The sequence below is a fragment of the Legionella santicrucis genome (assembly GCF_001468135.1).
GTDB classification, from domain to species: domain Bacteria; phylum Pseudomonadota; class Gammaproteobacteria; order Legionellales; family Legionellaceae; genus Legionella; species Legionella santicrucis.
The window spans coordinates 1-42,908 of the sequence record NZ_LNYU01000085.1 but is presented as its reverse complement, the minus strand read 5'-3'; the positions used below and the strand labels follow the sequence as shown (position 1 = coordinate 42,908).

Genomic DNA, 42,908 nt, shown 5'->3' with positions numbered 1-42,908 from the left:
GATGCCGCGGACAAGCCGCGGCACGTAGGCGGCAGGTGAAATGTCAACAGACCCTAGTATTTTTGTTATTTAAACAGCGGTAGGCTTCAACAAGATATTCCATAAAAATTTTATGGTGGTAAGACATATGTTGGCTACGGGGATGAATTAACCACACAGTGAGGGGCGGGCAACGATAGTTTACTAAAACTTCCACTAACTCCCCTTTGTTTAGATGATTTTGAAAAAAATAGTGTGGGAGCCGAGCAATTCCTATGCCTTCCATAACGGCTTCCAATGCTAAAGCAGAATTGTTGACACGTAAATTTCCCGAAGCAGTAACAGAAATTAATTGATGATTATCATCAAAATCCCAGATTTCGCCTTCATATAAATTAATTTGATGAATAATACAATTATGATGAATCAAATCGTGGGGATGTTCAGGCATCCCATGAAGCTGAAGATAGTGAGGCGAAGCACAACAAATCAGCTGATGATCAATAAGCTTTTTGGATTGTAATGTGCGTGTGTGAATTTCTTTATAACGGAAATAAAAATCAAAAGTATCCTCAATGAAATCGGGATAAATATTACTTTTGAAATAATTAATTTTAATCAGTGGGAATTTTTTAATGAATCCCGAAATGATGGGGATTAATTCCATGTAGCCTGAATAGGCAGCAATACTGAGATGAAGCGTGCCTTTGGGCGACTTAATTTTATCTGCAATACTTTGGTGCAATTCCGACACTAATCCAGTAATCATTTGACAGTGTTGATAACAATACTCCCCATAACTCGTTAATGAAAATCGTCTGGTATTACGGTTTAGAAGAGTTACACCTAATGAAGCTTCTAATTTGGCAATTTTTCGAGTGACCGATGCAGGAGAAATCTTTAGTACATTTGCCGCTTTATAAAAACTATTGCTATCAACCACTTGCATAAACACTTGAATCTCAGAAATCATACCACATCGATTATTGCAAAAATGAAATAATATATTACTGAAATAAGCTATTGATTACAAATAAAAAAAAATAAAAAATAGCGTGGTTATTCAACAATAAAAGGACAAAATGGATATGTTAAACGAGCAAATTTCCAAGCATACAAAAAAGACGTTTTCACCTAAAAAAATACGTAAATTAAGTGAAGCTTTCTTAAGACAAGGGATGATTAAAATACCTGATGTAGTTAGCAATGAACTTAAAACACTTGTTCATGCTGAAATCCATCAATTATTAAAAAAATATGCCGAACGCCGTGATTTGATTTTAAAAACTACCGACAATACTCCGCGCTATTTAAGCGTGGTCAGAAGCGAGCTAATCGCAGAACATAGCACTTTATTAAGTGAAGTTAGGGAGTCGCCAGCATTATTGCAATTTTTGGCGATGCTTTGTCAAGAACCGCTTTTCACCGATGTGAAAGAAGATGAGAAGTTTGTCATCACCAAACAAGAGTTCAGTGGAGATACTCATGGGTGGCATTGGGGCGATTATGGTTATGCTTTAATTTGGATTGTGGAAATGCCACCAGTGGATTGCGGCGGGATGTTGCAGTGTGTTCCTCATACCAGTTGGGATAAAGAACAACCGGATGTCTATCAATACCTTTGCGATCATCCTATTAATACTTATTCTTTTGTTCCCGGTGATGTGTATCTCTTGAAAGCTGATACTACGTTGCACCGCACGGTTCCCTTACGCTACGATGCAACGAGAATCATGCTGAATATGACTTGGGCAAGTATCCGTGATACGAGTAAAAGTTCTCATGAGGTGGATGACCGATGGTGGGATAATGTGAATGCCACGGCGGCTCATCATGTCGCATAAAGTCAGCCAGGCTGATCCCGCTGTTTTACAGCGGGCAAAACAGCAATTATTGCGTTACCCTACTTTTGCTGACAAACGCCATCACTTTATAGAGACTATCCATTGCAATCAAGAGTGGCGAATGCGACGGTGTATCAATTTGGTTGCTGCAGAAGGTCCGTTGAGCCCAATAGCACGATCTTTATTGTCTGGCGATCTATGTATACGGACAGCAGGAGGCCATATTGGAGCGAAGCAGCGTTATTTTGCCGCTACCCATTGGATCGATGAAATGGAAGCTTATACTTACGAGAGCATCAAATCACTCTTTCAATGCCAATTTTGTGATTTTCGGCTTATTGGAGGTACACAGGCTTGTCAAGTGGTCTATTCTCTCCTTACCAAACCAGGCGATACGGTCATTGCTATTATGCCAGAGCAAGGTGGGGATTCAAGTCATAGTGAACAAAGTATGCCAGGGTTATTGCAACTCAATGTAATACCTATGCCTTTTTTGGAAGATAACCTTAGCATTGATCTAAAACGGCTGGAACAATTGGCTGACCAGCATCATCCCTCGCTGATTAGTCTTGGATTATCGGTGTCTTTGTTTGAACTGCCATTGCAAGCGATTCAAACCATTGCTCACCAGCACGGAGCCAGGGTTTTTTACGATGCAGCGCATGAATTAGGATTAATAGCTGGGAAATGCTTTACTAATCCTTTTTTACAAAAAATCGACGTGGTGAGTGGTTCTACCGGAAAAACATTCAGTGGCCCACAAGGTGGACTTTTGCTATGGAATGATGAAGCACTTGATGCGCATTTTTCATCATTGATCTTTCCAGGTTTTGTCGGTACGTACCAGTTAAATCGTGTTGCCGCATTAGGGCTAACCGCATTGGAATTTTTAGAGTATGGAAATGTGTACATGTCGCAAGTCATTAAAAATGCCCAAGCATTGGCTCAATCATTGGATGCCTATGGGATGACGGTTTGGGCGAAAAATAAAGGGTTTACTCAATCTCATCAAGTACTCCTTGATATGACTGCCTATGCAGGAGGGTGGCGTGCCACTAGACGATTAGAGCATTGTGACATCATTGGAAACCCTGTTTTCGTTCCTGGAATAACATCTACGTTACCCTCAGGTTTAAGATTAGCGACAACTGAAATGACACGCCGAGGCATGAAAGAACCTGAAATGAAAATTATTGCGCATCTTATTGTCAGAGCATTATGTACGGATGAGCCAAGCACTCAAATTGCGCACGACTCAAATAACCTGGCTTCCTTGTTTCAAACAATACATTACTGTTAAGGATAACAAATGACTTACTTTTTAATGATGGCTGTTTTATTAAATATAATGCCTGGCCCAGCGATGTTTTATGTCATGCATCACAGTATGCAAAAGAATAGTCGCAGGACATTATTGTCGCTGTTTGGCGTTGAGTGTGGTACTTTTGTGCATACAATAGCAGCTACCATTGGGTTAACCGTTCTGCTAATTAAAATTCCCTTCTTTTTGATAGGGGCCAAATATTTATGCGCTCTATTTTTAATCTATCTTGGAGCATCAGCCTTAAAAAAGAAAACATTAAAATCGACAAACAATTTTTCTTTAACCAGCAAAGATTATTCTATATTTTGTAAAGGTGTAATTATTAATCTTTTGAATCCCAAAGTTCTTCTTTTTTTTATGGCAATTTTGCCACAATGTATCGCCATTGATGCACCTGATGCAAAATATCAAATTTTTGTACTCGGATCTCTATTTTGTCTGTTTGGCGTCCTTATTCGGGGAATAATTAGTATCGCCCTGATGATTACCTTGCCAGAACAGCGGGCCAATCCATCAGGAAAAATATCCTGGTTGGATAAAAGCATGCATTCTTTATTTATTTTATTTGGAGTTATCTTATTAACCTGGTCTAAGTAACGGTTTTATTCATAAAATTGGGCTTTGCCCTCCGATGAACTATAGAGCAAAAATCTCCTGCCCAATTTTAATCATGTCTTGCAAAACCATTCGCCAAAAAACCCCCATCTACAGCGATGCATTGTCCTGTTATATAAGAAGCCGCGGGCATGCATAGAAATGCAGCAAGAGTTGCCACTTCATGGGGTTGTCCAACTCGGCGCATTGGTGTAGATGAAATGATGGCATTAAGCTTTTCGTGATTAGATAAGGCTGATTTAGTTAATTCTGTTTCAATATACCATGGTGCTATGGTATTTATTCTGATGCTATCTCGCGCCCATTCTACCGCAAGATGCTTTCCTAATTGAATCATCGCTGCTTTACTCATTCCATAAGGAGCTCCTGATGCATCATCAATTAATCCTGAAATAGATGCGATATTAACAATATTTCCTTGCACTGATTTTTTTAATAAGGGATACGCTAATTGGCACAATTTGAACGTTGACGTTAAATTGGTTTGCATTATCTGCTCAAATTCATGAGGCAGGTAATCCTGAGCAGGTTTTCTGATGTTGATTCCAACATTATTAATGAGGATATCTAATACACCCCATTTTTGGGTGATTGTATTGATTACATGGGAATAGGATTCTTCCTGATTGAGATTTGCTTCGATTCCAGTGACACGATAACCCTTTGAACTGCAATTGTTAATGACTTTCTCAAGATTATCTTTATTTTTAGCTACAACAACTACCTCTGCACCTAATTCCAGAAACTCATCAACAATAGCTCGTCCGATTCCACGAGTTCCGCCAGTAATGAGGGCTTTCTTCCCTTTTAAATTCCAATGCAATTGATTCATGAATTACACCTTCTAAAATTAGTTTGAATACAATAAATCATTAACAACTTCCATAGTAATTTCGGGTAGTTTTTGCGTTTGATCAATACACTCTTGGATGGTTATAACGGCTTTTTTAATTTCATTGGGTAACATCTCGGATGGTGTATTGTCGCCCGGCCAAGAAGCATCTCGAGTCTCTTTATCAGGCCAACGAGAATAGGCAAGCCACATACCTTCATTTGTTTTATGCAGACAAGAACCTAAAGCGCCGCGGTATTGCAAAAAATAGGATGCAACTTTACGCCAAGCCTCTTGATATTCCATCTCGAGCCCTGGCTTAATAAAAGCCCTGTAAATAACTGCAAAACATTTTTGGGGAAACCGTTTAAATTGTTCCAGCGCTTCTTCAGGTGTTAAATCTTGTTTCCCTAAAACTTCTTCAGCTTTGAATATGTTTATACCGTGAGGAATTAAAAATTGCGAAGTAAAATACATCTGATCAAGACCTATTCCAAAAGCGCAATTTTCATAGCCTAGAACACGAAGGAAATTAATTGGTTGATGGTTTTCATTAGCTAAAACATAGTTTCTAAATTTGGGATTATAAAACCCATAAGTCATGTAATAATGAATGTTTTGTTTTTCAAGATGTTGAATGATTTGAACCAAATTTTGGTGAAGTTTTTCAGGTGAATAAAGTTCAATATACATCCCAGCTTTTTCAAGCGTTGAATGTTCATTCTCTGGATAAGGAGGATTCAATGCTACAAAATCGCCTGGTGCAGCAAGCGAAATCACTTCCATGAAATCACCACTCCTGAATGAAACTTGATTCGCATTAAGTAGATTTGATAATCGGTCAATTTCGCTTAAGAACATTTCCAGCGATAAATTCGCATGTTCAAGAAATCGATTGTCTTTTTTTCCTTCAAATAGTTCACCTTCGCGATAGATAATATTCAATTCCTGATCATAAAAAAGAATTCCGCCCCATGAATGATTGATGATAAAAGGCAAGAGCAACGCTTTTTCTTTATGCTCGACTGCTTGGTTGTAATTATTAATCGTTTCAAGGAAATATTCTTTTTTCGATAACGAGACATCATATTTTTCTATTAATGCAGCATAAGACTCTTTAATAAGAGCAGGATTATCTTTAATTAATTGAAGTGTATTAATCAGAATTTTATTGCTGTCATTGATAATATATTCTTCGGCAAGGCCGATCTCCATTGCAGCCATGCTCCATGAAGCGGACCCTGAAAAAGGCTCAATTGCTTTCTTGTATTTTCGCCCCTTGGTATTCGCCAATAATATAGAAAAATGTTCATTCAACCAACTCGTGTCAGGGGACATATGCCCTGTTAAATCTGGAAGAGTGAGATACCTATTTCCGAGATAATGGAGTGGTCCTCCATGATTTTGAGTTAATTGAACAATGATTGAATTCATAATGGCCGTAATGTAGTAAATCTATCTATAGGGAGGCACATCTTAACATGAATCAACAATTTTCATTACCTTTTTAAAAACACTCTACGGTTCTTTATATGGTACTATTAATAAAAACTATCTTCACCCAAAGTCCTGCAATTATTCCTGTCAGTTCTTTGGTATTTATAGTCCTGCTTATAATAGTGAGCGAGGAATATTAAATATAAATCCAGATTCGATCGCTTGTTCGATTAATTCGGAGCGCTTCTTTGAGAAAACTTCATTTTTAATTGCTCAATATAATATTCAATTGTTTTTGAGGAAAGATTGAGTAATACCATTATAAACCATAATGTTATGCTATGGTTATTCTCTTCTATAATGAAGAACGATCAACTATTGATATTATGGCGACACAGAGTTAAATGGATTTTTAAAAAACCACTTGAAAAGGAGAGTTCATATGAAATTATCAAAAAATAGGTTAGCTATAGGATGTTCCCTAATTCTGACAAGCTTTTTTTTAGGTACTCCTAGTTATGCAGTACCAGCAAATATCAATCATTCTGAAATTAAATCTGATGAAATTAACATTCTAGCAGATATTGCTGTTATTGATAAAACTGAGATTCTATTGGCAGTCATTGCATCCAACAAAAAAGCAAGCGCTGATGTAATGGATTTTGCTAAAATGATGATTGACCAACACGGCAGTAATCTGACTCAAGTTCTTGAAATTGCAAACAGCGTTCATCTCAAATCTTTAAGCAGCAATGCATCAAACAAATTGACCACAGAGGGCAATGAGATAATGATGAAATTAGGGGGGTTACAAGGTGAACAATTTGATAAAGCATACATTGATGGGATGGTAAAAGGACATCAAGCTGCTCTAGAACTAATTGATAATCAATTAATGAAAAAAGCTAAAACTGAATCAATTAAGAATTTCCTAAGTAATACACGGGATGCAGTGGTACAGCATTTAGACAAGGCTAAAAAATTACAGGAAAATGTAAAGTCTTAAAATAAAACATACTCATGCGTTTTGTGACATAATTTGTCACAAAACAACGCATTTTCAATAAAATCACAAGACATATTGGGAAGTTCAGTCTGGTCACAAAGGTTTTATTACCAATTTATAAAAAAATATGGATTTTTATGTTCCTAAAAAATTGAAAAGGATGGAGCATTGACTGGAATTATTATCGTTGTAGGATGGATACTACTTTTGTTTTTCCTGGAAGGTAGGTTTCCCCTCCGAAAACGCAAAAGAAACAGGTTTTCTCGCTTGGCTGTCAATATTACAGTTTCTATTACTGCCTTTACTGTTGCCTTTCTACTGATACGCCCTACAACAGGATTTTTTCTCAACTGGACAGCGAGCACACCATTTGGACTAATACCGTGGCTTAAACTCACGGGACCTTGGGAGGCTCTATCTGGTATTTTACTGTTGGACCTAAGCTTTTTCTATTGGCATATTGCCAACCACAAGCTCTTGTTCCTTTGGCGTTTTCACAATGTACACCATATCGATCCCGATCTTGATGTTTCAACAGGGATCCGATTTCACCCAGGCGAAGTAGCCCTTTCTACCCTATTTCGAGCTATTCAAATGGCGCTCATTGGCGTATCGGTTAGTACTTTTGTGATTTATGAAACCTTATTTCAAGTTGGCACCATTTTTCATCATTCAAACCTGTGCCTTCCCTTGCGTTTGGAGAAGTTACTGAATCTTGTTTTTGTAACACCTAGAATGCACGGCATTCATCACTCTAATTTTAGGAGAGAGACAGACTCAAACTATTCGGTTGTTTTTTCAGTTTGGGATAGGTTACATCGAACAATAGGATTAGGAATCTCTCAAAAAGAAATCGATATTGGTGTTCCTGGGTATGCAAGACAAAAGGATAATACCTTAAAACAAGTGATGATATTACCGTTTATCCAACAGCGAAAATATTGGAGTGATAAATGGGGTTATAAAAAATTATCCCGGGGCGAAGAAAAACGTCGTAAGGTTCAATGGCTTTCAGAATAACTCTATTTTTTAGGTTCCTCATAAATCCACTTGATTTCAATATTAGGCATTTTAAAAAAGTTGGTCTTAAATGCATTGCAAAATTGTAAACAAAAGCCTGGGCAAAAACTCTATGTCTTTTAAATATCTTTTTGAGGCCGATCAGTAATGCAGATATGAACGGGTGTCTCTACAAATATAGGCATTGAGTTGAAGATTTATTCGCAAGAATAAAACATTATAGAGCACTTGCCACGAGATTTAATAAGTTAAAACGCAATTATGTATCGGTAGTGGCTATGTCTTGTGCTCTTTTATGGTTGCAATTTCTTTATTTAGCAGGAAGTAAAAATTCTCGCAAAGACTTGATGATCGTGGTGACAAATCAGTGCACAATATAAGAATTGAATGCCAATTTTACATTAAACTTGTATCAATATATGACACAGTGATTCAACTGCAGTATGATATTGACCTTTAAATAACCATTTAAAAATAACAAGTTAAGGTCAATAAAATGAAATTACCTCTCCAAGAACCGATAGCGCCAAGATATATATACATCAACCCTAAGACTAATGTGGTTCACTTATTAATGCCCATCATGAGCGGCACAGAAATAGGTCTTGATAACACATGCAAGTCAGTCTATTCCCTACAGGAATTTTTTGGTCTTTTAGGCGCCAATCAACAAAGTGCAGCATCTCGGATGCTGAAGGATTATCAGGAGGCATTGGCATTTGATATAAAATATCACCCTGATTCGGAGGAAAAATCACTTAAAACGCAACGTCTTGAGCAAATCAATAGCTATTTAAGATTGTTGCAACAAGCTCAACAAGAAAAACAGATCACATCCCCCTTAACGCTTGTATTTCCCGCCTATCCTGCCGCGTTGGAAAGCTTAATGCAAGCCCGTGAAGGGAACTTGTACAGTATGATCTTACGGCCTAAAGAGCAGGATGTGCAGTTACGTACGACAGCGATATCCCCAGTATTTAGTGCCCATCATAACTATATAGTAAATGGTCAAGTAATCATTAAAGAATCATTACTTTATGAGGGCTTATCGAATCGCTATGAAGGGTTAGTTTTTACCCTTAAGTCTAAGGAACAATTAATTGCCCAGGTTCTATCAAAATGTCCAGACAACATAGTTGTTAATTTTGAGTGGGTTAAGGAGCTGTTAACCCAGGAAATCCGTACGTCCCTGGGCATTGACGTAGATTTCAACCAAACCCAAGGCTCTCTGTATGCTCCTTCTGTTCCAGTGACTCAAGCTTACATGGATGAAGAATTGGATTTTGGGGTAAATAATCCTAGAACCTATCAAGGTTATATCGAAGCCCTCATTGAGTATTGTGCGCCCAACTTATTTGATGTTGTTAAAGACTCACCCTTTGACATGATAAATAATAAGGAAAAACTGTCTATTCTAACCCAGTTCTTTTTAGCAGAGCTTAACATCACATGTCATGAAGAAGGCATAACAAAAGCTAATTTTGGTCAGATTTTAGAAGATAATCCTGACCTTATTAGCAACTTAGCTGAATCAGTAAAACAAGCGCTGGCGCACAACGCTTCAGTAGAGGATGCGCTGGTTGATTATGTCAATCAGCATCGAGACGATTTTCAACTGAGAAGCCCTATCCCTCAAGGAGGCATTCCAAATCTTAAAGAACGCTTTAAATCCCATTACAATACCATCAAAGACTCGCCTCATTTTGATGAGTTTATGTTATTAAGCACGAAAGAGGGCGCATTTGTCGCTCATCAAGGGTGCATCGCGACTCATTTTGCGTACTTCATGCAGACAGGTTTTTTTTATGATATTTTGGCGGAGTCCGAACAAACCTTCTTGCAAAGTGTACAACGAGACTTTGCAACGGCTAATAAACCTGAAAACGTCCTACCACATAGAAATGAGCACATTCATACAGGCATTAAAGAGGTAAACCTTGATTTATCCAAAATGGATAAGGACACCTTACAAACTTTGTATGAAGATATTAATAGTTACCAAGACCCAAAGCTCAAAGAAGCACTTTTAGCCCAATTAAAACAAGAGCGTCCCGATTTTAAACCGCAAATTGATGCCAAAGCGTTTTTACAGCATGTGGCTTATGGTGAACAAGACGAAGCAGAAGCGCTCCTTAAAAAAGACCCAGAACTAGCTCAAGAACTCCTACGAACCAACAACATCCATTTCACCGACTATTCAGGCCGCACCTTTACCTGCACCGCTTATGAATACGCTTATTGGGCTAAAGATTCTCATATGCAGAGAATGTTAGAAAACTACATCAGGCAAGATGAGGAAACCAGGCAATTGATGTTTGAGCAAGTAAAGGCTATAGAAGAACTGGTAAATCCTCCAGCAGCCGAAGGATTTTTCGCAATCCCCAAACCACGAGGCCTGCACTATACCACCCAAGATAAGGAAGGACAAACCATAGACCATTGGGAAGCTCATTTTGACCTCACCCCATTAAAAACAGCATTAAAGCATTATGTGGATGAGTATAATAATAGACCCAATAAGTCTGATGATGATTGGGAGCAGCTCGATAAAATATGGGTAGAAAAAGTCGGTATAGCCCAGCGGAGCGTTCCTGCCCATATTGCCCAAGAATACTGTCATCCGGAGCGTTCTTTTTATAACATAACTCAGAGTGAGGCTTTGCTGGATGTATCTAATCCGAATAATCTAAAACGACAGCTTAAGTTTTATAACAAGGATACTGGCAATTATGATTTGTGGTTCACTCCTGATTCTTATGCGGTAGATTCTAGGCTAGGCTTTTCATTTGCAATATTGCGAGGCGGTGAGCCCCTATGGGGGATGTGGCGGGCGCCGTCTCGCGCGGAAAGCCACCGGCGCGCGTGGCGCGGTGACTTGTGTGAGATTGATTTGGCCATACTATCGGTCATTGATAAAGTGAGAATTAGAGACCTCAAACAGTCACTAGAAAATCTAAGCCAGCCACTAATCGCCCAGGTGGCGCAGTATCCCGGCATTTAATCAATAGCAGCCCCAAGGCCATTCCGGCTATGGGGGCTGTCATAACAGCTTTGAATCTATTGGAATAGTACAGTTTCATTTGCCTTTGAGTGCATGAGGAGTGAAGCTTAATCCTCCGAAAACTGGATGTTAGTGTTGTATTTCGTTCGATTAAGACAAAAACTACTGCGAAACATTTTAATATTTGCTTCATTTGCAAATACCCTACGTGCAAATTCATTATAATGATTCATATCTGCCACATGAATGATTAATAAATAATCGGTCTCACCAGAAACAAAATAGCATTGCTTTACTTCTTCTTGCTCTGCCATTTTACGCTCAAAATGAGCCAATAAATCCTCTCTTTGTTTCTCCAAGGTAATATTTGCAAAAACAATGAGGCCTCGGCCTGCTTTAAAAGGATCAACTAAAGAAACATCTTTAACAATAATACCTTCATCCCGTAGCCGCTTTACACGTCTAAAACAAGGAGGTGCTGAAATTCCTACTTTTTCGGCTAAAGCAAGGTTTGTAATCTGATTGTCTTTTTGTAAAAGATTTAAAATTTTTCGATCAATTTTATCCAAAAATACTACTTGAGTGGATTCAGTTTTATTTGCAAACGACTCATTTTCTTTGTTCTTTTTCATATATTACCAAAAAAAATAAAAAATTAATTATAAAACGAAATAAAAACACAATAAATTAGAAATTTATTTATTTTTATTTCATGATAAATTACTACCTCGATTAATAAGATCAAAAATGGAACAATTATGATAAGACAAGCACATAGTGGTGATATAACGCAACTAAATCAACTGATTGAACATTCGGCTAGAATTTTAAGCGATAGCGACTATACAAGCCCAGAAATTGAAGGAGCAATTCAGGCCATTTTCGGTGTCGATAAAGAATTGATTGACGATCAAACTTATTATGTCATCGAAAAAAACAAAGTACTTATTGCATGCGGTGGATGGAGTAAACGAAAAACTTTATTTGGTGGGGATCAATGCAAAGTTCGTGAGGAGGGGCTTTTAGATCCCCAGAAAGACTATGCCAAAATTAGAGCATTTTTCGTACATCCTAATTATGCACGACAAGGACTAGGAAGAAAGCTCTTAGAATATTGTGAACAACAAGCTTTGACCAGTGGATTTACCAAATTTGAAATGATGGCTACGTTACCAGGCGCAAAACTCTATCAAGTTTGTGGTTATCAAGTGATAGAGCCAAAATATTTCGTTCTTCCTAATGACCAAGCGTTCAAAATGCTAAAAATGACAAAACATATAATATAAATTTCTGTTTAAAAGACATGGCAATAACTTTTTTATTAGTTAAAACCATGTCTCTTAATATCCATTTAAGGTTTATAACGTACTATATTTTTTATAATAACAATCCATTACATAATTCTATGACCAAGATTTACTTACTCACAGCACCATTTGATGAAGACGCAAAAACAGGAGATGGACAGTACGCAGCTTCTTTAGAAGTGGGTTTTGCAGAAAATTACGATAAGATTCCTTGTACATGGTTAAAAAAAGATAAAGGCCATTACAGCATTCCATTTCCTAGTGGAACTACTTCTATTCCAGAAGAAACGATTCCAAGTGCGATAGTATTACAGCCAGTTGCCAATGAAAATACCATAATCAGCGGTTATAAGTTAAAAGAAGTTCATTCATTAATAGACGAGGCACTACAGGTAAACATTAAAACTGTTAGTCCCAGAACACCCAAAGTTCTTGTAACGCATGATAACAGCTTACAGTCACTTACTATAATGGATATTTACTCTCAAAAGCCGACCCAACTTAATAAAGAAAGCATTGATAAAATAATTAGCTCCTTAAAAACAAAAAAAAGCACGTTAGAAAAGGCCATAGAAGATAATAGTGATGAGTTAAGTAAAATTAAAAAAACAAGAAGTAAGCTAGCGCGTTTAATTAAATTATACAATGAAAACAAAGAGAATATTAAAGACCATTGCTCATTAAATGAATACATTGAATTTCATTTAACCAAAGAAAACTTTTTAGCAAGACATAAAAAAGCCCTCGATAATTTTTTAGCACTTAAAAAACATTTTACAGGGCCTGTCAATTTAAAAGAGGTGGAAAAGTTAACTGATAAATTTACGGGAATCAAAGAGTACAGCTATGACTTTCACAGTAATAATCTGCCCTATGATTTAGAGCGCGATAAAAAATTTAGAAATTTTTATAGCTTTGATGAATTAAAAAGCTCTGTTGAGGAAATCATCACGCAATTAGAAGAACTTAATCACATTCGTCTTGCTGTATCCGAACGATATGCCAATAGCTTGAAAGCGCTCAATGAGGAAGAAGACTTACAAAGTAAATCTGCCTTTATCAATCTGATTTTCAATGATGGATTTAAAGGTATTTATGACCAACAAAAATTCATTAAGGCCTTATTAAATCCAGTTGAAGATGCGATTCTCTCTTATACAAATGTTAAAAACAAACTAGAAAACATTCAGGATATTTTTGCAAATAAAGACAGCTGTAGAGATAAGTTAATTTTAGAATTACAAATCTTAATGTTAAATCAGCAAGAACCTTACCTTTCTGCGAATACAAAACTGAGTGGTTTTTATGGCAAAAGAACACTTTCTGCAAGTGAAGGATTTCATTTAGCCTATCAGGCAAACCGACGTGATCCAATTAAGCCTGAAGTGATTAAAACTATGATTGCCAGCATGCAGCCAATCGAGGAGAACACTCATCTTGATATTCATATACGCCCACCAGATTGTGGTGTATTTATTACTCCAGAAGATATCAAGAAATTTCAAGAAGCAAAGATCAAAGTCAATATTACGATTCATGAGTATAAACAAAATTACACGAGGCGTTATTTACAACAATATACCCATGACTTAATGCACCAGGCAAACAGCGTGCAATTCTTTAACGAAACAGATAGAGATAATGCAATTATTGCTGCTACTTATGGTGATTGTGATAAGAGAAACACAATTGAATCTACTGGCATTGCTAAAAAAATAAGAGAAGTTGGGGAGGATTATATTTTAAATAAGTATCCCATTAAGAAATATGATTTAAAGGAAAAGTCTGGATTAACTGTTGCATCACAAAAATTAAGCACAGCACCAGACCATCCTTTGGATGTAGTGGCTAAAAAACCTAATATCTTATCTTTTGGTACAATTCGTCCTGGTAAAGGATTCGAAGAGGCTCTAAAATTGGCTCAACTAGTAAAACAAGATTCATCAAGTATTGAGAAAAAAATACCGCAAATACCTATTGTAAAACTAGCAGGTGATCCACAAGATAAAGATTTAATGCAACAAATAGTTATCGAACGATTTGGTAGTATTGCGGTTGAAATTTATCAAATAGGACATGCCTATGACTATAGCTTCACTAACAGTCAACGCAGGGATTATTGGAAAAACTTAGTCAAGGAATTAAATCGACAAGTTAACGAAGAAGGAGCTACCCTTAATAACCCTTATATAGAAATATATCCTTGGTGTGAGGCGCATGAATTATTGGCTTTAAAGCAAAACTGTAAATATGTGTGTCGAATGGATGATATGGGCATGCGAAATAATGGCTCTGCGATTATCAGTGTACTAGATGTTGGCATCGTTTATACTAAATTTGGTTCTGTTACTGATGATATATTCCTTAAAGGAGGCAAGTATGGGAATGCCGTTGATATTGGCAAATATCGTTACGGTAAATACAGTTTATTAAAAAAAGAAAAAGACTTTATAAAGGAACATGCTAAAGAACCATTACCCAAGTGGCTTATCAAAAATCCAGACTCTGCATATAAACGTCAACCAGAATCAAGAGATCCACAAGACATTTTAGACTCAATTATTACACGAGAAGAAAATCAGTTAGCATGCAGTAAAAATATCAAAGATTCCGATAACTATAAAACGGTAGTCGAAGCACAAAAGTTATTAACAGAACGATTTACACTCAAAAATGCAGTAGATCATTTATTAGAAAATGTAGGGATCCAAGATTTAATTATTAAAGAAAAAGTCGATGAATTATTTGAAACAGAGGATCCACTCACAGCACAAATAAATAATTTAGGAGAGCTTGTCGATATTCAACCATATCGCCTTTCTTTATCAAAGTCTTGTCCTGAGCTTGGTCTTTTTGGTTCTCGTCGCAATAAAGTGGAAATTGGGCAAGAAAATAATAAACTTAAAACATCAATAATGGTATTTTAAATACGGTAAAAGGAAAAATTTATGCCTGGTTCTATGAAAGATATTGAAGCTTTAATAGGTGAAGAAGGTATTACTGATGAAGTGACTCTGTTACTTTATAACTTAAAAGTAATTGATCTAGCAATACTCAAGGCTACTGGTAGCGACAAACTCAAAAAGCAACTTGATGGTCCTGAGTTACAACCATTCTGGACAAACAAATTTAATAAACTGCGGTTAGAAAAAGATGTTGCTTTTCAATTCAGAAACCCAGAACCACAATCAAGAGCTGATTTCTATTGTGGGTATGTATTGTATCTAGCAGCTTTAAAAGAAAACAAAAAACCAAACACTAATAAATATAATGATTATCTTATTCTTTCTCTGTCACTATTTAACTGTTTTTATGCTGTCCAGGAAGTTTTGACTTCTCTCATTATTAATTGTAAGAATAATCTCAAAATCGACAATGTAAATGCTTTATACGAGTTTATGACTCGTATAGACTCTCAAACACAACAACACAAAACACCAGGCTGTTTGTTACTCGCCAATGCCTATTTTTATCTTGCAGGATTTTATCAGCGCTTAAATTTTAAGAGGGAAAGCGCTGAATGTTATAAATTATGCTGGGAGAAACTTCATTTAGCCCAATTGTTAGAGCCAACATCTGAACGAGAAATCCACAATGCCTATTTTGGGCAAGGATTAGTGATGAGTAATGCGTTTCGATTGGATTCAATATTTGAAATTAAAGGTCGCTGTCGCCAATTAAACTCAGAACTATTTACTGATGCTGTTCAACATACTGCTGAAGCAAAAGCTGAAAAGACGTTTAACAGTGAATTTAAAAGTACCATGGATACAGATACAGAAGATACTCTCACCAGAAATACTATTTTAAGGTGTTAAATAAATTCATCTGGCAGATAGTTTTTGCTTATTTTTTGGGATGATACTCTGGAATTTCCTTGGAATAACGTCCTTTTATCGTTCTAAAAAAATCAAGAATCATTGGAAAATCTTTATTAATGTCCCCTGAAGGAAGAAATGCCTCATGAATTCGCACTTCTTTTGTTGCATAATCAGGCCCTACCATAACTATAGGTAATTTTGCTTGACAAGCAATATGATAAAATCCTTCTTTCCAACGAGTAACTGGTCCACGTGTTCCCTCTGGAGTAATCGCCAATTTAAACGCATCATGAGAACGAAATATTTCAACCACTTGATCAACTGTTTTATTTTTTTTGGCTCGATCAACAGGCGCCCCCCCAAGTACCCTCAATAGAAGACCTAAAGGAAAAAAGAAAAGCTGATTTTTAGCTAAAAAATTAATCTTAACTCCGATTGCAAAACGTGTAAATAAACCAACAGCGAAGTCCCAATTACTGGTATGAGGAGCAACAACCACCAGATATTTTTTATCTTTAGGTAACTCACCTACAATTTTCCAACCAAATAGTTTTAAAATAAAATGACCAAGTCTTTGCATATTCACAATCTATAAATTATTTTTGTTAGGTATTGTTGACATTTGCATCGTTTGTCCGCTTTCATGCACGACATCCAGCTCAATCATTTAAAGTCATCACGCAAATCATCTTAATCCCGCGCATAAACGCTGAGAACTCATCACAAAAATTAAACTAAAAAAATACTTTTAATCCATGCTCTACCTGGAACGTTCGGACTGAGGAAGCACGAAGCACTGTCGCTAAGCCGAGGATGAAGCCTTAACAGCGAGCTTTTATTCTCCTGAGACTGAACGATTCTAAGTAGCGACTGGATTCTCAGCGTTTAAATTTTGCGAGGATTTCTCCGGCATAAACCACGAGACGTAAGTCACTTAAATAAATTGTCAACACAGCTTAGTATATACAAATTATTATTTCGATACACCTTAAATACTTTGCACAGGCACAATTTACCTAAGTTATTAAAAATAAAAGGTGATAAACAATAAAAAAAGCCTTCTAGAGTTTAAAATTATACTAAAATGATACATATATAGGCGTAGCTATGGAGTGCTCAAATGAAAAACGAAGATCCCGCACTTACTATTTCGAATCCGCGTTTACTCGCCGCTGTTTATTATGGATTACTCTCCGTTGTTGGCACCATATTGATAGACGTATTGCTTACCTCGCTGAATATTATGGAAATTGTACCTCTTTTCCAATCAATAGTCCTAGGAGTAATTGTTGCTTCAATTACTGGAGCAATATTTGGTGAACTTATCGTCCATTGCCCTAAACCCCATAAACTTAAAACCTTTATGTTGGGTTTTATCATGGTCCTTCTTTCTTTGCCTTTTTTTGATCTGGGTTTGATGTACTTTATCGAAGAATCAGAAAGGCCAATACTCAAGATAAGCAATTTCCAGGATCTTTTTCTTTCTTATTTGACGGTATTAGGCTACAGCTATATTCTGTTCGGGTTTGTACTTGCCATTGCAGCAGGTCTTGCTTCTATGTATTTACGAGGCTTATTTGTCTATCAAATCTTGCATACTGATAAACGACGAAGTCATCGCTTACCACGTTATATAGGAGAATTAGACAAAGCCAAAACCAAATCCGCACCCAAAAGACGTACTATGCAACGGAAAAAAACTTCAGTAAAATAAGCTAAAAATGAGTCATCTTTGAAAGTGTACGCCAACATCTGACAATGTATCATCACGTTAAGGTGAGTATCAATAATATAAAACTCACATTTTCAGATCTCATAAAAGCACTTTGCATCGATTATCAGCCAATATACTTTTAAGATAATCTTATTTTTGGATATTTATGCTCCCCCATACTTTCAGCAATAAAGATCAACTTTTTTTTCTTTTAGCTCAAGGAGCCATTGTCCTCACACCTAACAACCGACTGAATGAATCCATAATCCAACAATATTTTACTCATTGTAACAGTCAAACTGTGGATAAACCTAAATGCATGCCTTATCGAACTGCACTCATCAAAGCTTACGAACAACTTAATTTTATTCATGCAAATGACTCCTACCCTATATTATTAAGTGACGCCCAGTGTCAGTATTTATGGCGTAAAATCATTAAATCAGACCCCTCTATCACCTATAGCGAAGGCTTACTCAAATCGGTGATCACTGCTTGGGAACATTGTCAACAATGGCAAATTAAGCCCGAAAATCCAAAATTTATCTATACCGCTCAAACACGCCAATTTCAGCAATGGTGGCTTATTTTTGAGAAACAATTAGAGCAACAACATTTGATTACGGAATATCAATTAATCCCTCACCTACTCAATGCCCGATGCTCTTTGTTTTCTGATTCGATTGTTTGGGTATGTTTTGATGACTTTACTCCTCAACAATTGTACTTACAAGAACAGTTAATCCATCAAGGAATTACCCAATACCAATATGATTTAAAAGAAAAATTATCTATAACTGAAATGCTAGCAGCCCAAGACGAAAAAGAAGAATATCAGCAATTAATGTTGTGGTTGCATTTAAAAATACAAGAAGGTCATCATCGTATAGGTGTAGTTGTACCTAATTTAGAAGAAAAATCAAACTTATTACAAAGGATATTAGCCCATCATTTTGAGCCAACGTTCTTTAATATTTCCTTAGGCCAGCCTTTAAGTGATTTTCCCTTAGTTGCGCATGCCTTGTGTTGGCTCAATTTAGATGATGTTACTTTAACCCAACATCAAGCAAGCCTGCTTCTCCAATCTCCTTATCTTGGTCATTCTAAAGAAGAATTCATTGAACGAGCGGAATATCTTCAAGAGAGTACCTTACTTGAAAAACACTTGATTTTATTAAAGAATTTTAGAGAGGATCTCCATTTTTATACCCCTAAACTTTCCAAATTATTAAGTTTTCTAATCCCCTATCCACCAATGGCTACCCTCCAAGAATGGGTATGCCTATTTCAAGATCGCTTAAAGACGTTAGGATTCCCAGGTGACTACGGACTTAACTCAGAAAATTATCAATGCCTCAATCGTTTCATCACCCTTTTTGATGAATTGAGGCAACTTTCTGTGCTCAATACTTATTTAACTAAGGCTGAAGCACTTGAAGCATTACACTATTTGACTCACCATACCATTTTTCAGGCCCAAAAAAACAACGCCCCAATTCAAATTTCTGGTCTTTTGGAAGCATCTGGATGTGAATTTGATAGCCTATGGGTGATGGGCTTAACTGATCAATGTTTGCCACAAAAGGTTCACTTATCTGCTTTTGTGCCTTCATACTTACAGCGCGAGCTGCATATGCCGCATAGCCTACCCGAACGTGAGTTGCAATTTGCACGTCAAATACTCCAAAGACTACAAAGAAGCGCTGATTCTATAGTATTTAGTTTTGCAAAATTACAAGGTGATAATCCTAATTTACCTTGCTCCTTAATAACATCATTTCCTCATTTTATGTTATTACCGGTATCTAACTCTTCGACACCTCAATGCGTGACTGTAGAAGAACATTTTTCTCTACCGGTATTTCCAGAAGAACGTATTACTGGAGGAACAGCAATTTTGGCGAATCAAGCAAAGTGTCCGTTTAAAGCATTTGCTGAGCATCGACTTCGTGCAAAAGCACCTTTGCAAACAACTGATGGTTTGAATCATAAAGAAAGAGGAAAGATGATTCACAAAGTGATGGAGTTATTGTGGCAAGCATTAGAGAGCCAAGAGAAACTCCATCTTTTAGCGCCGCATATTTTAGATGAGTATATAGATGAAGCAATTCATACTGCTTTAAGCCATTTAAAACAACACTCTGATTTACTCCTTGCCTCACTACAAGAAGTTGAACATACTCGGCTAAAACGTCTCATACATATCTATCTCGAATGGGAGAAGCAACGATCTCCATTTACAATCGCAGCATTAGAACTCTCATATTCCATTAATTTGGCAGGACTTGATATTCAAGTACGTATTGATCGTTTGGATCAAGTAGCAGATAAAAAATGGGTTATTGATTATAAGAGCTCCCTTCCTACGAGTAAACCTTGGCATGAAGAGAGGCCGAAAGAACCACAATTGCTTCTTTACGCGCTACTCGATGATCAGATTAATACCTTTTTACTGATGCAATTAAAATCGGGAAAAATATGCTGTGCTGGACTGAGTGAAGAAAAGCAGGCTATTAATGGAATTACTTCATTAAAAAAAGATGAAACTTGGTCTGAATGCAGAAAAACGTGGCAAAAACAATTAACTCATTTAGCAATGGAATTTCAACAGGGACATTGTCCACCACGACCAGCCCATTTAAGTATTTGTCAGCAATGCGACTTTCAAAATTTATGCCGCATTCAAGACAATGAATAGATTCTCTTCTTTCATAATAAACAGCGTTATGGTTAAATAAATAAAAATATCATGATTTTTCTATGTTAATTATGTTATAAAACGTTAATTTAACGTAAGTTATAGATAAGGATTTTATTAGAATCAGAGTCTCTCTGAATCCATTCGGGCTGAGGAGATATGTGTCAGCATCGTCTCGAAGTCTTAACACGAGCATACCAATGCTTCGAGACAGCGTAACCGCCTCCTCAGCCCGAACGTGTAGGGGGAGTGATTCGTTTTCTTATCTCCAACACACTTTAATTTATTAATTGAAATGATTTTGATTACATGTTTTCCTAAATAATTATAATAAGAGATGAATCATGCCTTATAATCATAGAATATTAGAACAACGTTTAAGCACTTGTGACGATCAATTATCTGCACTCTTCGCCACTGAAAAAGAACTAGACGACAAAATAAAGCAACAAATAAAAGCAGTCCAAGATTATTATAATCTCTCTTACACTAAAGCAGCTTCAGCAAAAACTGTTGAAGCAATTGCGAGGAGTTATGAATCTTTTGTTGCCTTACTCACTAAAGTAAAAAATAAGGAAATGCCCCCCAAAGAAGCAATGGATGCATTGATAAATACAAGCCAATCCAGAAAAGTTAATGTCTTATTTAACAACCTTACTAAAGCATGTGAACTATTATTTTGGTCCGCCACTGCATTTTCTCTGTATATGGGTATTTTTGGAATTGCTTTACCTGTACTTGTTATCCAACCTGTTCTAGGTATTGCAGTGTCAATAACCATTGTTGGTGCAATGCTTGCGGCTGCATGTAAAGCGATTTCATGTTTTACGGAATTTAAATCATTGAGTCGACACGATACAGAACATACCAACGAATCAAGCCTGGTTTCATTTTTCAAACCAGCCCCCCAAGAACGAGAAGTAATTAGCCCGATTAATGAAGAAATAAACGAACTAGAGGACATATGTTGTATTTAAATTAAGCAAGCGCGATATAAACTAAAATAATTTTTTATATCGCGCTGTTTTTATCAGAACTGAATTCCGTATTAATCTACACCTACTCTCTTTCGTTGGGAACATGCCGGAATAACGTTCGTGCGAGCAAACATTCGCTATAGGGGCAGTTATTTCTCATCTGGGTCAAAATAAGCTTGCTTAACTCAGAATACTATAGATATACCTCCCCTACGTATGCTCATTTATATACTTTATAGATTAAGAACTTACAATTGCGAAATTTAATCAGATGTTTAATAATGATTAAATCACAGAATAAGGGAGTGAAGATGTCACTCAAAATAACTAAAAGAAAAATTTTATATTGTGGCTTCATTACATGTTTACTTAGTAGTTGTGTTCATCCACCCTATAACAATTTCAAACCGGTACATCCTATGCCTAAAAGAGTTGTTACTGGAGCAGTCGTTGGCACAGCAGTAGGGGCTGCGACTACAGGTACCGTAGCCGGGGCACTTGTAGGTACTGCAGCTGGAGGGGTGGCTGGTGCCATTGTAGGTTTTAACAAAACGAGTAGCCGCAGCATCATTAAAGAATTAAATAATGAAAACATTGAGTTCGTGCAATATGGCGATACTATGACCCTTATTGTACCTGTTGATAAATATTTTATGTTTGAAAGTCCACGCCTTAATGAAATTTGTTATCCAGGTTTGATTAACATCGTAAGACTATTGAAATTTTATCCAGTAAGTCCTGTCTATGTAGCAGGATTTACAGATGATGTAGGTACTAGATACCGTAAAAGGTCATTATCTCAAGCACAAGCGGAAACAATGCTTACCTTTTTATGGGCCAATAATATCCCCGCACAACTTCTTAAAGCAGAAGGTTATGGTGATAAAAATGATGTAGGTGATAACAAACTGATTCATGGTAGCGCATTTAATAGACGCATTGAAATTCAATGGTTCAGCAGTTTAGGAACTAAACGTTGCGCAACGTGTCCTGCTCCAGTACCATCACCTATGATTTATGCAACGAAGTAAGGCGATTTAATGCGTACATCAAGATTTATTGGAGGGATTCTTTTAATTGTTGGGACGTCCATAGGTGGAGGAATGCTTGCCTTGCCTGTTGCCAATGCAGCGACTGGTTTTTGGCAATCCTCTATTTTTTTGTTTCTGTGCTGGGTTTTTATGACCTTAGGCGCCTTTTTTATTCTTGAGGCAAATCTTTATTTGCCTCGAGGAAAACACATGGTTTCTATGGCACAAGCTACTTTGGGTAACTTTGGCTTACTCATTGCCTGGATAAGCTATTTGTTTTTACTTTACACCTTGTTGTCTGCTTATATTTCTGGTGGAGCCGATGTATTAAACAGTCTTCTTTTTAAAGTGGGGTTACACTTAAAAGATTGGCAAGCAAGTTTTTTATTTACACTCATTTTTGGCCTTGTAGTCTATGGAGGTATTTACTATGTAGATTATGTGAACCGTGGCCTGATGTTTGGCAAGTTGGCTGTTTATTTTTTGTTAATAATATTGATTGCACCTCATATAGAGATAGAACATCTTCATCATGGTGATATGCATTACATTGGAGGCTCTATCATGATTTTGATTACCTCTTTTGGCTTTGCCATTATTGTCCCCAATTTAAGAGACTATTTCGATGATGATATTAAGCAACTAAAAAAAGTGATTTTTATTGGTTCATTAATTCCGTTATTCTGTTATTTAGCTTGGGATGCTGTCATTATGGGCGCTCTTCCCTCCGAAGGCAGTCAAAACCTGGAAAGCCTAATGAGCAATCCACATACTACGAGTGCCTTAGCCAATATGCTCTCGAATAAAGTACAAAACACGACTATTAGCGCTTTATTTAATTTTTTCACCTCCATTTGCATGTTAACTGCCTTCCTAGGGGTATCCCTATGCTTATATAGTTTTCTTGCGGATGGTTTAAAATTGCGTGAAAAAGGGAGTCATGGTTTAGGATTATTTTTACTCACTTTTACACCACCATTACTTATTGTCATTTATTATCCCGGCGCATACATTCATGCTTTAGGTTATGCAGGAGTTTTTTGCATCATACTACTACTATTTTTACCCGCATTAATGTGTTATTTTGGCAGAAAATACCATAGTCCTGCTTTTAGTGTCCCTGGTGGTAAATTGACTCAACTAGTGGTAATTGCTATTTCAATTGGGCTATTGGTGCATGAACTTTGGAAGTTAATAGGCTAAATATAGAGGATTCAAGTACATACCTCAATCCTCTCAGCCCCCGAATACATTTTCAGCCTACAATACTCCACTACACTCGGTTATGATACAATTGACCCAAAATGAATAATAATGTATCATATTGAATTATTTTTGAGCTATTTTTGGATTACTTCTTATGAACCATTCAAAGCTAATAGGCGGAATACTACTTATAATAGGTACCTCAATAGGTGGAGGTATGTTGGCATTACCTGTATCCACAGCAGAAGTCGGCTTTAGTAATTCAATTTTTTTCTTATTTTTATGCTGGTTTGTTATGACTGCGGGAGCATTATTAATACTGGAAGTTAATCTGCGCCTGCCAGCAGGAAGTAATATGATTTCCATGGCTAAATCTACATTAGGTTTACCCGGACAGATTATAGCTTGGATTACTTATCTGTTCTTGCTGTATACATTGCTCTCTGCTTATATTTCAGGTGGAAGTGATGTATTCAATAATTTATTGCATAAAATAAATATTAACTTGCCTAATAGTGTCACTGCGATACTCTTTACCTTTTTATTCAGCTTGATCGTTTATAACGGTATCCGTTCCGTAGATTATGTTAATCGAGGTTTAATGTTTGGTAAGTTAGGTATTTATATTTTGTTAGTTGCGATTATTAGTCCACATACATCAACTTTGGGATTAACAGGAGGATCTGTACGTGCTTTTACTGGTACCTTAATGATTCTCATTACTTCTTTTGGTTACGCAACAATTATACCCAGCTTACGGGACTATTTCGACGAGGATATCCATAATTTAAGAAAAGTCATTCTCCTTGGCTCACTCATCCCTCTTTTCTGCTACATTATTTGGGATGCGGTTATTATGGGTGTTGTATCACGAGAAGGAGATAATGGGTTAATTGCACTTATGAGTTCGGATCATGCTACAAGTGGTTTAACTGAAGCTTTAAGCCAATCCGTTCAAAATCAATGGATAAGTGGGTTTTTTGGATTTTTTACTTCTATCTGCATGCTTACTGCATTTCTGGGTGTTTCTATAGGTTTGTTTGATTTTCTAGCAGATGGGTTAAAACTTAAAAAATCTGGCCATCAAGGAAAATATACGTTGGCTTTAACGTTCCTTCCTCCTTTGGCCGTAGTTTTGTTTAATCCAGGAATTTATCTCCATGCTTTAAGCTATGCTGGAATTTGCTGTGTCATTTTATTACTGTTACTACCTGCAATTATGGCATGGAAAGGGCGTCAATACCTAATAACTACCGAAAGCCATTTGGTCCCAGGAGGTAATTCCACTCTCGTTATAATTGGTTTTGTCGCAATAGGCTTGCTCATAGTTGCAATGATGTACTAATACAGGATTCGTCAATAAAATTCAAATGAAAACATTTATTTGTTTTTCGCTCATAAAGTATCCTCTAAACTTAGTGCTTCCTAGATGCCAACAAGTCAGATAAATCATCCGCATGATCTTCCTCGTCCTTTAAAATTTCCTCGAGCATCCGTCGCGTTGTTGGATCATATGGACCAAACCATTCAATCAAATCACGATAAATCATAATTGCAATTCTTTCAGCAATTAAATCATCTTCTACTAATTTTAATAAATCAGTTCCTGAACCATAATCTGTAGCTGTTCTTTCTAATACAGTATCTGGATTAAAATCAGGATCGCCGCCCAATTGATTAATGCGCTCCGCTATCATCATCATATGCCTTTGCTCATCATCTGCGTGTTCTACAAACTCAGCTACAACTTGTGGCCTATCAATACTTTTTGCGATCACTTGATGATGACGATAACGTAAGACACACATAATTTCTGTAGCTAATGCTTTATTTAAATGAGCACATGCTTCTTGAAGATTAAGTGGATAATCTTCGGTTATTGCCCCTTGTTCAAGAGAGCGTCTTGCTTGTTTTTTTATTTCATTCAGATTAAATGGAACTTTGCTCTGTTGAGATTTCATCAGTCATTCTCCTTATGAACAACTTATTGGAATAGTCAAAACAACCGTTCATCGCTTTTTCTAATTCATCAATAATTGAATTATTTCCTAAATTTTAGAACATTTAAATCGTTTTGTTTTAATTTCAATTAAAATGATACTTATTTATTCAATAAAATAGTAAAAAAATAGCGATTATATGAGAGAAGTATGGATCATTCAAAAAATGGCTCATTAATAAGCTATAATAGTTAGTAGGATGATTTTGCAGCAATAGCACAAGGAGGTTATCATGTTAGGCTGGGCTCTCACATTTTTTATTATCGCAATTATTGCCGCTGCATTTGGATTTGGAGGCATAGCTGTAGCCGCAGCAGGAATTGCAAAAATTTTATTCTTCATATTTCTTGTTATTTTTGTCGTATTTCTCGTGATGGGTTTACTTGGACGCCGTCCACCGCCTCCCCTATAAAAATAAGAGTTAACTCATTACAAACTTTAAACTGTTTGCTGAATAGTTTCTTTTCCAAACTTTTTATAATTTAGTATTCAATAAATACTAAAATTACCCTCTCGGCGAGAAACAATAGTGCTTCTCTCGAGACACTGAGATCATTTGATTGCTCTCAAGATCAACCAAGGCTAAATACACTGCTTATAAGCAATGATAGTAATACACTATACGCTACGTCGACAGATAATTATGGCTCAGTTCTTAAAATTGAACTGAATAAACCCAATTATCCCACCACAGTGCTGCATAGCTTCGCAAGAAATGCGCAAGGACAACATCCAATTGATCTTGTATTAAGTCAGGATGAACAGACTCTTTTTGGCTTAACGAGTGGTATGGATAGCAAAAACTATCATTATCCAGCAAATATTTTTAAAATTTCTTTAACTGATGAACCTATTTACTCAATTTTATATATTTTTGATGAAAACTTACAGCAAACACCGAGATGGCCTAGAAAAATTACGCTTAATACTCATGAGGATTCTCTTTATGGAATCAGTGAATATGGTGGAAAATATGGTAGTGGAACTTTATTTAAATTTTCTTTGAATCGTTAGACTCTATTTTTACATATCTGCTCAGAAACTGGACATCAAATATGACACCATTACCTGGGCTATTACATTGAAAGATCGCTACCCCTCTGTGAACGCAGGAGGAAAAAATAACCAACTGCACAATTAAGATGAAATGAGCACAGGCTCTTCCGATTTAGGGAAAATGGTGATATTTAGCTCTATTAATCAAAAATTTTAACCTGAGTTTTTTGCCCAGAACTTTTCCACGCTCTTTTCATAATCTCTGTATTAAATGAAATACCAAAATCACCATTTCGATTAAGAGCAATAACCCCCATCTCGCCACTTAATTTTTTGTTCCGCTCATGAATCACATAATCACAAGCTTGTTGCAAGGGCATATTAAATTCAACCATCATGGATATGGTATGACCTACTACATTTCTAATTAAATACTCTCCTTCTCCTGTCCCAGAAACCGCACATGTATTATTATTGGCATAACAACCTGCTCCAATAATACAACTATCGCCTATTCTTCCTGGAAGGCAATTACTGGTTCCTCCTGTAGAGGTTCCGGCAGCAAGATTTCCATGCAAATCCAAAGCTACAGCGCCCACGGTTCCTGTTATTTTTTTATTTTGGATCACTTCTATGGTCTCTATTTTGTTGAGATTTTGAAACATTTCATATTGATGAGGGGTTATAAAATAAGGCTCATTTTCAAGCTCAAGATTATATTTTTTTGCAATTTCTAAAGCACCATATCCTGAAAGAAAAACGTGACTCGTATGTTCCATCACTAAACGAGCAAGATGAATTGGGTTTTTCACGGTACGCACCATAGAAACGGCACCTGCCTGCAAATTATTACCATTCATGATTGACGCATCCATTTCAACTTCACCACGACAATTTAATGCAGAACCTTTTCCAGCATTAAATAAGGGATTATTTTCAAGAGCTTTCACCGCCTCTTCAACAGCATCTAAAGCCATTCCACCTTGATTAAGTACAGAATAACCTTTTTCGAGAGCATCAATCAGACCTTTTTCAATGTCATTTTGATATTTTTGTAAGAAAGGATAATTTTCACTGGCCCCACCATGTACCGCAATTGCAATTTTATTCATGCTCTTATTCCAAATTTGAATTTTTTATGGGGATTGCTGGATTTGCAAGGGTTCGATTTGCGATTGAAAATTGACATCCCTTAACTAAGAGATGCACTATTAAATTTTCAACAAACACCGCCTCCCCCTCTTCAACATCAGTGATATTGGTTTGATCTATATTTCTCCCATCGATAATCACAACCATTCCTGAACCATAACATTCTGCATCTGCTCCATTACGTATCACTAAGGCAGTATCTTCTCCTAAACCAATTCCTAATTGTTCTGGGTTCATAATAATTGCATGTGCGAGGCGACTAAAGCGCCCCCGTTTAATAAAATGGGTATCAATGATGCACGACTGCAAAATCCCTAAGCCTGACGAGGTTAATAAATTTCGATATCTTAATGCTTCAGATAGTCCACCACCTGTAATCATTACCGAAGCCATCACCATTGCCCCAGCACTTGTTCCTGCAATAATGAAGTCACTATCCTGTATATATCGTTCTTTAATAATATCAACAATGGGTGTGCCACCTAATATTGTGGATAAGCGAAATTGATCACCCCCCGTAAAAAAAAGGGCGCCCGCATTTTCGGCTCGTTTTAAATACTCACTATTACGCGCCTCCCCCCTTTTCTTAATGGGAATAAAACCTATATTGTTATAACCCATATTTTGAAAAACATTTTGATAAACTTTCTTCACTTCCTCCTGAATTTCTGAACCCGTCGTAATAATTTCTATTTTCTTATTCGACGGGGGTAACAACTCACTTAGGATTTCATAGCGAGTAAACTCTTTTTTTTGTTCCGTGTCGGTTGATGGGCCATTACCTTTATCTTCAGCACCCCCGATAATCAGTAACTTAGCCTTGGGTACCATTATAAACCTCGCTGGCTGCCTTAAATTGTTTTTCCTTTTGCTTTAAAAAATGAACCGTTTCAAATACATTTTCAACGGCACAAAAGATAAAAGAATTAACATCTGCAACTTCTAATACATGCTCAATGGCCATCAGTTCATCTGAGATAATATTTAATGAAGGTTTAAATTCAGAGCGCAGAATTCCAGAAACAAGAAGACGATTAATTTCATTATGCGTTCGTCCTCTTCCATCCTTATCATGGCGGATCACAATCTCATCAAACATAGAGGCGGCGTGGAAGCCTAATTTTTCTATATCCTCATCACGTCGATCACCAGCAACGCCGATAATCCCTATTTTTTTAGCACAATGCACTGACTCAAGGTAATTCTTTAACTCACAGAAAGCGCCTTCATTGTGCGCATAATCAACCATGACTTGGCAATGAGGAAATTTAAAAAGATTCATACGTCCAGGTAAATTATCAAATGTAGGATAAAAAACATGCAGTGCTTCTTTTATTTTTTCAAAAGAAAACTGACTAATCACTCCAGCTAAAGTAGCAGCCAATATATTGGCTATCATGCTGGTAGCCGCTCCATGAAAACTTAGAGGGATTGATTTAATATTCGATAAAAAGGTGCGCTCAGAACCTCTTTGCACCACAAGCTTCCCTTGATCAATATATGCGGCTAATCCTCCCGCCCTACAATGCTTTCTAATATGTGGGCTTTCATACATACTAAACAAAGCAATATTACAATCCAAATCGTTTTTTAAATCATAAGCTAAATGATCATCGGCATTTAAAATGGCATATCCAGACTTTTTAGTACTATGAGCAACGACTGCTTTGACTTGAGCCAGATCTTCAAGAGTATGAATATCATTTAATCCCAAATGATCGCCACTAATATTTGTAATGACACTAATATCACATTCATCAAACCCCAAACCTGAACGTAAAATTCCACCTCGAGCGCATTCTAAAACAGCAAAATCAACTTCAGGATCATATAAAACTACTTGTGCGCTACTAGGACCACTGCAATCCCCACTATGAGCCAGTTTATTATTTAAATAAACTCCATCGGTTGTAGTAAATCCTACATGATGATTTGTATAACGTGCAAAATGAGCGATCAAGCGAACAACTGTTGTTTTTCCATTGGTACCAGTAACGGCCACAATTGGTATTCTTGCGTTTAAATGTGGAGGATAGAGCATATCAAGAATAGGCTTAGCAACATTTCTTGGTTTACCTTCATTAGGTGATAAGTGCATACGTAACCCTGGCCCTGCATTAACCTCAATAATTGCACCATGATTTTCATTCAAAGGAATGCCAATGTCCTTTGAAATAATATCTATTCCACAAATATCTAAATTCATAAGACGTGCTACACGTTCAGCAAGATAGATATTAAAAGGATGCACTTCATCAGTAACATCTCTCGCTGTTCCCCCAGTGCTTAAATTTGCTGCCTCTTTTAAAAATAGAATTTGTTTTTGAGGTAAGATACTTTCTAGATTCAAATTATTTTCATTTAAAATAGAAAGAGTTGCTTCATCTACTTTAATTGAAGTTAAAGTATTTTCATGAGACTCACCTCGATTAGGATCTTTATTGACCTGCTGAATAAGTTGATTTATTGAAAGTGTTCCATCCCCCACTACGTGGGCTGGGGTACGTTTTGCTACCGCAACTACTTTATAATTAATTACCAAAAACCGATAATCTTCGCCCGAGATAAACCGTTCTGTTATAATTTGATTTGAAATTTTTTTTGCTAACGTAAAACCAATATGAGCTTTTTGCCTATCAGTAATATGAGTCATAACTCCTTTTCCATGATTACCGTTAAACGGTTTAATCACTAAAGGAAATCCTAATTGTTTGATTGCTTCATCAAGTTCTTCTGCAGATTGAATCATCAAGCCTTCGGGGATTGGAATAAAGTTTGCTTTAAGAATCTGTTTTGTCAGTTCTTTATCTGCAGCAATATCAACACCAATAGAACTGGTCTTAGAAGATACGGAGGCCCAAATTCTTTTTTGATTCCGACCATATCCTAATGTAATTAAAGAGGTATGCTCATAACGCCTATAAGGTATTTTTCTGTTTTGAGCTTCCGCAATAATTGCTCGAGTACTAGGACCTAGACCTTGTTCCTTAAAAATTTCTTTTAAATGAGCAATCACTCTATCTAAAGAATATTCCTTTCCTTCAGCTATTGCGTTAATGAACTCCACAGCAGCAACACCGGCATATAAACCAGCTGCCTCTATTTGATAAGAAAACAGTACATGATAAACTCCATATTCTTGGGTTCCATAAGTCCTACCAAATCCACAATCCATGCCTGCCAGACATTGCAATTCCAATGCAACATGCTCTATAACATGCCCTAACCAAGTTCCTTCTTCAATTCTTTTTAAAAATCCACCTTCAACTCCTAAAGAGCAGCGGTGGCTTAACAGGCTTGGTAAATAATGAGTTAACCGTTTCTTAAAATTTACTAAGAGATTGGTAGGTAACTCCTCGTATTTTCCTATATCAAGCTTGATGACAATAAGCTCTTTCCTGGAGTTTGACCAATAATTGGGCCCTTTTAAAACTTGGGTTTTTAAAATGTTCATTTGCATTCCTTGGCATAAAATGAATAACTAAAAACTCTTTTTAGAATAGGAAGAATTATTTAATTCTTCAAATTTAATTACAAAATAACTGATAAATTATTTATTGTGAATTAAGGATGATCTTAATTATTTGAAAGTTAGATAATATCGCCCGCATTTCAAAAGAAATGCAGGCGAATTAAATGTTAATACAATTACTTTACATAGCAAAAACGATTAAAAAATCATTTCTAAGAAGTTTTAACGTGAGTTTCGGCTAAAAGAATCTATTTAGATCTAGTCGAACCGCTCGGACTAAGCCTTAAATGGTGCCCAGGCATTTCGAAGTAAAATCACGTTTTCTTATACGAAACTCACATTAATTTATCTCCTGTTATAGAATCCCGTGATGCTAGTAGTAAATGCAGGGGCAGAAAAATTTGGCCAATGATCCTTATCAAATCCAGGTGCATCTTTTAACCGTTGCTTGTCGACATTAAGAATAAAACAATCATCCTTATTGTCGTACATAAATAAATTCCAAGGCACCGCAAAAAATTTATTTCCAAAACCTAAAAAACCACCAAAATCAAGTACCAGATAATTCACTTTTCCAGATAACTTATCGATAACGACTTCGGCAATTTCGCCTAAATTTTCATGGGTGGGATTCATTACTTTAGTACCAGTAAGTTCACCTGATTTAACAATTCCTTTGTTTTCCATGTTCGAACTCCTTTCAAACTAATGATTAATCTTAATGATGAGTTTTACTTTGAAAGTCCTTAATTGCTTTCTCAGCTTGTTCTTTAGTATAACCATAATGTTTTTGAAGTTTTCCGAAAATCTCTTGTTGGTTCCCTTCAATTTGTTTAAAATCATCATCTGTGAGTTTACCCCAAGTTTTTTTCATTTGTCCTTTGACTTCTTCCCATTTACCTTGAAAAATATCCTTATTCATATTTATATCTCCTTATTAATGAGTCCTTATTAAATGTAGTCCGTAATTTCAAAAAATTCAAAAACCCTTAAGTTTTTAAGAGGAGTTAAATACCATTTTTTCAATGAATTAGATAACAGTGATATGGAGCTGGCTTAAATAGACTTCAACAAAAGTTACGTATTATAATCATTTTAAATTTGTATCCGAATCTCCTATTTTTTATCTGGAATCATTGCATGAAATTTTCAACACTATTAAAAATGATGCGATTTTGGCCACCTTTTTTGGGTGCGGGAATTAGCGTAAAAAACTTTAGTCTTGATGGAACATCTATTGTTGTCCAAATGAAAATGCGCTTTTGGAATAAAAACTATGTAGGTACCCATTTTGGAGGTTCTATATATTCCATGACTGACCCATTTTACATGCTGATGTTATTGAATTTATTGGGTAAGGGATATATCGTTTGGGATAAATCTGCCTCTATTCGTTATAAAATACCTGCTAAGGGTGCTCTTTATGCGCGATTCGAATTATCACTAGAACAAGTTGAAAAAATTCGACTTCAAGTAGACGAAGCTAAAAAAATTGAATCAGAATTTCATATACCTATTACTAATGAGGAAGGAAATACCGTTGCCGAGGTAAAGAAAATTTTATCAATCGCTAAAAAATAACTATCAAAGATTTAGCTTACCTATTTCCAAAGGTAAAAGTATAGAATTGGATTCCAGGTTCATCCACAATAATTTGTACGTACCCACTAGTAAATTGCTTTTGTGCAACGAGCGGATAAATAGAATCTTTATCGATTAACAGGCTACTTTCATTTATTTTTTTACCCTTAGAATCACTTAAAATCACCTTAATATGAATCGGTTTTGCAGTACTATTTCCCATAACAGCATACACCTTCCGAGCATTAAAATGTATTTTGAGTGCTGCATTCGCTTCTTCTGCACTAATATACTCTTTATGAACCTGCCATAAGCCCTCTAAGCTCCAAGCATTAGCAGATAACTTCGGAGAAAAATGATATAGAGTAGTTTTATCTTTTATAAGTTTTGGACTGTAAGAGCTATCAGCACGTGCATAACCTAAATAAGTTTCAGGGGTTTGTGTGAAAGAAACAGCATTATCTTGAGAGGCTTCAAAAGTAGTTAAATCCTTCACACCCAATAAAAAGCGAATATTATTTTCAGTAATATCATAATCGCCTTCACCAAAATGCTTGTAGACTACATCACCCTTTTTATTAATTAAATAATGTGCAGGCCAATAATGATTTTCATAGTTATTCCAGGTAACATACTGATTATCAAGCGCTACAGGGTATAAAATTCCATAGAGTTTTACTGCCGCTTCCACATTAGATAATTTTTTTTCAAAATCAAATTCGGGCGTATGGACACCAATAATCACTAATCCTTGCTTGTGATAACGTTTATACCAATCCTTAACGTAGGGTAAAGTACGTAAGCAATTGATACAAGAATAAGTCCAGAAATCAACTAACACTACTTTTCCCCGCAAGTCTTTGATATGTAATGGAGGAGAATTTATCCACGCATCGATGCCTTGTATGGGTGGTGCGGGATAAGTAAGCCATAAGCCATCAATCAATGAAGTTGATGTTTTAATGCCTGTTTGAGGAGCTACAGAAGTAGAAACAACAAGTCCTTCAAAATAAAGCATGTACACCACACTTGCAATTATCAATCCCCCTAAAAATTTACGAAAAAGAAGCGCTCGAGTTTTAAAAAAAGTAAAAGTACCAATTAATTTTTTTCCATACAGAGAAATAATAAACATAGGAATTGCAGCACCTAAAGCAAAGGCTATAAGGGTAAAAAAACTAACCCATGTTGCTTTTTGCAAGGCAGTTTGAACAATTATTGCAGCCAAGATAGGACCTGCACAAGGCGTCCAAATAATTGCAATTATGCATCCAAATAAAAGTCCATTCCAAAAGCCTCCTTCAGAATCATGTGCTGTAGAAAAAAAATTTCCTATGCGGGTAAATCCCTGGGTCATTTTGCTAAATTGTTCCGTTAAATAATTCGAGAGCATAATGACGCCCAAAATTAACAAAATAATATAACCAAAATCGCGAACCCAATTAAAATCTATATCAAAATATTGAACCAATTGATGTGAAAAAAACACAAGCAGAGAAAAAAATAAAGTAAACCCAACAATAATGCCTATAGGCCTCTTTTTAGATCCAGTCAAAGATCCTGCCAGAAAAATAGGTAAAATAGGCAAAATACAAGGAGAAATAATAAGGCCAAAGCCTTCGATAAATCCCAATAATATATTGATGAAATGAGTTTCCATTTTTTATTCCAAGCAAATGCAATTCCTCTACACTTTTTTCTACATACGAACATACACACCACTTTCTTGTAGACGCTTGGCAACAACTAACTGAATATTGTCACGTGCTCTTGCAGGAAAATATTGATAAACATTTAAAAAATCTTTGGCATTAATCGTAAGAAATTGGCAAGCAGTAATTGTAATGATCCGCGCCGTTCTGCGTATATTACGTAAGATAGCAATTTCCCCGAATACGTCTCCGGGGCCCAAAGTATTGATACGCTTCCATCCCATGGAGTTTGTTTTCACAGAAACCTGTACAGTACCTTTAATAATAATATAAAGCCTATCCCCTATTTCTCCTTGCTCTATAACAGTCTCTTCAGGTTTATAGGCAACAACAGTACATTTATCAGCAAGCATTTTTTGCTCAATAAATCCAACACCTGTGAAGATAGGGGCCCGAGAAAGTATGGGTATTTTATCTATTTGCGACAAATTATTAATCGTATCCATATACCCTCTCCCTATTAAGATAAATAATGTAATCTAACTACTTAACTTATAGTATAGATTGTATTTTTTAAATTTTAGGAACTTGCCTTATCCAAAAACAATAAATAATTGCGTCAGTGATATCCGACTTTCTGGTAAACGATAACAACTACATCTAATAATCTCTCAAAGACTCACAAAATAATTGTCCAAGAAATAATAAAACACTAATTAAATCAGCCACTCCCCCAGGACTAACTCCTATTTCTGAAAAAAGTTGATGTATTTCCAACGCCTTTTGTCTGCGAGTTTGCAAACATGGGATAGCCAATAATTCTTTTACTTTGCCTTGCGCATAATCGAGTCCGGTTTTCCCTTTTTTGTAGAGAATGTTGGTATCGTCCATACACACTAAAAGCTCTCCATAGGCAAATAAACAAACTGTATCTAATGAGTTTGTTTCAATAAAAAGCGCGATAAATTCAGGAAGTAATTGAAAAAGCAAATCATATCCTTGGATAGCCATTTGCATCGCATCAACCACCTTATATTTTCGGCGTACTTCTGCTCCATGACTGCCACGATTTCCAGTATGATTTTTTAAATGTATTGGCCAATCCTTCAATAACTGCAAATGCACATCAGCAGGCGTAAAAAATTTTTTTCTGTGGGCTAATCGAATCACAGAAACACAGATAAGACCTAAAGCAAAAATAGCACCACGATGAGTATTGACGCCAAAGGTTCTTTCAAGCATTCTCCGCTCAGCTTGAATGGCTATTTGCTTTAATTCATCAAAAGAATCATTTTTTAACCCATGTTGTGAAATTTGATAAAAATAGTGGCGCAATGCAAACAAACTACGATAAAAAGTTTCGCCGTTCATATCATGGTGAGCTCCAGAATCAATAAAGCTTACTAACCCGGGTTTTGGATAAGCCTTAACTTCAAAATAAAGCGATCTAATCGCCATTTTAGCCAGAGCTCGCTCACAACAAGGAATAGTGTTCATAAAGTTCTGTTCTTGATAATAAAATTACTTTGTCTTTACCCTTGCACAATACTTTTTTTGTGGATGTATTGAGTAATTCTTTAATCGGAATATCTCCTAATCCCGAAAAACGTATTTCTCCATCTATAATTCGTTTAAATTTTTGAGTTAATGCATCAACAAGATTCTGCAAGTGATTTAATGAATATTCGTGATAATTGATAAGCAAATCAAGATCAGAATCCTTCGTAACGAAATCATACCCCGATAAATATTGGGATAAAAAAGATCCATATACTGCAACATCAGATATTCCATGTAATCCGATAACTCTATCTAAATCATCAATTCCATAATAACGCAGGAAAAAGTCCTGCATTTCTATGAGTTGTGGCGGAGGACTTTGCTTTTGTATTGCTAAGGGAACAACACGAAGACCAACACGATGTTTTTTATTGGTATACCAAAGAGGTAAACCTAAACTGATGAGTTCGTCATCAGGTACTTGTTTTGCATAAATACATGGCAACCCTTTTGCAAGCCAGACAGAAACCTGCTCTTTAATTAATTCTTTCTCTTCATGACAGGAAACAAGAAAAAAATCAGCACAAGGATCAAGATAGATTAAATGATGTCTTTGTAGCATCATGAATGATTAGCGACTTGCTTAATAATTGAAAAAGCTAACTTTCGTCCGCCACGTTCACTTCCTAAAAGCGCCCTATCATCTTCAATTCTTTTCTTTTGAATTGCCAAACCAATCTTTTCAGCAAGTTCAGATGGAGCTACAATCTCATGCAATCCTCCAAGTTGGTAAAAATTTTGCACTCCTGGAGCAAACACAGGAAATGTTTTGCTAAGCTCTTTAAGCTGCTCTAATTCTATTTTTGTCACTTTAGAAATACCTTCCAACCACATCACTGCTAGAGCTGCATCCGGTAATGCTAAGATTGTATCTGCCATCAATCCATAGGCAATAAAAGCACCGCCCAACGCTTGATTATAAACAAGCGATATCAATGGATTTCCCTGTTGACGTAAACATTCAAGACACTCAAGCAAATGACCAAAATATTGTTGCATACCCAACCATTCATCACGCATTGTTAATTCTTGCCCGGCAACATCCACTAAAAGTAATACTGGATCTTTAGATTGGCTTTCAAGAAGTTCAATTATATGTTCTGCCATAATCAGTGCTTGTTCGGCACCTAGAAAAGTTGACTCTTTAACTCCGAGAATATGAATCAACTGGCCGTTTAACCTAGCTTGGCCATAAATCACCGCTTGATTCTCACTAAACTCGATTTCCTGAGAAAAAATTAATTTTAGAATATCTTTTAATGCAACCATTTCTCTTTCCTTCCTCACAATTCATAAAGCCAAGCTATGACAAAATCCACTCCATGTATCATAAGTTGATTTTTATCTCTTTTGCTGCCTTTAAAAACTCGTCATCCTTCATATTAAAAAGAGTCGCGGCATACTTTGGAGCAACTTTGCTTAAATAAGTACCCTCTTCCTGATAACCTACTGTATCCTGGAATCTTTTTTTCAAAAGATTATGTTTTTGTTTGATAGAATTAATATTTAAGGGAATCTTTTTATCAAGGACAGTAATCAGCTTATCACGAATTACTACGATGTCCGAACCTACGTAGCTTTGTGCAACATCTTGCAAATAACGTGTTTTTCCTCCATATACGCGCCATACTAAAGCCCTATCCAATGCATTAAAAGCGTCTTTGCCTGCCACTGCTTGAATCACCTCCGGACCGGAAACACCAATTCGTCCCACTTCATTGATAATCAGATAATCCAAGCAAGATGAAATAATGCCCATGCCACCAAAAGCACCGTTTTTACCGCAAACGACTCCCACAGTCATTATTCCGTTATTTCTTGCATCAAAAATAGCACGAATCGTTTCCGAAATGGCTATTTCCCCAGCATTTGCTTCATGTAAACGTACCCCACCACTATCTATGAGCAAAATCACAGCCTTAACTTTGATTTTTATTGCCGCTTTGAATAAACCAGTAAGTTTTGCGCCATGGATTTCACCAACTGCCCCACCCATAAAATCTTTTTGCTGAGAAGCAATAAGCACTTTATTGGTTCCTAAAAAAGCAGAACCAATGACAATTCCATCATCAGCCTCCCCGGGTAAGTTTAACGCAGCTAAATAAGGACTATAATGTTTCTCTTCAGCAAGCCACTCAACAAATGAACTCGCATCAAAAAGAGCATGAATTCGTTCACGCGCACTTAGTTCTTGGTAGTTATTACCTGTTTTGTAATAACCTTGGAATTCCTCTAGAGCCTGGGTTAAACGTAATAACACTACGGCAGGCATGGCCCCATTATCATTGAGCGTAAATTGCAAGCCTATTGGTTCATGTTGTCTCATAAAATCTGCGATCACCATTTTCCAAACAGGTTTATAATGATCCACAGCTGTTTGAATCATAAATACGGTTTCGGAGGTATTATTTTCTTCGATAATCACTTCCAGATTACCTGAGCCCACAACGCCACAAACGGTTCTTTTGCCCCGTAACCTATTGCCTGAAAGAGTAAAACGAAACTCCATATTTTCCATAGTTATTACCTCTACCAATTTCTAAATTTTGCAGGTGGCTCATATAAACCATGAGAACAATCAACCAGATCTCGAATGGACTTGGCAGCTAAAAGATCTCTCGTTGCATCAGAAACCTTAATGCCTAAATCTTCAGGACGTTTTATTATGCCTCGCTGGCGCAGTTCATCAACTTTTGTCTTATTTCTTTTCATGCCAACTTCTGTATAGCCTGCAATCCCACGAATTGCCTGTTCACGCTCTGCCATAGTTCGACACATTAAAAGGTTTGCAATACCTTCTTCAGTCACAATATGACTTACATCATCGCCATAAATCATCACCGCAGGTAAATCAGCATTCATTGATTTTTGTAATTCCCAAGCATCCAGTTTTTCTACAAAAGTGGGCCGCGCCGAACTTTGAAATGTTTCAACCATTTGAATCACTAGTTTTCTGCCTCGAGGCATTTTCGTTCCTGACGCTTCGCTGCGTTCCTGGCCGGCTTTAAGCCAAGCATAAGAAGAATGGCGTCGTCCAGGAGCATCACAACCCATATTCGGAGCACCACCAAAACCTGCAATTCGACCTTCAACAGCGGTTGAGCTATTTCCCTCAAGATCCATCTGTAAGGTAGCACCAATGAATACATCACAAGCATAATGACCTGCAAGTTGACCTAACATGCGATTAGAACGCAAACAACCTTCTTTACCGGTAAAAAATACATCGGGACGAGCAGCAGCATAACGATTCATACCCACTTCACCCCCAAAGGGGTAAATGGATTTTACAAATCCAGCCTCTATAGCAGGAATTAATGTAGGTAAGGGATTCACAATCCAGTGCTGAGCTATTTTTCCTTTTAATCCTAATGATTCTGCATAGGTAGGTAACAGTAGTTCAATGGCGCATGTATTAAAACCAACACCATGATTTAGGATATTTACGTGATAAGGTGCATATATTCCTTTAATGACCATCATGGCCATTAATATTTTAATCTCATCAATTTGCGCCGGATCTCGGGTAAAAAGAGGCTCTATATAAGAAGGCTCTGGACCTTTAACAATTACATCAACCCAATCACCAGGAATATCAACTCTTGGTAAACGATCAACCAGTTCATTGACTTGCACCACAACAAAACCATTTCTAAAATTCGTTGCCTCAATAATTGCCGGGGTTTCTTCGGTATTCGCTCCGGTATATAAATTACCTTGTCGGTCCGCTTGCTCTGCCATGAGCAAACAAACATTGGGTGTTAAATCAGCAACTAATCGACCAAAAAGTTCATTATAAGTATGAATATTACCTATCTCAATTTTGTTATTTTTAACCATATCAGCCAGGCGTACTGATTGTGGACCGGAATAGGAAAAATCAATTCGCTTTGCAATTCCTTTTTCAAAAATATCAAGGTGTTCAGGTAATGCAATGGCAGATTGAATCATATGCAAATTATTCACCTGTTTGGGATCTAATTGAGTCAATGCTGCGGCCAAAAAACTGGCTTGTTTCTGATTATCCCCTTCAATGCATATTCGATCACCCGAACAAATCAGTTTTGACAGCACCGTGACTAAATCATTTGCGTCAATAAGCTTGTCACCTTTTAGATATTCTTTAATCTTAGATAGACGATTTAAATATTCTTTTCTATTGTGATCCCACATTATTGCTTCCTAAATTGTTTCTTTTATTTATATCAGTTTTTCTAATGAATAACAGAAATAATTTTCATTAATGCAACTTCAATCGAGGCCTTATACGACGGCTTAATAAATTAGATAAAGTCAGCAAAAAAACTCGCCACCAACCATATAAAGCAATTTGATGTTGTTTGTATAAAGATAAATAAAAAAGACGCGCTAATTTGCCTTCTATCATAAAACTCTTAGCCATATTACCCATTAAGTTACCTACTACATGGTGACTTAACGTCACCAAGGAACCATGATCGTGATAACTATAAAAAGGCATAGTATTTCCCATTAAATAGTTCTCCAAGTGTTTCGATAAAAAACGTGCTTGTTGGTGAGCGGCTTGCGCCCGAGGAGGTACTGTTTTATCGGAATGCGATTGGGGACAGCTCGCACAATCCCCCAATGCAAAAATAGCATCATCTAAAGTGGTTTGTAATGTTTGCTTTACTAGTAATTGGTTGATGTGATTGACTTCTAAACCATCCAAATGACGCAAAAAATCTGGGGCTTTAATACCTGCAGTCCAAACCACAATATCAGCAGATATAAATTTTCCCGATTGGGTATGTAATCCTTGTTCTGTTACTTCATTTACTTGTTCATTTACATAAACGGTTACGCCCATGTCGGTTAACTTAGTAAAAACCTTTTCTGACAGTTGCTTTGGAAGCGCAACTAATAAGCGTTTTGCTGCTTCTACTAAAGTAAACGAAATGTTCTTAAGTTGAATCTCAAATCCATAGTTAATAATATGTTGGAGCGCACTATTCAATTCAGCGATTAACTCAATTCCAGTAGCCCCTCCGCCTACGACAACAAGATTAAATGGCTCATGTTGCGTTTGTTGGGAAAGACGCATGAAATGATTTAATAATTCGCGATGAAAATAGACCGCTTGTTGAAGATTGTCTAAAAACAAGCAGTGTTCATATACACCTGAGATACCAAATTCGTTGGCAATACTACCCACAGCAATAATCAAAATATCGTATGTAAGTGTTCTTTTGGGTAAAATTTCTTTTTCATGACTGAAAAATGGTGCTAAATAAATTTCTTTTTTGTTGCGATCTAATCCTTCTAATGCTCCTAAAACGAAATGAAAATGATGGGTGGCCGCATACGCTAAGTATTCAATTTCATTTTCGTTTGTATATAAACTACCTGCAGCCACTTCATGCAAAAGTGGTTTCCAAATGTGAGTAGGTGATAAATCAATTAAGGTAATAGATGCTTTACCGCCTTTCCCTAGCTTTTTACCCAGGTTAGCAGCCAATTCCATTCCTCCTGCGCCACCACCTACAACAACAATATGTGGTGAATTTAACTTTGCCATAAAATTATTCCCTATGCTTTTATAATCAGTGTAGTTCTATTTATCTGTTTATTAAAACAAATCAGGCTTATCCGAAAAATAGGAACGACCATTACCTAAAAAATTCGTCAGTACTAGGTATGGGACAATTTTTTAAAATGAATTCTCATGAGGCTCCATAAGATATTAAGAAGACTGTAAAAAATCAAAATAAAGCTTAAAGAAGTTATTTGGGTCTTTTTGATTTTGTATTGTTTTTAGATTTTTATGTACCAAGAAAACCAATAGTAAGAAGAACAATAAATTTGTTATCCGTTAGCAACGATATGAGTTTTTTTAAGTTGCTATCCCCTAGATTTCAAGAACAAAAAGCGTTTCAATTATAAAATATATTTAAAATCAGTTGGTTATTTATTTTTTTCTCTATTTTTTTCAGAATTTTTTCATGTAAAAAAATATCCTTATAAAACACGATAATTTCTTAATGTTTACTTAATATTTACTTAATATTTGGGCTTTATAATGATCAATTTTTAATTATAATGGAAAATTATTATGGCAATTCGCGTTACCTCATTTGATTTTGATGGATGTCTGTTTCATCGCAATTATGCTTATTCTGAAAATAAAGATGTAATTGCCTCAAATAAAATCTTTTTAGATACCATTAAAGAGGAAAATCAAAACTTTACTAAAGCAATTGCCCTTATTGGTTCCAACAGACAATCCTTAAGTGTAGATTTTGCAAATAGTATTGGAAAAGGTTCTTGCTTTCCTGCGATCAAAAAAGTAACTGATCATCTAGGCTGCACACTTGATCCATTTCTCTTGGCTGATATTTACGGTGATCTACCCAGTGGTACCTCTTATGATCGTGCAATACATCAGTTAGATCATACCTATAATGGTGATCATAGTGACTGGTTATTTGATGATACAAAAGCATCACTTATTTATGCACAAATGCATAAAGTTGCTTTGGAAAACCCAACTGAAGAAATTATTTTTGATTTTTATGATGACCGCGGTTTCGGGGCACGCGCTCCCAAAGACATTCTTGAGGATTTACATGAGTTCTTCACTCATGTTACGCACACTCAGTTTTAAGCGGTCATATTTTTGAGCTCCTGCCAAGCAATTTGGTTTGCTCTAACAATGAGTTTGTACT

Annotated in this window: 38 protein-coding genes and 1 pseudogene; 20 read left to right on the top strand and 19 right to left on the bottom strand. The window is 36.3% G+C overall.

The genetic code is table 11. The annotated features are described in order from the left end of the window. Positions 1–43 precede the first annotated feature (43 nt). Positions 44–952, bottom strand: a complete 909-nt coding sequence (locus Lsan_RS15665; RefSeq protein ID WP_058515076.1) for a LysR family transcriptional regulator — start codon at positions 950–952, stop codon at positions 44–46. Positions 953–1,067: 115 nt separating this feature from the next. Between Lsan_RS15665 and Lsan_RS15660 the strand changes: the two genes are divergently transcribed. The 3 genes from Lsan_RS15660 to Lsan_RS15650 are packed head-to-tail and all read left to right on the top strand — an operon-like array spanning position 1,068 to position 3,744. Next, positions 1,068–1,823 carry a HalD/BesD family halogenase gene (locus tag Lsan_RS15660; RefSeq protein ID WP_237762160.1) on the top strand — a complete coding sequence of 252 codons (756 nt, stop codon included), beginning with the start codon at positions 1,068–1,070 and terminating at the stop codon, positions 1,821–1,823. Further along, on the top strand, positions 1,813–3,123 hold the full coding sequence (locus tag Lsan_RS15655; RefSeq protein ID WP_058515074.1) for an aminotransferase class I/II-fold pyridoxal phosphate-dependent enzyme: 1,311 nt from the start codon (positions 1,813–1,815) through the stop codon (positions 3,121–3,123). The genes Lsan_RS15660 and Lsan_RS15655 overlap by 11 nt, the downstream gene beginning before the upstream one ends. Positions 3,124–3,132: 9 nt before the next feature. Beyond that, entirely contained in the window at positions 3,133–3,744 is a 612-nt protein-coding gene (locus Lsan_RS15650) for a LysE family translocator (RefSeq protein ID WP_058515073.1), read from the top strand. Between the two features lie 67 nt (positions 3,745–3,811). Here the strand turns inward: Lsan_RS15650 and Lsan_RS15645 are convergent, their stop codons facing one another. After that, positions 3,812–4,594: an SDR family oxidoreductase gene (locus tag Lsan_RS15645; RefSeq protein ID WP_058515072.1), complete on the bottom strand. Its 783-nt coding sequence runs from the start codon at positions 4,592–4,594 to the stop codon at positions 3,812–3,814. An 18-nt stretch (positions 4,595–4,612) separates the two neighbouring features. Beyond that, positions 4,613–6,028, bottom strand: a complete 1,416-nt coding sequence (locus Lsan_RS21810) for a DNA adenine methylase (protein ID WP_083505166.1) — start codon at positions 6,026–6,028, stop codon at positions 4,613–4,615. Positions 6,029–6,473: 445 nt separating this feature from the next. Between Lsan_RS21810 and Lsan_RS21805 the strand changes: the two genes are divergently transcribed. The 4 genes and pseudogenes from Lsan_RS21805 to Lsan_RS15625 all read left to right on the top strand — a co-directional run bounded on the left by Lsan_RS21805 (position 6,474) and on the right by Lsan_RS15625 (position 11,058). Next, positions 6,474–7,037 carry a DUF4142 domain-containing protein gene (locus Lsan_RS21805; RefSeq protein ID WP_083505165.1) on the top strand — a complete coding sequence of 188 codons (564 nt, stop codon included), beginning with the start codon at positions 6,474–6,476 and terminating at the stop codon, positions 7,035–7,037. Between the two features lie 267 nt (positions 7,038–7,304). Beyond that, entirely contained in the window at positions 7,305–8,057 is a 753-nt protein-coding gene (locus Lsan_RS15630) for a sterol desaturase family protein (RefSeq protein ID WP_237762159.1), read from the top strand. A 164-nt stretch (positions 8,058–8,221) separates the two neighbouring features. Then, positions 8,222–8,359, top strand: a pseudogene (locus tag Lsan_RS22705) (IS5/IS1182 family transposase); the annotation flags it as partial. 194 nt (positions 8,360–8,553) lie between these two features. Continuing rightward, positions 8,554–11,058 carry a hypothetical protein gene (locus Lsan_RS15625; protein ID WP_058515070.1) on the top strand — a complete coding sequence of 835 codons (2,505 nt, stop codon included), beginning with the start codon at positions 8,554–8,556 and terminating at the stop codon, positions 11,056–11,058. A 107-nt stretch (positions 11,059–11,165) separates the two neighbouring features. Here the strand turns inward: Lsan_RS15625 and Lsan_RS15620 are convergent, their stop codons facing one another. After that, positions 11,166–11,690: an Lrp/AsnC family transcriptional regulator gene (locus tag Lsan_RS15620; protein ID WP_058515069.1), complete on the bottom strand. Its 525-nt coding sequence runs from the start codon at positions 11,688–11,690 to the stop codon at positions 11,166–11,168. Positions 11,691–11,816: 126 nt separating this feature from the next. On the opposite strand from Lsan_RS15620, the gene Lsan_RS15615 reads away from it, so the two are divergent. The 3 genes from Lsan_RS15615 (at position 11,817) to mesI (ending at position 16,183) form a co-directional block, all read left to right on the top strand. After that, the gene (locus Lsan_RS15615; RefSeq protein WP_058515068.1) at positions 11,817–12,344 is read left to right on the top strand and encodes a GNAT family N-acetyltransferase; all 528 of its coding nucleotides are present in this window, start codon (positions 11,817–11,819) and stop codon (positions 12,342–12,344) included. A 119-nt stretch (positions 12,345–12,463) separates the two neighbouring features. Next, the gene (gene sidI / locus Lsan_RS15610) at positions 12,464–15,292 is read left to right on the top strand and encodes a Dot/Icm T4SS effector Ceg32/SidI (RefSeq protein ID WP_058515355.1); all 2,829 of its coding nucleotides are present in this window, start codon (positions 12,464–12,466) and stop codon (positions 15,290–15,292) included. 21 nt (positions 15,293–15,313) lie between these two features. Beyond that, on the top strand, positions 15,314–16,183 hold the full coding sequence (mesI, locus tag Lsan_RS15605; RefSeq protein WP_058515067.1) for a Dot/Icm T4SS effector metaeffector MesI: 870 nt from the start codon (positions 15,314–15,316) through the stop codon (positions 16,181–16,183). 28 nt (positions 16,184–16,211) lie between these two features. Here the strand turns inward: mesI and Lsan_RS15600 are convergent, their stop codons facing one another. Beyond that, a complete protein-coding gene (locus tag Lsan_RS15600) occupies positions 16,212–16,766 on the bottom strand; it encodes a 1-acyl-sn-glycerol-3-phosphate acyltransferase (RefSeq protein WP_058515066.1) in 555 nt (184 codons plus the stop codon). A gap of 540 nt (positions 16,767–17,306) precedes the next feature. Here Lsan_RS15600 and Lsan_RS15595 point away from each other — a divergent pair. The 6 genes from Lsan_RS15595 to Lsan_RS15570 all read left to right on the top strand — a co-directional run bounded on the left by Lsan_RS15595 (position 17,307) and on the right by Lsan_RS15570 (position 25,157). Then, positions 17,307–17,900 (top strand): hypothetical protein, encoded by a 594-nt coding sequence (locus tag Lsan_RS15595; RefSeq protein WP_058515065.1) that lies wholly within the window; start codon positions 17,307–17,309, stop codon positions 17,898–17,900. Positions 17,901–18,066: 166 nt separating this feature from the next. Then, the gene (locus Lsan_RS15590) at positions 18,067–20,598 is read left to right on the top strand and encodes a PD-(D/E)XK nuclease family protein (RefSeq protein WP_058515064.1); all 2,532 of its coding nucleotides are present in this window, start codon (positions 18,067–18,069) and stop codon (positions 20,596–20,598) included. A 344-nt stretch (positions 20,599–20,942) separates the two neighbouring features. Continuing rightward, the gene (locus tag Lsan_RS15585) at positions 20,943–21,575 is read left to right on the top strand and encodes a DUF5638 domain-containing protein (RefSeq protein ID WP_058515063.1); all 633 of its coding nucleotides are present in this window, start codon (positions 20,943–20,945) and stop codon (positions 21,573–21,575) included. A 311-nt stretch (positions 21,576–21,886) separates the two neighbouring features. Beyond that, entirely contained in the window at positions 21,887–22,606 is a 720-nt protein-coding gene (cmpA, locus tag Lsan_RS15580) for a C-OmpA-like family protein CmpA (protein WP_058515062.1), read from the top strand. Positions 22,607–22,615: 9 nt separating this feature from the next. Next, positions 22,616–23,809, top strand: a complete 1,194-nt coding sequence (locus Lsan_RS15575; RefSeq protein WP_058515061.1) for an amino acid permease — start codon at positions 22,616–22,618, stop codon at positions 23,807–23,809. Between the two features lie 157 nt (positions 23,810–23,966). Further along, positions 23,967–25,157 carry an amino acid permease gene (locus tag Lsan_RS15570; protein WP_058515060.1) on the top strand — a complete coding sequence of 397 codons (1,191 nt, stop codon included), beginning with the start codon at positions 23,967–23,969 and terminating at the stop codon, positions 25,155–25,157. Positions 25,158–25,227: 70 nt separating this feature from the next. Here Lsan_RS15570 and Lsan_RS15565 read toward each other — a convergent pair whose 3' ends face one another. After that, the gene (locus Lsan_RS15565) at positions 25,228–25,773 is read right to left on the bottom strand and encodes a ferritin-like domain-containing protein (RefSeq protein WP_058515059.1); all 546 of its coding nucleotides are present in this window, start codon (positions 25,771–25,773) and stop codon (positions 25,228–25,230) included. A 271-nt stretch (positions 25,774–26,044) separates the two neighbouring features. Here Lsan_RS15565 and Lsan_RS15560 point away from each other — a divergent pair, with 271 nt between their 5' ends. Next, complete coding sequence (locus Lsan_RS15560; RefSeq protein ID WP_003635698.1) at positions 26,045–26,224, top strand: DUF1328 family protein; 180 nt, start codon at positions 26,045–26,047, stop codon at positions 26,222–26,224. Between the two features lie 281 nt (positions 26,225–26,505). Beyond that, the gene (locus Lsan_RS15555) at positions 26,506–26,826 is read left to right on the top strand and encodes a hypothetical protein (RefSeq protein WP_058515058.1); all 321 of its coding nucleotides are present in this window, start codon (positions 26,506–26,508) and stop codon (positions 26,824–26,826) included. 182 nt (positions 26,827–27,008) lie between these two features. Here Lsan_RS15555 and Lsan_RS15550 read toward each other — a convergent pair whose 3' ends face one another. The 5 genes from Lsan_RS15550 to Lsan_RS15530 all read right to left on the bottom strand — a co-directional run bounded on the left by Lsan_RS15550 (position 27,009) and on the right by Lsan_RS15530 (position 32,354). Next, on the bottom strand, positions 27,009–27,920 hold the full coding sequence (locus Lsan_RS15550; protein ID WP_058515057.1) for an isoaspartyl peptidase/L-asparaginase family protein: 912 nt from the start codon (positions 27,918–27,920) through the stop codon (positions 27,009–27,011). A gap of 4 nt (positions 27,921–27,924) precedes the next feature. Further along, a complete protein-coding gene (locus Lsan_RS15545; protein ID WP_058515056.1) occupies positions 27,925–28,791 on the bottom strand; it encodes a cyanophycinase in 867 nt (288 codons plus the stop codon). Then, the gene (gene cphA, locus Lsan_RS15540; RefSeq protein WP_058515055.1) at positions 28,775–31,414 is read right to left on the bottom strand and encodes a cyanophycin synthetase; all 2,640 of its coding nucleotides are present in this window, start codon (positions 31,412–31,414) and stop codon (positions 28,775–28,777) included. The genes Lsan_RS15545 and cphA overlap by 17 nt, the downstream gene beginning before the upstream one ends. A 363-nt stretch (positions 31,415–31,777) precedes the next feature. Continuing rightward, positions 31,778–32,119 carry a PRC-barrel domain-containing protein gene (locus Lsan_RS15535; RefSeq protein ID WP_058515054.1) on the bottom strand — a complete coding sequence of 114 codons (342 nt, stop codon included), beginning with the start codon at positions 32,117–32,119 and terminating at the stop codon, positions 31,778–31,780. Between the two features lie 31 nt (positions 32,120–32,150). Beyond that, complete coding sequence (locus tag Lsan_RS15530; RefSeq protein ID WP_058515053.1) at positions 32,151–32,354, bottom strand: CsbD family protein; 204 nt, start codon at positions 32,352–32,354, stop codon at positions 32,151–32,153. A 218-nt stretch (positions 32,355–32,572) separates the two neighbouring features. Here Lsan_RS15530 and Lsan_RS15525 point away from each other — a divergent pair, with 218 nt between their 5' ends. Then, a complete protein-coding gene (locus Lsan_RS15525) occupies positions 32,573–33,013 on the top strand; it encodes a DUF4442 domain-containing protein (RefSeq protein ID WP_058515052.1) in 441 nt (146 codons plus the stop codon). Positions 33,014–33,029: 16 nt separating this feature from the next. Here Lsan_RS15525 and Lsan_RS15520 read toward each other — a convergent pair whose 3' ends face one another. The 8 genes from Lsan_RS15520 to Lsan_RS15485 form a co-directional block, all read right to left on the bottom strand. After that, the gene (locus Lsan_RS15520; protein WP_058515051.1) at positions 33,030–34,673 is read right to left on the bottom strand and encodes a cytochrome c biogenesis protein DipZ; all 1,644 of its coding nucleotides are present in this window, start codon (positions 34,671–34,673) and stop codon (positions 33,030–33,032) included. Positions 34,674–34,712: 39 nt separating this feature from the next. Next, positions 34,713–35,171: a cyclic nucleotide-binding domain-containing protein gene (locus tag Lsan_RS15515; protein WP_058515050.1), complete on the bottom strand. Its 459-nt coding sequence runs from the start codon at positions 35,169–35,171 to the stop codon at positions 34,713–34,715. Between the two features lie 154 nt (positions 35,172–35,325). Then, positions 35,326–36,162, bottom strand: a complete 837-nt coding sequence (locus Lsan_RS15510) for a triphosphoribosyl-dephospho-CoA synthase (protein ID WP_058515049.1) — start codon at positions 36,160–36,162, stop codon at positions 35,326–35,328. After that, positions 36,140–36,790 (bottom strand): phosphoribosyl-dephospho-CoA transferase MdcG domain-containing protein, encoded by a 651-nt coding sequence (locus tag Lsan_RS15505; RefSeq protein ID WP_237762158.1) that lies wholly within the window; start codon positions 36,788–36,790, stop codon positions 36,140–36,142. The genes Lsan_RS15510 and Lsan_RS15505 overlap by 23 nt, the downstream gene beginning before the upstream one ends. Further along, positions 36,787–37,494 (bottom strand): biotin-independent malonate decarboxylase subunit gamma, encoded by a 708-nt coding sequence (locus tag Lsan_RS15500; RefSeq protein WP_058515048.1) that lies wholly within the window; start codon positions 37,492–37,494, stop codon positions 36,787–36,789. Before Lsan_RS15500 ends, Lsan_RS15505 begins: the two co-directional genes overlap by 4 nt. Before the next feature lie 58 nt (positions 37,495–37,552). Beyond that, positions 37,553–38,743: a biotin-independent malonate decarboxylase subunit beta gene (locus tag Lsan_RS15495; RefSeq protein ID WP_058515047.1), complete on the bottom strand. Its 1,191-nt coding sequence runs from the start codon at positions 38,741–38,743 to the stop codon at positions 37,553–37,555. A gap of 11 nt (positions 38,744–38,754) precedes the next feature. Continuing rightward, positions 38,755–40,398 (bottom strand): malonate decarboxylase subunit alpha, encoded by a 1,644-nt coding sequence (gene mdcA / locus Lsan_RS15490; RefSeq protein WP_058515046.1) that lies wholly within the window; start codon positions 40,396–40,398, stop codon positions 38,755–38,757. A gap of 67 nt (positions 40,399–40,465) precedes the next feature. Further along, entirely contained in the window at positions 40,466–41,761 is a 1,296-nt protein-coding gene (locus Lsan_RS15485; RefSeq protein WP_058515045.1) for an NAD(P)/FAD-dependent oxidoreductase, read from the bottom strand. 534 nt (positions 41,762–42,295) lie between these two features. Here Lsan_RS15485 and Lsan_RS15480 point away from each other — a divergent pair. Next, positions 42,296–42,847 carry a hypothetical protein gene (locus Lsan_RS15480; protein ID WP_237762157.1) on the top strand — a complete coding sequence of 184 codons (552 nt, stop codon included), beginning with the start codon at positions 42,296–42,298 and terminating at the stop codon, positions 42,845–42,847. Positions 42,848–42,908: the final 61 nt, after the last annotated feature.

What these genes read in the sequence shown, in the direction of transcription:
- sidI (WP_058515355.1), top strand. Translation starts at nt 12,464, where the DNA reads ATGACCAAGATTTACTTACTCACAGCACCATTTGATGAAGACGCAAAA.
- mdcA (WP_058515046.1), bottom strand. Translation starts at nt 40,398, where the DNA reads ATGTGGGATCACAATAGAAAAGAATATTTAAATCGTCTATCTAAGATT.
- Lsan_RS15485 (WP_058515045.1), bottom strand. Translation starts at nt 41,761, where the DNA reads ATGGCAAAGTTAAATTCACCACATATTGTTGTTGTAGGTGGTGGCGCA.
- Lsan_RS15595 (WP_058515065.1), top strand. Translation starts at nt 17,307, where the DNA reads ATGAAAAACGAAGATCCCGCACTTACTATTTCGAATCCGCGTTTACTC.
- Lsan_RS21805 (WP_083505165.1), top strand. Translation starts at nt 6,474, where the DNA reads ATGAAATTATCAAAAAATAGGTTAGCTATAGGATGTTCCCTAATTCTG.
- cmpA (WP_058515062.1), top strand. Translation starts at nt 21,887, where the DNA reads ATGTCACTCAAAATAACTAAAAGAAAAATTTTATATTGTGGCTTCATT.
- Lsan_RS15625 (WP_058515070.1), top strand. Translation starts at nt 8,554, where the DNA reads ATGAAATTACCTCTCCAAGAACCGATAGCGCCAAGATATATATACATC.
- Lsan_RS15480 (WP_237762157.1), top strand. Translation starts at nt 42,296, where the DNA reads ATGGCAATTCGCGTTACCTCATTTGATTTTGATGGATGTCTGTTTCAT.
- Lsan_RS15575 (WP_058515061.1), top strand. Translation starts at nt 22,616, where the DNA reads ATGCGTACATCAAGATTTATTGGAGGGATTCTTTTAATTGTTGGGACG.
- Lsan_RS15560 (WP_003635698.1), top strand. Translation starts at nt 26,045, where the DNA reads ATGTTAGGCTGGGCTCTCACATTTTTTATTATCGCAATTATTGCCGCT.
- Lsan_RS15615 (WP_058515068.1), top strand. Translation starts at nt 11,817, where the DNA reads ATGATAAGACAAGCACATAGTGGTGATATAACGCAACTAAATCAACTG.
- cphA (WP_058515055.1), bottom strand. Translation starts at nt 31,414, where the DNA reads ATGAACATTTTAAAAACCCAAGTTTTAAAAGGGCCCAATTATTGGTCA.
- Lsan_RS15585 (WP_058515063.1), top strand. Translation starts at nt 20,943, where the DNA reads ATGCCTTATAATCATAGAATATTAGAACAACGTTTAAGCACTTGTGAC.
- Lsan_RS15650 (WP_058515073.1), top strand. Translation starts at nt 3,133, where the DNA reads ATGACTTACTTTTTAATGATGGCTGTTTTATTAAATATAATGCCTGGC.
- Lsan_RS15515 (WP_058515050.1), bottom strand. Translation starts at nt 35,171, where the DNA reads ATGGATACGATTAATAATTTGTCGCAAATAGATAAAATACCCATACTT.
- Lsan_RS15495 (WP_058515047.1), bottom strand. Translation starts at nt 38,743, where the DNA reads ATGGAAAATATGGAGTTTCGTTTTACTCTTTCAGGCAATAGGTTACGG.
- Lsan_RS15620 (WP_058515069.1), bottom strand. Translation starts at nt 11,690, where the DNA reads ATGAAAAAGAACAAAGAAAATGAGTCGTTTGCAAATAAAACTGAATCC.
- Lsan_RS15525 (WP_058515052.1), top strand. Translation starts at nt 32,573, where the DNA reads ATGAAATTTTCAACACTATTAAAAATGATGCGATTTTGGCCACCTTTT.
- Lsan_RS15535 (WP_058515054.1), bottom strand. Translation starts at nt 32,119, where the DNA reads ATGGAAAACAAAGGAATTGTTAAATCAGGTGAACTTACTGGTACTAAA.
- Lsan_RS15590 (WP_058515064.1), top strand. Translation starts at nt 18,067, where the DNA reads ATGCTCCCCCATACTTTCAGCAATAAAGATCAACTTTTTTTTCTTTTA.
- Lsan_RS15600 (WP_058515066.1), bottom strand. Translation starts at nt 16,766, where the DNA reads ATGCAAAGACTTGGTCATTTTATTTTAAAACTATTTGGTTGGAAAATT.
- Lsan_RS15655 (WP_058515074.1), top strand. Translation starts at nt 1,813, where the DNA reads ATGTCGCATAAAGTCAGCCAGGCTGATCCCGCTGTTTTACAGCGGGCA.
- Lsan_RS15500 (WP_058515048.1), bottom strand. Translation starts at nt 37,494, where the DNA reads ATGGTTGCATTAAAAGATATTCTAAAATTAATTTTTTCTCAGGAAATC.
- Lsan_RS15665 (WP_058515076.1), bottom strand. Translation starts at nt 952, where the DNA reads ATGATTTCTGAGATTCAAGTGTTTATGCAAGTGGTTGATAGCAATAGT.
- Lsan_RS15565 (WP_058515059.1), bottom strand. Translation starts at nt 25,773, where the DNA reads ATGAAATCTCAACAGAGCAAAGTTCCATTTAATCTGAATGAAATAAAA.
- Lsan_RS15520 (WP_058515051.1), bottom strand. Translation starts at nt 34,673, where the DNA reads ATGGAAACTCATTTCATCAATATATTATTGGGATTTATCGAAGGCTTT.
- Lsan_RS15545 (WP_058515056.1), bottom strand. Translation starts at nt 28,791, where the DNA reads ATGGTACCCAAGGCTAAGTTACTGATTATCGGGGGTGCTGAAGATAAA.
- Lsan_RS15505 (WP_237762158.1), bottom strand. Translation starts at nt 36,790, where the DNA reads ATGATGCTACAAAGACATCATTTAATCTATCTTGATCCTTGTGCTGAT.
- mesI (WP_058515067.1), top strand. Translation starts at nt 15,314, where the DNA reads ATGCCTGGTTCTATGAAAGATATTGAAGCTTTAATAGGTGAAGAAGGT.
- Lsan_RS15660 (WP_237762160.1), top strand. Translation starts at nt 1,068, where the DNA reads ATGTTAAACGAGCAAATTTCCAAGCATACAAAAAAGACGTTTTCACCT.
- Lsan_RS15510 (WP_058515049.1), bottom strand. Translation starts at nt 36,162, where the DNA reads ATGAACACTATTCCTTGTTGTGAGCGAGCTCTGGCTAAAATGGCGATT.
- Lsan_RS15530 (WP_058515053.1), bottom strand. Translation starts at nt 32,354, where the DNA reads ATGAATAAGGATATTTTTCAAGGTAAATGGGAAGAAGTCAAAGGACAA.
- Lsan_RS15550 (WP_058515057.1), bottom strand. Translation starts at nt 27,920, where the DNA reads ATGAATAAAATTGCAATTGCGGTACATGGTGGGGCCAGTGAAAATTAT.
- Lsan_RS15570 (WP_058515060.1), top strand. Translation starts at nt 23,967, where the DNA reads ATGAACCATTCAAAGCTAATAGGCGGAATACTACTTATAATAGGTACC.
- Lsan_RS21810 (WP_083505166.1), bottom strand. Translation starts at nt 6,028, where the DNA reads ATGAATTCAATCATTGTTCAATTAACTCAAAATCATGGAGGACCACTC.
- Lsan_RS15645 (WP_058515072.1), bottom strand. Translation starts at nt 4,594, where the DNA reads ATGAATCAATTGCATTGGAATTTAAAAGGGAAGAAAGCCCTCATTACT.